46 protein-coding genes, 1 pseudogene and 1 riboswitch (1 of these 48 only partly in view) are annotated in these 56,511 nt (G+C 65.7%); of the genes and pseudogenes, 23 read left to right on the top strand and 24 right to left on the bottom strand.

Annotated elements, in window-relative coordinates; all coding sequences use genetic code 11:
• The 3 genes from E8F12_RS15965 to E8F12_RS15975 form a co-directional block, all read left to right on the top strand.
• Positions 1-5,695 (top strand): Hpt domain-containing protein (locus tag E8F12_RS15965; RefSeq protein ID WP_280326217.1); only part of this gene is annotated, 5,695 nt, incomplete at its 5' end.
• Positions 5,692-6,711, top strand: coding sequence for a chemotaxis protein CheB (locus E8F12_RS15970; protein WP_280326218.1), 1,020 nt, complete (start codon positions 5,692-5,694; stop codon positions 6,709-6,711). The genes E8F12_RS15965 and E8F12_RS15970, both read left to right, overlap by 4 nt.
• Before the next feature lie 13 nt (positions 6,712-6,724).
• Complete coding sequence (locus E8F12_RS15975; RefSeq protein ID WP_280326219.1) at positions 6,725-7,195, top strand: chemotaxis protein CheW; 471 nt, start codon at positions 6,725-6,727, stop codon at positions 7,193-7,195.
• 299 nt (positions 7,196-7,494) lie between these two features.
• On the opposite strand, the gene E8F12_RS15980 is transcribed toward E8F12_RS15975, so the two are convergent.
• Together E8F12_RS15980 and E8F12_RS15985 are read right to left on the bottom strand one after the other, a co-directional pair.
• The gene (locus E8F12_RS15980) at positions 7,495-8,214 is read right to left on the bottom strand and encodes a 16S rRNA (uracil(1498)-N(3))-methyltransferase (RefSeq protein WP_280326220.1); all 720 of its coding nucleotides are present in this window, start codon (positions 8,212-8,214) and stop codon (positions 7,495-7,497) included.
• Between the two features lie 150 nt (positions 8,215-8,364).
• On the bottom strand, positions 8,365-9,771 hold the full coding sequence (locus E8F12_RS15985; protein ID WP_280326221.1) for an adenosylmethionine--8-amino-7-oxononanoate transaminase: 1,407 nt from the start codon (positions 9,769-9,771) through the stop codon (positions 8,365-8,367).
• 163 nt (positions 9,772-9,934) lie between these two features.
• Here E8F12_RS15985 and E8F12_RS15990 point away from each other — a divergent pair, with 163 nt between their 5' ends.
• From E8F12_RS15990 to E8F12_RS16005, 4 genes are all read left to right on the top strand, one after another.
• A complete protein-coding gene (locus E8F12_RS15990) occupies positions 9,935-11,410 on the top strand; it encodes a flavin monoamine oxidase family protein (protein WP_280326222.1) in 1,476 nt (491 codons plus the stop codon).
• A 238-nt stretch (positions 11,411-11,648) separates the two neighbouring features.
• Positions 11,649-12,203 carry a cytochrome b gene (locus tag E8F12_RS15995; RefSeq protein ID WP_280326223.1) on the top strand — a complete coding sequence of 185 codons (555 nt, stop codon included), beginning with the start codon at positions 11,649-11,651 and terminating at the stop codon, positions 12,201-12,203.
• 31 nt (positions 12,204-12,234) lie between these two features.
• On the top strand, positions 12,235-12,810 hold the full coding sequence (locus tag E8F12_RS16000) for a YceI family protein (RefSeq protein WP_280326224.1): 576 nt from the start codon (positions 12,235-12,237) through the stop codon (positions 12,808-12,810).
• 357 nt (positions 12,811-13,167) lie between these two features.
• Complete coding sequence (locus tag E8F12_RS16005; RefSeq protein WP_280326225.1) at positions 13,168-13,740, top strand: YceI family protein; 573 nt, start codon at positions 13,168-13,170, stop codon at positions 13,738-13,740.
• A gap of 207 nt (positions 13,741-13,947) precedes the next feature.
• Here the strand turns inward: E8F12_RS16005 and E8F12_RS16010 are convergent, their stop codons facing one another.
• The 3 genes from E8F12_RS16010 to ahcY form a co-directional block, all read right to left on the bottom strand.
• Complete coding sequence (locus E8F12_RS16010) at positions 13,948-15,891, bottom strand: DEAD/DEAH box helicase (protein ID WP_280326226.1); 1,944 nt, start codon at positions 15,889-15,891, stop codon at positions 13,948-13,950.
• Positions 15,892-16,134: 243 nt separating this feature from the next.
• The gene (metF, locus tag E8F12_RS16015; protein WP_280326227.1) at positions 16,135-16,980 is read right to left on the bottom strand and encodes a methylenetetrahydrofolate reductase [NAD(P)H]; all 846 of its coding nucleotides are present in this window, start codon (positions 16,978-16,980) and stop codon (positions 16,135-16,137) included.
• A gap of 97 nt (positions 16,981-17,077) precedes the next feature.
• On the bottom strand, positions 17,078-18,487 hold the full coding sequence (gene ahcY, locus E8F12_RS16020) for an adenosylhomocysteinase (RefSeq protein WP_280326228.1): 1,410 nt from the start codon (positions 18,485-18,487) through the stop codon (positions 17,078-17,080).
• Between the two features lie 22 nt (positions 18,488-18,509).
• Positions 18,510-18,615, bottom strand: a riboswitch (S-adenosyl-L-homocysteine riboswitch).
• Between the two features lie 184 nt (positions 18,616-18,799).
• On the opposite strand from ahcY, the gene E8F12_RS16025 reads away from it, so the two are divergent.
• Positions 18,800-19,189, top strand: a complete 390-nt coding sequence (locus E8F12_RS16025; protein WP_280291418.1) for a hotdog domain-containing protein — start codon at positions 18,800-18,802, stop codon at positions 19,187-19,189.
• A gap of 50 nt (positions 19,190-19,239) precedes the next feature.
• On the opposite strand, the gene E8F12_RS16030 is transcribed toward E8F12_RS16025, so the two are convergent.
• Positions 19,240-19,623: a DUF1090 domain-containing protein gene (locus tag E8F12_RS16030; protein ID WP_280326229.1), complete on the bottom strand. Its 384-nt coding sequence runs from the start codon at positions 19,621-19,623 to the stop codon at positions 19,240-19,242.
• Positions 19,624-19,788: 165 nt separating this feature from the next.
• Between E8F12_RS16030 and E8F12_RS16035 the strand changes: the two genes are divergently transcribed.
• Positions 19,789-20,241 carry a cytochrome c gene (locus tag E8F12_RS16035; protein ID WP_280326230.1) on the top strand — a complete coding sequence of 151 codons (453 nt, stop codon included), beginning with the start codon at positions 19,789-19,791 and terminating at the stop codon, positions 20,239-20,241.
• Here E8F12_RS16035 and ligB read toward each other — a convergent pair.
• The 3 genes from ligB to E8F12_RS16050 form a co-directional block, all read right to left on the bottom strand.
• Positions 20,235-21,908 (bottom strand): NAD-dependent DNA ligase LigB, encoded by a 1,674-nt coding sequence (gene ligB, locus E8F12_RS16040; protein ID WP_280326231.1) that lies wholly within the window; start codon positions 21,906-21,908, stop codon positions 20,235-20,237. The genes E8F12_RS16035 and ligB overlap by 7 nt on opposite strands.
• 223 nt (positions 21,909-22,131) lie before the next feature.
• Positions 22,132-23,322, bottom strand: coding sequence for a methionine adenosyltransferase (gene metK, locus E8F12_RS16045; protein WP_280326232.1), 1,191 nt, complete (start codon positions 23,320-23,322; stop codon positions 22,132-22,134).
• Positions 23,323-23,341: 19 nt separating this feature from the next.
• Positions 23,342-24,343: a metalloregulator ArsR/SmtB family transcription factor gene (locus E8F12_RS16050; protein ID WP_280326233.1), complete on the bottom strand. Its 1,002-nt coding sequence runs from the start codon at positions 24,341-24,343 to the stop codon at positions 23,342-23,344.
• A 237-nt stretch (positions 24,344-24,580) separates the two neighbouring features.
• Here E8F12_RS16050 and tkt point away from each other — a divergent pair, with 237 nt between their 5' ends.
• The 6 genes from tkt to E8F12_RS16080 all read left to right on the top strand — a co-directional run bounded on the left by tkt (position 24,581) and on the right by E8F12_RS16080 (position 31,332).
• On the top strand, positions 24,581-26,581 hold the full coding sequence (gene tkt / locus E8F12_RS16055; protein WP_280326234.1) for a transketolase: 2,001 nt from the start codon (positions 24,581-24,583) through the stop codon (positions 26,579-26,581).
• 98 nt (positions 26,582-26,679) lie between these two features.
• The gene (epd, locus tag E8F12_RS16060; protein ID WP_280326235.1) at positions 26,680-27,729 is read left to right on the top strand and encodes an erythrose-4-phosphate dehydrogenase; all 1,050 of its coding nucleotides are present in this window, start codon (positions 26,680-26,682) and stop codon (positions 27,727-27,729) included.
• A 28-nt stretch (positions 27,730-27,757) separates the two neighbouring features.
• On the top strand, positions 27,758-28,921 hold the full coding sequence (locus E8F12_RS16065; protein ID WP_280326236.1) for a phosphoglycerate kinase: 1,164 nt from the start codon (positions 27,758-27,760) through the stop codon (positions 28,919-28,921).
• 378 nt (positions 28,922-29,299) lie between these two features.
• Positions 29,300-29,617 (top strand): MliC family protein, encoded by a 318-nt coding sequence (locus tag E8F12_RS16070; protein ID WP_280326237.1) that lies wholly within the window; start codon positions 29,300-29,302, stop codon positions 29,615-29,617.
• A gap of 122 nt (positions 29,618-29,739) precedes the next feature.
• Entirely contained in the window at positions 29,740-30,804 is a 1,065-nt protein-coding gene (fba, locus tag E8F12_RS16075; protein ID WP_280326238.1) for a class II fructose-bisphosphate aldolase, read from the top strand.
• A gap of 66 nt (positions 30,805-30,870) precedes the next feature.
• Complete coding sequence (locus tag E8F12_RS16080) at positions 30,871-31,332, top strand: hypothetical protein (protein ID WP_280326239.1); 462 nt, start codon at positions 30,871-30,873, stop codon at positions 31,330-31,332.
• A gap of 28 nt (positions 31,333-31,360) precedes the next feature.
• On the opposite strand, the gene E8F12_RS16085 is transcribed toward E8F12_RS16080, so the two are convergent.
• A complete protein-coding gene (locus tag E8F12_RS16085) occupies positions 31,361-32,032 on the bottom strand; it encodes a polysaccharide lyase family 7 protein (protein WP_280326240.1) in 672 nt (223 codons plus the stop codon).
• Positions 32,033-32,582: 550 nt separating this feature from the next.
• Here E8F12_RS16085 and E8F12_RS16090 point away from each other — a divergent pair.
• The 4 genes from E8F12_RS16090 to E8F12_RS16105 all read left to right on the top strand — a co-directional run bounded on the left by E8F12_RS16090 (position 32,583) and on the right by E8F12_RS16105 (position 35,764).
• Entirely contained in the window at positions 32,583-33,077 is a 495-nt protein-coding gene (locus E8F12_RS16090; RefSeq protein ID WP_280326241.1) for a M48 family metallopeptidase, read from the top strand.
• A gap of 52 nt (positions 33,078-33,129) precedes the next feature.
• On the top strand, positions 33,130-33,885 hold the full coding sequence (locus tag E8F12_RS16095; RefSeq protein WP_280326242.1) for a transporter substrate-binding domain-containing protein: 756 nt from the start codon (positions 33,130-33,132) through the stop codon (positions 33,883-33,885).
• Positions 33,886-33,970: 85 nt separating this feature from the next.
• Positions 33,971-34,828, top strand: coding sequence for an HDOD domain-containing protein (locus tag E8F12_RS16100; protein ID WP_280326243.1), 858 nt, complete (start codon positions 33,971-33,973; stop codon positions 34,826-34,828).
• Between the two features lie 45 nt (positions 34,829-34,873).
• A complete protein-coding gene (locus E8F12_RS16105) occupies positions 34,874-35,764 on the top strand; it encodes a hypothetical protein (RefSeq protein WP_280326244.1) in 891 nt (296 codons plus the stop codon).
• 15 nt (positions 35,765-35,779) lie between these two features.
• On the opposite strand, the gene E8F12_RS16110 is transcribed toward E8F12_RS16105, so the two are convergent.
• The gene (locus E8F12_RS16110) at positions 35,780-36,013 is read right to left on the bottom strand and encodes a DUF1127 domain-containing protein (protein ID WP_280326245.1); all 234 of its coding nucleotides are present in this window, start codon (positions 36,011-36,013) and stop codon (positions 35,780-35,782) included.
• 186 nt (positions 36,014-36,199) lie between these two features.
• Between E8F12_RS16110 and E8F12_RS16115 the strand changes: the two genes are divergently transcribed.
• Positions 36,200-37,615, top strand: a complete 1,416-nt coding sequence (locus E8F12_RS16115) for a PLP-dependent aminotransferase family protein (protein WP_280326246.1) — start codon at positions 36,200-36,202, stop codon at positions 37,613-37,615.
• A gap of 140 nt (positions 37,616-37,755) precedes the next feature.
• Here the strand turns inward: E8F12_RS16115 and E8F12_RS16120 are convergent, their stop codons facing one another.
• Positions 37,756-38,211, bottom strand: coding sequence for a transposase (locus E8F12_RS16120; protein ID WP_280326260.1), 456 nt, complete (start codon positions 38,209-38,211; stop codon positions 37,756-37,758).
• A 243-nt stretch (positions 38,212-38,454) separates the two neighbouring features.
• Positions 38,455-40,632: a YccS family putative transporter gene (yccS, locus tag E8F12_RS16125; RefSeq protein WP_280326247.1), complete on the bottom strand. Its 2,178-nt coding sequence runs from the start codon at positions 40,630-40,632 to the stop codon at positions 38,455-38,457.
• Between the two features lie 240 nt (positions 40,633-40,872).
• Between yccS and E8F12_RS16130 the strand changes: the two genes are divergently transcribed.
• The gene (locus tag E8F12_RS16130; RefSeq protein ID WP_280326248.1) at positions 40,873-41,616 is read left to right on the top strand and encodes a transporter substrate-binding domain-containing protein; all 744 of its coding nucleotides are present in this window, start codon (positions 40,873-40,875) and stop codon (positions 41,614-41,616) included.
• 2 nt (positions 41,617-41,618) lie between these two features.
• On the opposite strand, the gene dbpA is transcribed toward E8F12_RS16130, so the two are convergent.
• Together dbpA and E8F12_RS16140 are read right to left on the bottom strand one after the other, a co-directional pair.
• A complete protein-coding gene (gene dbpA / locus E8F12_RS16135; RefSeq protein WP_280326249.1) occupies positions 41,619-42,998 on the bottom strand; it encodes an ATP-dependent RNA helicase DbpA in 1,380 nt (459 codons plus the stop codon).
• Between the two features lie 185 nt (positions 42,999-43,183).
• Positions 43,184-43,285, bottom strand: a pseudogene (locus tag E8F12_RS16140) (hypothetical protein); the annotation flags it as partial.
• Positions 43,286-43,424: 139 nt separating this feature from the next.
• On the opposite strand from E8F12_RS16140, the gene torT reads away from it, so the two are divergent.
• Positions 43,425-44,456, top strand: coding sequence for a TMAO reductase system periplasmic protein TorT (gene torT, locus E8F12_RS16145; RefSeq protein WP_280326250.1), 1,032 nt, complete (start codon positions 43,425-43,427; stop codon positions 44,454-44,456).
• Between the two features lie 94 nt (positions 44,457-44,550).
• Here torT and betA read toward each other — a convergent pair whose 3' ends face one another.
• From betA to betI (E8F12_RS16160), 3 genes are all read right to left on the bottom strand, one after another.
• Positions 44,551-46,239 (bottom strand): choline dehydrogenase, encoded by a 1,689-nt coding sequence (betA, locus tag E8F12_RS16150; protein ID WP_280326251.1) that lies wholly within the window; start codon positions 46,237-46,239, stop codon positions 44,551-44,553.
• 101 nt (positions 46,240-46,340) lie between these two features.
• Complete coding sequence (betB, locus tag E8F12_RS16155) at positions 46,341-47,813, bottom strand: betaine-aldehyde dehydrogenase (RefSeq protein ID WP_280326252.1); 1,473 nt, start codon at positions 47,811-47,813, stop codon at positions 46,341-46,343.
• A 47-nt stretch (positions 47,814-47,860) separates the two neighbouring features.
• Entirely contained in the window at positions 47,861-48,454 is a 594-nt protein-coding gene (gene betI, locus E8F12_RS16160) for a transcriptional regulator BetI (RefSeq protein ID WP_280326253.1), read from the bottom strand.
• A 288-nt stretch (positions 48,455-48,742) separates the two neighbouring features.
• Between betI (E8F12_RS16160) and E8F12_RS16165 the strand changes: the two genes are divergently transcribed.
• Entirely contained in the window at positions 48,743-50,281 is a 1,539-nt protein-coding gene (locus tag E8F12_RS16165) for a BCCT family transporter (RefSeq protein WP_280326261.1), read from the top strand.
• Positions 50,282-50,393: 112 nt separating this feature from the next.
• On the opposite strand, the gene betI (E8F12_RS16170) is transcribed toward E8F12_RS16165, so the two are convergent.
• The 6 genes from betI (E8F12_RS16170) to E8F12_RS16195 all read right to left on the bottom strand — a co-directional run.
• Positions 50,394-50,987, bottom strand: coding sequence for a transcriptional regulator BetI (betI, locus tag E8F12_RS16170; protein WP_280326254.1), 594 nt, complete (start codon positions 50,985-50,987; stop codon positions 50,394-50,396).
• A 274-nt stretch (positions 50,988-51,261) separates the two neighbouring features.
• Positions 51,262-52,119 carry a glycine betaine ABC transporter substrate-binding protein gene (locus tag E8F12_RS16175; protein ID WP_280326255.1) on the bottom strand — a complete coding sequence of 286 codons (858 nt, stop codon included), beginning with the start codon at positions 52,117-52,119 and terminating at the stop codon, positions 51,262-51,264.
• Between the two features lie 151 nt (positions 52,120-52,270).
• Positions 52,271-53,215 carry a choline ABC transporter substrate-binding protein gene (locus E8F12_RS16180; RefSeq protein ID WP_280326256.1) on the bottom strand — a complete coding sequence of 315 codons (945 nt, stop codon included), beginning with the start codon at positions 53,213-53,215 and terminating at the stop codon, positions 52,271-52,273.
• Positions 53,216-53,250: 35 nt separating this feature from the next.
• Positions 53,251-54,138: a proline/glycine betaine ABC transporter permease gene (locus E8F12_RS16185; protein WP_280326257.1), complete on the bottom strand. Its 888-nt coding sequence runs from the start codon at positions 54,136-54,138 to the stop codon at positions 53,251-53,253.
• A 2-nt stretch (positions 54,139-54,140) separates the two neighbouring features.
• The gene (locus tag E8F12_RS16190; protein ID WP_280326258.1) at positions 54,141-55,337 is read right to left on the bottom strand and encodes a glycine betaine/L-proline ABC transporter ATP-binding protein; all 1,197 of its coding nucleotides are present in this window, start codon (positions 55,335-55,337) and stop codon (positions 54,141-54,143) included.
• 416 nt (positions 55,338-55,753) lie between these two features.
• Positions 55,754-56,511: the 3' portion of a choline ABC transporter substrate-binding protein gene (locus E8F12_RS16195; protein WP_280326259.1), read on the bottom strand. It continues 199 nt past the right edge of the window; only the last 758 of its 957 coding nucleotides appear in the window; its start codon lies off the right edge, out of view; its stop codon occupies positions 55,754-55,756.

The following is a 56,511-nucleotide window of genomic DNA, read 5'->3' on the forward strand; positions in this document are numbered from 1 at the left end:
CGACTGGGGCCTGGGCGAGCTGACCGCCGAGCCTGCTGCCGAGAACATCGACCTCAGCCTGGATGCTCCCCTGGAGCTGGCTATTGCCGAAACGCCGCAGCTGGCCACCGAGAGCGAACTGCTGGTTTCCGACGACAACTGGAGCCTGGGCGAGCTGGAAACCGAGCTGCAGGTCGAAAGCATCGACTTCAGCCTGGATGCGCCGCTGGAGCTGGAGCCCACGCCAGCCCGGGAGCCGGTCGTGCAGCTGAACGACAGCGCAGCGCTGCCGAGCCTCGACCTGACCGAGCTGGAATGCCTGCCGGCCGAGCCTGAGGTGCCGGTTGCCGAAGCAGACGAATTGCTCGACTTCAGCCTCGACGCACCTCTGGAATTCGACGATGGCCAGCCGCTGCCCAGCTTCGACCTGGCCGACCTGGAGGAGCTGCCGCCCGCGCTACCCGGCGACGTTCCCGGCCTGGAGATTCCGCTGGAGACCGCCGAGGCCCTGCCGAGCCTGGATTTCGACGAGCTGGACGCGCTCCCCGGCGCCGAGCCGGTGGCCGAGCTGGAAGCCCTGAACCTGGAAGACCTGCCCGCGCCACTGGAGTGGGACGAAGCCGCCCTGGCCGAACTCGGCCTGCCGGAAGTGGACCTGCCGAGTGCGCCGGTCGAACCGCCGGCGGAAGAGCCCGCTGCCGAGCGTCCGCTGTCCCTGGCCGAAGTCATGGCCGCGCCGGTTCCGGCCTTCAATCCGCCGGCACGCGAAGTGCCGCCCAGCCTGCTGCCGCCGCCTGCCGATGAAGAGCCGGTGGATGACGAATTGCAGGAAGTCTTCATCGAAGAAGCCGGCGAAGTGCAGGAGACCTTGGCCGAATATCTGCCGCGTTGGCATGCCGACGGCAACGACCGCGAAGCCCTGGGTGAAGTGCGCCGGGCCTTCCATACCCTCAAGGGCAGCGGCCGCATGGTCCGCGCCCTGGTCATCGGCGAGCTCAGCTGGTCGGTGGAAAACCTGCTCAACCGCGTGCTGGATCGCAGCATCGAAGTCGACGAGACGGTGCACCAGGTGGTCCGCGACGTGGTCGCGCTGCTGCCGGCCCTGGTCGAGGAGTACGCCGCCAAGGCCCAGCGCCAGCGCGACGACGTCGACCTGCTGGCCGCCACCGCCCATGCCCTGGCCAAGGGGCACATCCTCCCAAAATCTGAAGCCCCGGGTTCAGAACAGGCCATTGAGCCCGTGGGCGAGCCGCAAGCCCCCGTCATCACTGAGTCCGGCGAAGCGCTGGACCCTCAGTTGCTGGAGATCTTCCGCAACGAGGCGGAACTGCACCTGGAAACCCTCGCCGGCTTCGTCAAAGCCTGCGACCAGGAACTGCCGCGGGCGGTCAATGACGATCTCCAGCGTGCCTTGCACACCCTCAAGGGCAGCGCGCACATGGCCGGCATACTGCCGATCGCCGAGATTGCCACGCCGCTCGAGAAGCTCGCCAAGGAGTTCAAGACCAACCTCCTCAGCATCGACCTCACCGAGGCCGAGTTGCTGCATGAGGCCCTGGACCTGCTGCGTCAGGGCGTGGCCCAGCTGGAGAGCACCCCGCTCAAGCCCGTCGCCGGCACCGATGAACTCCTGGAGCGCATCCGCCAGCGGCACCAGGATCGCCTGGAGGCCGCCAACGCCGCCCGCCGCGACGACAAGGGCGAGACCCGCGATCCGCTGATGATTTCGCAATTCCTCGCCGAAGGCATGGACATCCTGCTCGACGCCGAGGACCTGCTGCGCCGCTGGCGCGAGCATCCTGCCGAGCGCCAGGAGCTGGGCGCGCTGCTGGAAGAACTGAGTACCCTCGGCCGCGGGGCCGAAATGGCCGAGTTGCCGCAGATCGAAGAGCTCTGCGAAGCCCTGCTGGACGTGTATGGCGCCGTGGACGAAGGCAGCCTGCCGGTCAGCGAGCGCTTCTTCGGCGAGGCCGAGGCCGCCCACGAAGCCCTGATCGGCATGATGGACCAGGTGGCCGCTGCCCTCGAGGTCAGCGCCCAGCCCGAGCGGGCCCAGGCCCTACGTGACCTGCTGCAGGACGCGGTGGACCCGGCGGCCCTGGCGCTGCTGGGGCCGGATGGCGCAGCCGCTCTGGAAATAGACGAACTGGACGCCGACGACCTCGCCGACTGGGCGCCGGCCGAGACCCTGCCGTCGCTGCCGGAACGGGTGGAAGAGCCCCGGGCGCTGCTGGAAGTCGCGCTGCCCGAACTGGCCGCCTTCGACCCTGAGCAGGAGCCGGATAGCCCGACCCTCGATGAGCTGCCGCCGACCCTGGACGAGGAGATGGTCGCCATCTTCCTCGAGGAAGCGGTGGATATCCTCGACAGCGCCGGCAAAGCCCTGGAACGCTGGCTTGGCGAGCCGGACAACAACCCGGCCCTGCTGGCCCTGCAACGAGACCTGCACACCCTCAAGGGCGGTGCGCGCATGGCCGAGATCAGCCCCATAGGCGACCTCGCCCATGAACTCGAGTCCCTCTACGAGGGCCTGGTCGACCGCCGCTACAGCCATTCGCCGCGCCTCGCGGGGCTGCTGCAGACCAGTCATGACTGCCTTGCCGCGCTGCTGGAGCAATTGCAGGCGCGCCGCGCCCTGGCCGACCCGCTGCAGCTGATCCAGGACATTCGCGGCTTCCGCCAGGGCGGCGCGCAGAGCCTGTCAGCGGCCGTAGTGCAGCCGTTCCCCGCACTGGACGAGGACGATGACGCCCCCTTCGACCTCGACGCTCCCTTGGCGGCCGCCAATGACGCGTCGACGGACGAGGACGAGGCGCCCGAGCCCGTCGTTGCGGAGCGCTTCGCCGAAGTGCCCCTGGGCGAGCGGCTGGAAATGCGTGCCGCCGAAGAACCGTCCGCCTATGCCGCCCCCGAGTCCCAGGTCTTCGACAGCAGCCAGGACCCGGAACTGGTGGAAATCTTCCTCGAGGAAGGTTTCGATATTCTCGATAGCGCCGGCGCAGCCCTGCAGCGCTGGACCGAAGACCCGGACAACAGTCTCGAAGTCGAGGCCCTGCAGCGCGACCTGCACACCCTCAAGGGGGGCGCACGGATGGCCGAAATCGGCCCCATCGGCGACCTTTCCCACGAACTGGAATTCCTCTACGAAGGCCTCTGCGGTGGCCGCCTGCGCGCCAGTCCGGCGCTGTTCGGGCTGCTCCAGGCCTGCCAGGACCGTCTCAGCGAGATGCTCGAAGCGGTGCGTGCGCGTCGCCCATTGCCGGACGGCCAGGTGCTGATCGAGGCCATCCAGCGCTGGCGCGCCAATCCCGACGAACAGTTGAGCATGCCCAGCAGCGTGCACCTGCAGCCGGTCGCTGAGGATGACCTGGATGCCGTCGCCGAGGCGGACATCCTCGACATCTTCCTCGAGGAAGCCGACGACCTGCTGGAGGCCATGGAAACCGCCATCGGCCGCTGGGAGGAGGCGCGCGAGGAAGGCGCCCATATCGACGACCTGCTGCGCGTGCTGCACACCCTCAAGGGCGGTGCGCGACTGGCCGGGCAGAAGCGCCTGGGCAACCTGACCCACGACCTGGAACAACACCTGATCGAGGCCCAGCAACAGGGTGCGCCTTGGCCGGAAAGCCTGTTCCTCGATGTGCAGTCCGGCTACGAAGGCCTGCAGGCCGAGCTGGACGAACTGCGCCAGCAGCTGAACCAGAGCCTCGCCGATGACCTGCCGGCGACCACGCCGAGCCAGCCGGAAACGCCGCAGTTGAGCAGTCCGATCGTGGCCGCCAGCGTGCAGGCCCTGGTGGTCAGCGAAGAGCGCGAGCTGCCCTTCGTCCGCCGCGCCCAGGAAGCCGCCCAGGAGGCCGCCGCACGGCGCGCCCCGCAGGAACTGGTCAAGGTGCCGGCGGAATTGCTGGAAGGCCTGGTCAATCTGGCCGGCGAGACCTCCATCTTCCGTGGCCGCGTCGAGCAGCAGGTCAGCGACTTCAGCTTCACCCTCACCGAGATGGAAGCCACCATCGAGCGGGTGCGTGACCAACTGCGCCGCCTCGACACCGAAACCCAGGCGCAGATCCTCAGCCGTTACCAGGCCGAAGCCGAGCGCGCCGGCTACGAGGACTTCGATCCGCTGGAAATGGACCGCCACTCACAGCTGCAGCAGCTGTCACGGGCGCTCTTCGAATCGGCTTCCGACCTTCTCGACCTCAAGGAAACCCTGGCCGCGCGCAATCGCGACGCCGAGACCCTGCTGCTGCAACAGGCGCGGGTGAACACCGAGCTGCAGGAAGGCCTGATGCGAACCCGCATGGTGCCCTTCGACCGCCTCGTGCCTCGCCTGCGGCGCATCGTCCGGCAGGTGGCCAGCGAGCTGGACAAGCAGGTGGAGTTCGTCGTCGGCAACGCCGAGGGCGAGATGGACCGCACTGTGCTCGAGCGCATGGTGGCACCGTTGGAACACATGCTGCGCAATGCCGTCGACCACGGTGTCGAGCGCGCCGAGGCACGCCGCAGCGCCGGCAAACCGGAGGTTGGCACCATCCGCCTGAACCTCGGCCGCGAGGGCGGCGACATCGTCCTGACCCTGGCCGACGACGGTGCCGGCATCAAGCTCGAAGCCGTGCGCCGCAAGGCCATCGAGCGCGGCATGATGGACGCCGACGCCGACCTTTCGGACCATGAGGTGCTGCAGTTCATCCTCGAGCCGGGCTTCTCCACCGCCGACAAGGTCACGCAGATTTCCGGACGTGGCGTCGGCATGGATGTGGTGCACTCCGAAGTGAAACAGCTCGGCGGCACCATGAGCATCGACTCGACCCCGGGCGAAGGCAGCCGCTTCCTCATCCGCCTGCCCTTCACCGTGTCGGTGAACCGCGCGCTGATGGTGCTCTCCGGCGAGGACCTCTACGCCATCCCGTTGAACACCATCGAAGGCATCGTGCGGGTTTCCCCTTATGAACTGGAAACCTACTACCAGCCGGACGCACCGCGCTTCGAGTACGCCGGGCAGAACTACGAGCTGAAGTACCTGGGCGATCTGCTGGACAACGGCCAGCAGCCCAAGCTGGTAGGCCAGAGCCTGCCGCTGCCGGTGATCCTGGTGCGCTCCAGCGAACACGCCGTGGCCGTGCAGGTGGACGCCCTGTTGGGCTCCCGCGAGATCGTGGTGAAGAGTCTTGGCGCGCAATTCGCCGGGGTCCACGGCATTTCCGGCGCGACCATCCTCGGCGACGGCCGGGTGGTGGTGATCCTCGACCTGCTGGCGACCATCCGTACCCGCCACGCGCACCTGGTGCAGCCGCAGCTGCGTTCGGCCAGCGCCAACCTGCTGCCGACGGAAACGGAGCTGGAGCGCCCGCCGTTGGTGATGGTGGTGGACGACTCGGTGACCGTACGCAAGGTCACCAGCCGTCTGCTGGAGCGCAACGGCATGAACGTACTCACCGCCAAGGACGGGGTGGACGCCATCGCCCTGCTGCAGGAGCAACGGCCGGACATCATGCTGCTGGATATCGAGATGCCGCGCATGGACGGCTTCGAGGTAGCCACCCTGGTCCGCCACGATGAGCGCCTGAAGGACCTGCCGATCATCATGATCACCTCGCGTACCGGCGAGAAACACCGCGAGCGCGCCATGGCCATCGGCGTCAACGACTACCTGGGCAAGCCGTACCAGGAGTCCCTGCTGCTCGAAAGCATCCAGCATCTGGTCAAACGGACATGACAGAGAAGACATCTGCACGCATCGCCGTGCTCGCCGACACCTCGCTGCAGCGCCATGTGCTGCAGCAGGCGCTGACCGGCAATGGTTACCAGGTGGTCCTCAACAGCGACCCGGCCCGCCTCGACGAGGAAGCCCTGGCCGCCTGCGAGGCGGACCTTTGGCTGGTGGACCTGGCGCTGTCCGAGGACTCGCCGCTGGTGGACAACCTGCTGGAGCACGCCAGCGCGCCGGTGCTGTTCGGCGAGGGCCATGCCCCCGAGCGCCATTCCGAGCATTACCCACGCTGGGAGCGGCGCCTGTTCGGCAAGCTCAAGAAGCTGGTAGGCGACCCGGCGGTGGCCGTGGGGCCGAGCCTGGAAACCCTGCTCGCCGAGGCCCAGCGCCCGGCGCGCCTGGAATTGCCCAGGGTGCTGGCCGATACCCCGCTGGTGGCCGGTGAACCGGCGCGCCAGGTCTGGCTGCTGGCGGCCTCCCTGGGTGGCCCGGCGGCGGTGAAGGCGTTCCTCGACGCCCTTCCCGGCGGCCTGCCGATCGGCTTCCTCTACGGCCAGCACATCGATCCCAGTTTCGAAAGCGCATTGCCCCAAGCGGTCGGCCGTCACAGCCAGTGGCACGTCAACCAGGCGCGCCCGGGCGACGCCGTGCGTTGCGGTGAAGTGGTGGTGGTGCCCATCAGCCGCGAGCTGGGCTTCACCGACGATGGCCGCATGCTGGTGGGCGAACGCCCCTGGCCCGAGCCCTACAGCCCTTCCATCGACCAGGCGATGCTCAACCTGGCCCAGCATTTCGGCGCCCAATGCGGCGTGATTGCCTTCAGCGGCATGGGCAGCGACGGCAGCGCCGCGGCGGCCTATGTGCGCCGCCAGGGCGGCCTGATCTGGACTCAGCGTGCCGACAGCTGCGCCTGCCCGAGCATGCCCGACAGCCTGCGCGAAGGCGGCTACAGCAGCTACAGCGGCGATCCGCGCGAACTGGCGGCAAAGCTGGTCGAGCATCTGGCCGCGCAGTGCAGCTAACCCAGGAAACCCCATGAGCCAAGCCGTTACCCCCCAGAACAGCGCCAACAGCCTCACCGGGCTGCTCCTGCCGCTGACCGACCGAACCCTGCTGGTGCCCAACGTGGCCCTGGCCGAACTCATTCCCTACCGCGCACCGCAGGCCACGCCGGGCCTGCCTGCGTGGCTGCTGGGCCAGGTGGCCTGGCGCGACCTGCGCCTGCCGCTGCTGTCCTTCGAGGCTGCGGCCGGTGGTGAGGCCAGGATCGGTCCGGGCGCCCGCGTGGCTGTGCTCAACGCCCTGGGTGGCCGTCCCCATGTGAAGTTCATCGCCCTCCTGCTGCAGGGCATCCCGCGCTCGCTGAAGCTGGAAGAAGACCTCCCGCGCGCAAACGCACCGCTGGCCGCGCTGGAGCTGGATTCCGTGCAGCTGGGCACCGACGTGGCGAAGATCCCCGACCTGGTGGCGCTGGAGCAGATGCTGGCGGATGCCGGCTTGATCTGAGCCGGGCTGCCGGCGCAGAAGCGTGTTCAATCGGTAGGGCGGACCACGCTTCATCGGTCGACCATTCGTGGTCTGGATCGGCTGCGATGGTGGATATGAAAAGCGATATCCACCCTACAGTTGGGGCGAGTCCGTAGGTTGGGCTGAGTTGGACGAAGCCCAACGAGCCCAGAGCGGAGATGTTGGGCTCCGCTGCGCTCAGACCTACGCGGCCCGCGCCAACCTACTCGGCGTTCCGGGCTCAGTCTGTAAGCGAATTCATTCGCCAAGCAGGCCGAAGGTCTGCCCAGGACGCTCCCTCAGAAATCGCCCCAGAGCTGCTGCGCCACGGTCAGCGCCACCACGGGCGCCGTCTCGGTCCGCAACACCCGTGGCCCCAGGCGTGCCGCATGGAATCCGGCAGCCTTGGCCGCGTCCACCTCGGCGTCGGACAGGCCGCCCTCGGGGCCGATCAGGAAGGCCAGGCTACCCGGCCGGGCATGGCTGGCCAGGGGCTCGGCCACCGGGTGCAGGACCAGCCGCAGGTCAGCTTCCACCTGCCGCTGCCAATCGGCCAGTGCGACCGGTGCGTGAATCACCGGCAGCACCGAGCGGCCGCACTGCTCGCAGGCGCTGATGGCGACCTGGCGCCAGTGGGCCAGGCGCTTGTCGGCGCGTTCGTCCTTCAGGCGCACTTCGCAGCGTTCGCTGACGATGGGGCTGATCTCGGCCACGCCCAGCTCGGTGGCCTTCTGGATCGCCCAATCCATCCGCTCGCCTCGCGACAGGCCCTGCCCGAGGTGCACCCGTAACGGCGATTCGGCCATACCGGCAAGGGCATCGCGCAGCTCCACCCGCACGGTCTTCTTGCCCACCTCCACCAGTTCGCCCAGGTACTCCTGGCCCGAGCCGTCGAAGAGTTGCACGGCGTCGCCCGCGGCCAGGCGCAGCACGCGGCCGATGTAGTGGGCCTGGGTTTCGGGCAGCTCGTGCTGGCCGAGGGAGAGCGGAGCGTCGATGAAGAAGCGGGAGAGGCGCATGGGCGTTCGGGGCAAAGGGAGGACAGGCGCGCAGTGTACGGCCTGGCGCTGCCTCGGGGTAGGTTGGGCCGCGCTCTGCGCGGCCCAACGAGGTACACCGTGGGAGGGCGTCTTGAGCTTTGCGGAGCTCTGCCCACCTTCGAAAAGCTGCTAGCCCGGATCGCGGTGGTTGGGGTGCAGGTTCGTCGCCACCTGCACGCTGACCGACTCGCGGGTGGCGATGTCGATTCCTTCGCTGGCGACCTGGGCGAGGAAGTCGATCTGCTCCTCGGTGATCACATAGGGCGGCAGGAAGTACACCACATTGCCCAGCGGCCGCAGCAGCGCGCCGCGCTCCAGCGCATGCTGGAAGACTTTCAGGCCGCGGCGTTCCTGCCAGGGGTAGGGTGACTTGCTGGCCTTGTCCTGGACCATCTCGATGGCCAGCACCATGCCGGTCTGGCGCACTTCGGCGACATGGGGATGGTCGGCCAGGTGGGCGGTGGCGGTGGCCATGCGCATCGCCAGCTTGCGGTTGGCCTCGATCACCCGGTCCTCTTCGAAGATATCCAGGGTGGCCAGCGCGGCGGCGCAGGCCAGGGGGTTGCCGGTGTAGGTGTGGGAGTGGAGGAAGGCGCGCAGGGTCTGGTAGTCGTCGTAGAAGCCCTGGTAGACGGTTTCAGACGTGAGTACCGCGGCCATGGGCAGGTAACCGCCAGTGAGCGCCTTGGACAGCACCAGGAAGTCCGGGGCGATGCCGGCCTGCTCACAGGCGAACATCGTGCCGGTGCGGCCGAAGCCCACGGCGATCTCGTCGTGGATCAGGTGCACGCCATAGCGGTCGCAGGCCTCGCGCAGCAGCTTGAGGTACACCGGGTGGTACATGCGCATGCCGCCGGCGCCCTGGATCAGCGGCTCGACTATCACCGCGGCGACTTCCTCGTGGTGTTCGGCCAGGGTGCGTTCCATATGGGCGAACATGGCGCGGGAGTGTTCCTCCCAGCACATGCCTTCAGGGCGCAGGTAGCAGTCCGGACTGGGCACCTTGAGGGTGTCCAGCAACAGGGACTTGTAGGTTTCGGTGAAGAGCGCGACGTCGCCTACCGACATCGCGGCCACGGTTTCGCCGTGGTAGCTGTTGGTCAGGGTGACGAAGCGCTTCTTGCGCTCCAGGCCCTGGTTGCGCCAGAAGTGGTAGCTCATTTTCAGCGCCACTTCGATGCCGGAGGAGCCGTTGTCGGCGTAGAACACCCGGTCCAGGCCCTTGGGCGTGATCTTCACCAGGCGCTCGGACAGCTCGATCACCGGTTGGTGGCTGAATCCCGCGAGGATCACGTGTTCCAGCTGATCGACCTGGTCCTTGATGCGCTGGTTGATGCGCGGGTTGGCGTGGCCGAAGACGTTGACCCACCAGGAGCTGACGGCATCCAGGTAGCGTTTGCCCTCGAAGTCTTCCAGCCAGACCCCTTCGCCGCGGCGGATGGGCACGACCGGCAGGCGTTCGTGATCTTTCATCTGGGTGCAGGGGTGCCAGAGCACGGCGAGGTCGCGTTGCATCCAGTCGGCATTGAGGCCCATGAGTCGTTCTCCTGTAGCGATCGGCGAAGCCTATGCAAAGCCTCCACCCGGAACAAGCAGGACGCCGTCCGCCGCCCTGAGGACACGTCTGGCCCGGCCGCTGGGGCTGGCGTATCCTGCGCGCCAATTTCGAACGACACTGCTTCACCGGGGGAGACACTTCATGCCTGCAGCCTGGCGCGCCTTGGCGCTGATCGTATTGGGGGGGCTCAGCGTCACGGCGCTGGCCAAGGACAAGCAGCCGACGGCGATCGTCATCGGCGGCGGGATGGCCGGGCTGACCTCCGCCTACGAATTGCAGCAAAAGGGCTGGCAGGTCACCCTGCTCGAGGCCAAGCCGAGTATCGGCGGCCGTTCGGGGCTGGCCACCAGCGAGTGGGTCGGCAGCGCCAAGCTGCAGCCCAGCCTCTACCGCTACCTCGACCTGTTCAAGCTGAAGGCCGTGCCGGCACCGGACTACGTGCGCAGCGCGGGCTACCTGGTGGGCGGCCGCTATTACGCCGAGGCCGACCTGCTCAAGGAAGCGCCCAGCACGGTGGAGGGCCTGAAGCGCTTCGACAAGAGCCTGGACGACCTGGCCGCCTCCATCGACGACCCGCTCAAGCCGCTGGCCAACCATACCCTGCAGACCCTGGACTCCATCAGCGTCGCGCGCTGGCTGGAGAAGCTGAGCCTGCCGCCCACCGCCAAGGCCCTGGTGGATCAGCGCATCCGCTCGCGCTATGACGAGCCGTCGCGCCTGTCGCTGCTCTACCTGGCCCAGCAGGCCCGCGTCTACCGCGGCCTGCCGGACAGCGAAATGCGCGCCGCGCGCCTGCCTGGCGGCAGCCAGGGCCTGGCTCAGGCCATGGCCAAGCAGATCAAGACCATCAAGACCAACGCCCGTGTGTCCACCATCGTGCAGGAGAAGGACGGCGTGACGGTCAAGGTCGGCGGCGCGGGCTACAGCGCCGACTACGTGGTTCTCGCCGTGCCGCTGCCGGCGCTCGACAAGATCAGCCTGACCCCCTCGCTCTCGGCCTTGCAGCTGCGCGCCCTGAAGGACATCAACTACGGCTGGCGCGACCAGATGCTGCTCAAGTTCAAGAAGCCGGTCTGGGGCAAGAGCCGCCTCTCCGGCGAGGTCTACAGCGACCAGGGCCTGGGCATGCTCTGGGTCGAGCCGGCGCTCAAGGGCGGCGCCAACCTGCTGATCAACCTGTCCGGCGACAACGCACGCCTGATGCAGGCCTTCGGTGACCGGCAGTTGATCGACCAGGTGCTGATCCGCTTCGACAAGCTCTATCCTGGCGCTCGCGAGCAGTTCAAGGGCTTCGAGCTGCGCCGCTACGGCAAGGACGCCCTGGCTGGTGGTGCCTACTTGGCCTACGGTCCGGGCGAGATCAGCCGCTACTGGCGACTTTGGGAGCAGCCCCTGGGCCGTGTGGTGTTCGCCGGCGAACATACCGACGCGCTCTATCCGGGCACCCTGGAAGGCGCCCTGCGCAGTGGCCAGCGCGCCGCCGCCCAGGTGACCGACCTGCGCGACGGCAAGGCCGTGGGTCCGGTGGAAGTGGTGGCCCAAGCCAAGCCCGAAGCGGCAGCCAAAGCCTCTACCAAGGAAGAGAAGAAAGGCTTCTTCTCGCGCCTGTTCAACTGATCAATGCCTCCGGCGGCGAGTCCTTTCGCCGCCGGCCCTTCCCCTTCCCCAGCGCCATTCGGCCGCATCCGACGAACTTCCGGCGCTCTCCCTCGACCAAATTCTGCAAAGACCCATTCGTTATAAGTATCGTATTGCTCGATATTTCAAAGCGAAAAATTCCGCTTTAATTCGATAGTTTTATCGATAGGCTTTATCCGTCGCATTACCAGGTCCGCCTCGTCCAAGGATGTATTTCATGCAATGGCGTAACTCCTCGTCCCGCTTCGGTCTTGTCAGCATTGTTCTGCACTGGGGGGTGGCCCTGGTCTTCGTCGGGCTGTTCGCCCTGGGCCTGTGGATGGTGGGCCTGGACTACTACAGCAACTGGTACAAGACGGCGCCGGATATCCACAAGGGCATCGGCATTCTGCTCTTCCTGGTGATGCTGGCGCGTCTCGGCTGGCGCTTCGTCAGCCCGCCGCCGCCGGCGTTGCCAAACCATGGGCCGCTGACCCGCCTGGGCTCCAAGCTGGGTCACCTGGTGCTCTATGTCGGCCTCTTCGCCCTGATGATCTCCGGCTACCTGATATCCACCGCCGAAGGCCGTGGCATCAGTGTGTTCGGCTTGTTCGAAGTGCCGGCCACCCTGACTTCCATTCCCGATCAGGAAGATGTCGCCGGCCTTATCCACGAATACCTTGCCTGGGGCCTGCTTATCTTCGCCGGTATTCATGCCCTGGCCGCCCTCAAGCACCATTTCATCGATCGCGACGCGACCCTGACGCGCATGCTCGGTCGCGCCGCCAAATAACGCTGCAACCTCTAAACAAGGAGATCCACCGATGCTGAAGAAAACCTTCGCTGCGCTGACCCTCGGTACCGCGCTCTTCGCTGGCCAGGCCATGGCCGCCGACTACGTGATCGACAAGGAAGGCCAGCATGCCTTCGTCAACTTCGAGATCGGCCACCTGGGCTACAGCTACATCTACGGCACCTTCAAGGACTTCGACGGCAACTTCAGCTTCGACGAGAAGAATCCCGAGGCCAGCAAGATCAAGGTGAACCTGAAGACTGCCAGCGTGGACACCAACCACGCCGAGCGTGACAAGCACATCAAGAGCGCCGACTTCCTCAACGTCAGCAAGAACCCGATCGCCACCTTCGAGTCCACCTCGGTGAAGTCCACCGGCCAGGGCACTGCCGACGTGACCGGCAACTTGACCCTGAACGGCGTGACCAAGCCGGTGGTGATCCAGGCCAAGTTCGTTGGTGAAGGTGACGACCCCTGGGGCGGCTACCGCGCCGGCTTCAAAGGCGCCACCACCATCAAGCTGAAGGACTTTGCCATCCAGAAGGACCTCGGCCCGGCTTCCCAGGAAGCCCAGCTGATCATCTCCTTCGAGGGCGTGCGTTCCTGAGCACCCTTTCGCGCTCCAGCAAAACGCCGGCGTCCAGCCGGCGTTTTGCTGTCCGGCCCAGGCGTTCGAGATCCTTCAGCCGCTTGTCTTCATCCGGCACCACCCGCGAGCTGGCTTCGCTCCTGCGACCGACCCGCTGGGCGAGGCCCCGGGGGAGCGACGTCACGCGTAGGCAGCCCTGGAATATCTCGGCATCGGCAGGGTCAAAGCAAAAGAAACTGCTGGGCGGGGCACCTATGCGTTCAATCCATGATGATCGCGCGCGCAGCATACTTTCTGTAGAAATCTGAACGAACTATCCAGACGATCAACCAGGTCTACACAGGATCTCCCGCCCATCAACAAGGAGATTCACCAATGCTGAAGAAAACCTTCGCTGCGCTGACCCTCGGCGCCGCGCTGTTCGCCGGCCAGGCCATGGCCGCCGATTACGTGATCGACAAAGAAGGCCAGCACGCCTTCGTCAACTTCAAGATCGGCCACCTGGGCTACAGCTACATCTACGGCACTTTCAAGGACTTCGACGGTTCCTTCAGCTTCGACGACAAGAACCCCGAGGCGAGCAAGGTTAAGGTGACCCTGAAGACCGCCAGCGTCGACACCAACCACGCCGAGCGCGACAAGCACATCAAGCGCTACCTCCTGAACGTCAGCAAGAACCCCACCGCCACCTTCGAGTCCACCTCGGTGAAGTCCACCGGCCAGGGCACTGCCGACGTGACCGGCAACCTGACCCTGAACGGCGTCACCAGGCCGCTGGTGATAAAGGCCAAGTTCGTGGGTGAAGGTGACGACCCCTGGGGCGGCTACCGCGCCGGCTTCGAAGGCACCGCTACCATCAAGCTGAAGGACTTCGCCATCCAGAAGGATCTCGGCCCGGCTTCCCAGGAAGTCCAGCTGATCATCTCCTTCGAGGGCGTGCGTTCCTGAGCGCGACAGGCTCCACAAGACGCCGGCCAAGTGCCGGCGTCTTGCATTCCAGGCAGTGTGGTCCGGGAAATGACCGGTAGGGTGCGCCGAGCGCGCCAACGGCCTTGCGCCGAGGTTCCGGTGCGCACAGCGCACCCTACGGCGATTCGCTTCCTGCACAAACGAAAACGCCGGCAGCAAGCCGGCGTTTTCGTGAGCGGGGGAAACCTAGCGGTTGCGGGTCAGCAGCGCCGGTTTCTCGCCGCGTGGGCGATTGCTCTGTTGCAGCTCGTCCAACTGCTCGGGCGTGGGGTAGCGGTCGCCGCGAGACTCCTTGTGGATGATCTTCGGCGCCGGCTTGCTGCCGCGGGGATCCTGCACGGCCGGCTCATCGCGACCGCGGGAGACCAGTTGGTCGTCACGGCGCGGGCCATTGCCACGGCCCTTGGCCGGCTTGCCCTGGCGCTGCTGGCCCTGCTTCTGGCCGCCTTGGCCACCACCTTGGCTGCCACCCTGGCGTCGGCCCTGGTTGTCCCCCTGTCCCTGGCTGCGTCCCTGGCCACTGCGGCCCTGACCCTGGCCCTGACCCTGGCCTTGACCCTGGCGTTGGGCCGGAGCCTGGCCCTGGCCTTGACCGCCACGGCGTTGATTGCGGCCCTGGCCCTTGGGCGGGTACGGGCTGACGTAGTCGACGCGGTTGCCGAAATTGTCGACGTCGTCGTCGAGGAACTCTTCCGGGTCGCGATTGGCCGTCGACTGCGGCGGGCGCTGCGGGCGCTCTTGCTTGGGCTGCTGCTGGGTAGAGGCGGCCTGCTGCCCAGGTTCCTGGCCCTTGGCCTTGCTGCGGCGGCGATTGCGGCTCTTGCGCGGCTTGTCTCCGGCGCCTTCGCCGGCTTCCTTGGCTTCCTTGGCTTCGCCGGGGCCCTGCGGCGCGGCGACCTTGGCCTCGCGCTTGGGCTTGTCGGCGCGCGGCTGGCGCTCGGGACGCGGCGGACGGGCTTCGGGGCGCTCGACCTCGACGCTCGCCGGGTCGAAGCCCAGGGTGTCGCCGGCCGGGATCTTCTGCTTGGTCAGGCGCTCGATTGCCTTCAGCAGTTTGTCTTCATCCGGCGCTACCAGGGAGATGGCCTCGCCGCTGCGCCCGGCACGGCCGGTACGGCCGATGCGGTGCACGTAGTCTTCCTCGACGTTGGGCAGCTCGAAGTTGACCACGTGGGGCAACTGGTCGATGTCCAGGCCGCGGGCGGCGATATCGGTGGCCACCAGGATGCGGATGTCGTTGGCTTTGAAGTCGGCCAGGGCCTTGGTACGGGCGTTCTGGCTCTTGTTGCCGTGGATCGCCATGGCCGCCAGGCCGTGCTTGGTCAGGTATTCTGCCAGGCGGTTGGCGCCATGCTTGGTGCGGGTGAACACCAGGACCTGCTCCCAGGCGCCGACCGTGATCAGGTGCGCCAGCAGGGCGCGCTTGTGGCTGGCGGGGAGGTGGAAAACGCGCTGCTCGATACGCTCCACCGTGGTATTCGGCGGGGTCACTTCGATGCGTTCGGGATCGTGCAGCAGCTTGTTGGCGAGGTCGACGATGTCTTTCGAGAAGGTCGCCGAGAACAGCAGGTTCTGGCGCTTGGGCGGCAGCTTGGCGAGGACCTTCTTCACATCGTGGATGAAGCCCATGTCGAGCATGCGGTCGGCTTCGTCGAGCACCAGGATCTCCACGTGGGAGAGGTCTATGGCGCCCTGGCCGACCAGGTCGAGCAGGCGGCCGGGGCAGGCGACCAGGAGGTCCACGCCCTTGGATACGGCCTGGATCTGCGGATTCATGCCGACGCCGCCGAAGATGCAGGCGCTGATCAGGTTCAGGTCGCGTGCATAGATCTTGAAGCTGTCATGCACCTGGGCCGCGAGTTCACGGGTCGGGGTCAGGACCAGCACGCGCGCCTGGCGCGGGCCGTGCCGGTGGGACTTGTCGGGGTGACCGTTGGGGAACAGGCGCTCCAGGATCGGCAGCGCGAAACCGGCGGTCTTGCCGGTGCCAGTCTGGGCCGCAACCATCAGGTCGCGACCTTGCAACACGGCGGGGATGGCCCGCTGTTGCACGGGAGTGGGCTGGGCGTAGCCGGCGGCTTCGACGGCGCCGACCAATGCCTCGGAGAGACCGAGGGAAGCAAAGGACATGGGAGATCCTGTGTAGTTCTAAGGGGCTGGCCCGATGGGGTGATCTGTCTGGCTCGAATCGCGGCGATGGCACGCGATCCCGACCGGTCCTGCTGGCCAAAGGGGTGGCCGAACATCCGGGCGTATGCCTGACGGGAGCACCGAGTATAACAGCTCCGCTGCAATGTACAGCCCTTGTGGCGCTCAACGGTTGGAAAGAAAAAAGGCCGGGACTCGGCCCGGCCTTTCATCGACCCTGCAATCTCAACGCGGCAGCTTGAGGTTCTTCCAGATCGCCAGGCTGGGTTCGGCCTGGTTCAGTGTGTAGAAGTGCAGGCCCGGGGCGCCGCCCTGCAGCAGGCGTTCGCACATCTCGGTGATCACCTGCTCGCCGAAGGCCTGGATGCTCTGCACATCATCGGCATAGGCCTCCAGCTGCTTGCGGATCCAGCGCGGGATTTCCGCGCCGCAGGCGTCCGAGAAGCGCGCCAGCTTGCTGTAGTTGGTGATCGGCATGATGCCCGGCACCACCGGGATATCCACGCCCAGCTTACGTACGCGCTCGACGAAGTAGAAATAGCTGTCGGCGTTGAAGAAGTACTGGGTGATGGCGCTGCTGGCGCCGGCCTTGACCTTGCGCACGAAATTGGCGAGGTCCGCCTCGTAACTGCGCGCCTGGGGGTGCACTTCCGGGTAGGCGGCGACTTCGATGTGGAAGTGGTCACCGGTCTCGTTGCGGATGAACTCCACCAGTTCGTTGGCGAAACGCAGCTCGCCACTGGCCATGCCCATGCCGGACGGCAGGTCGCCGCGCAGGGCGACGATGCGCTGGATGCCGGCGTCCTTGTAGTGGGCCAGCAGGGCACTGAGCTCGGCCTTGCTGTCGCCGACGCAGGAAAGGTGCGGTGCGGTGGGCACCTTCACCTCGCCGTCCAGCTGCAGCACGGTCTGCAGGGTGCGGTCACGGGTGGAGCCGCCGGCACCATAGGTGCAGGAGAAGAAGTCCGGCTGGTAGCTGGCCAGGTTGCGGGCGGTGGCCATGAGTTTTTCGTGCCCGGCTTCGGTCTTGGCGGGGAAGAACTCGAAGCTGTAACGGCGTTCTTGGGACATAGGAGAAGGTTCCCTTCTCAGCGGCAAGCTTCAGGCTTCAAGCTGCAAGCGAGACTGGCTCTGCTTGCAGCTTGTAGCTTTTGGCCTGGGGCTGTTGTTAGTAGCGATAGCTGTCCGGCTTGAACGGGCCTTCGACCGTCACGCCGATGTAGTCGGCCTGCTGGCGGGTCAGCTGGGTGACCACGCCACCGAAGCCCTTGACCATTTCCAGCGCCACTTCTTCGTCCAGCTTCTTCGGCAGTACTTCGACGGCCAGGCGCGCGGCCTTGTCGGCGGCCGGCAGGTCGGCGAACTTCTGCTCGAACAGGTGGATCTGCGCCAGCACCTGGTTGGCGAAGGAGCCGTCCATGATCCGGCTCGGGTGGCCGGTGGCATTGCCCAGGTTCACCAGGCGGCCTTCGGCCAGCAGGATCAGGTAGTCATCGTTGAGCGGGTCGAAGCCGTCCTTGCCGGTGCGGTGGATCTTGTGCACCTGCGGCTTCACTTCTTCCCAGGCCCAGGTCTTGCGCATGAAGGCGGTGTCGATCTCATTGTCGAAGTGGCCGATGTTGCAGACAACGGCGCGCTTCTTCAGCGCCTTGAGCATGTTGGCGTCGCAGACGTTGACGTTGCCGGTGGTGGTGACGATCAGGTCGATCTTGCCCAGCAGGGCGGCGTCGACGCTGGCTTCGCTGCCGTCGTTCAGGCCGTTCTTGTAGGGCGAAACGACTTCGAAGCCGTCCATGCAGGCCTGCATGGCGCAGATCGGGTCGACTTCCGAGACCTTCACGATCATGCCTTCCTGGCGCAGGGACTGGGCCGAGCCCTTGCCCACGTCGCCGTAGCCGATCACCAGGGCCTGCTTGCCGGACAGCAGGTGGTCGGTGCCGCGCTTGATGGCGTCGTTCAGGCTGTGGCGGCAGCCGTACTTGTTGTCGTTCTTGCTCTTGGTCACCGAATCGTTGACGTTGATCGCCGGGACTTTCAGGGTGCCGGCCTTGAGCATGTCGAGCAGGCGGTGCACACCGGTGGTGGTTTCCTCGGTGATGCCGTGGATATTCTCCAGCATCGCCGGGTATTTCTTGTGCAGGATCTCGGTCAGGTCACCGCCGTCGTCCAGCACCATGTTGGCGTCCCACGGCTGGCCGTCCTTGAGGATGGTCTGCTCGATGCACCATTCGTACTCCTCCTCGGTTTCGCCCTTCCAGGCGAATACCGGGATGCCGGCGGCGGCGATGGCGGCGGCGGCCTGGTCCTGGGTGGAGAAGATGTTGCAGGAGGACCAGCGCACTTCGGCGCCCAGGGCGGTCAGGGTCTCGATGAGCACGCCGGTCTGGATGGTCATGTGGATGCAGCCGAGGATCTTCGCGCCTTTGAGCGGTTGCTGGCCGGCGTACTTGCGGCGCAGGCCCATCAGGGCGGGCATTTCGGATTCGGCGATGATCAGCTCGCGGCGGCCCCAGGCGGCCAGGGAAATGTCGGCGACCTTGTAGTCGGTGAAATCGGCAGGCGTCATGACAGCGCTCATGCGTGAGTCTCCATTCGTAATGTGCGAATGGGCGCCGTTGATGCGTTTGTCGATCGGATGGGTGCCGACCGGGTCTACGCCCCATCCGAGCCTGACAGGTCTTGCCTGCTGCAGCGCCCCTCGGACGGGTGGCGGGAGCGGTCGGAGCTGTGCCGGCCGTTTGAAGCCTGCGGATTATAGCGATGCCGGCGGGTAAGCCCAAGGCTTTCCGTCGCCCGCGCAGGGACCTATGGTGGCCATTGAAAGCCTTGCCGCGACAAGCCTCGCCCGGCCCCTCATCATTCGCGGCATCCCATACCAGGAGGACGATGCATGAATTTCCATACGCGCAAATGGATCAAGCCCGAAGATCTCAACCCCAACGGCACCCTGTTCGGCGGCAGCCTGCTGAAGTGGATAGACGAGGAGGCGGCCATCTACGCCATCATCCAGCTTGGCAACCAGCGCGTCGTCACCAAGTTCATCTCCGAGATCAACTTCGTCAGTTCTGCGCGCCAGAGCGACATCATCGAGCTGGGCATCACCGCCACTGAGTTCGGCCGCACCTCCATCACCCTGTGCTGCGAAGTGCGCAACAAGATCACCCGCAAGAGCATCCTCACCATCGACAAGATGGTCTTCGTCAATATCGGCCCGGACGGCCTGCCGGCGCCCCACGGCAAGACCGAGATCACCTTCATCAAGGACCAGTTCAAGGAATAGGACACGCATTCGCCAGGGGCGCCAGACGTCTGGCCCCCCGGCCATACGGCTCAGTGTGCCAGGGCCTTTTCAGCGTCTGCCAACTCGGCACGGGCCTCGGCCAGCTTGGCCTGGCGACTCGCGATCTTCTCCGGATCACCCTTGGCCTGGGCTTCGCGCAGGTCAGCTTCGCGCTGGCTGACCTCAACCTGGTACTTGGCGACCTTGGCTTCGCGTTCCTGGCGCAGGCTGGCATCGGTGCAGTGGGCTTTCACTTCCGCCAGGGCCTTTTCCAGGCCAGCCTGCTGGGCGGTGTTGTCGTGGGCACTGGCCACTTCGATGCGTTGTTCAAGGGCCTGGCGCTTGGCCGCACAGTTACCGTCGGAGGCCAGGACGGGATGGGCCAGCAGGGCGCCGGCGAGGAGGGCGAAGGGCAGGGCGACGTGTCGCTTCATCGGTTTTCTCCATCCGAACGGGAGCCTTGATTCTGGCTGAAACCAAGGGCGGGCGCGGCGCGGGTCGCGCTTTCATTGATCTGCGACAAACTGTCGCCAGGCTTGGTATTTGCCGGACAGCTGGGGATACTGTCGCCCGCTTTCCGCCTGACCCGTGACCTGCCGATGAATGCCAAGAAGCTCCTGATCGTTGTTGCCGCCTGCCTGGGCCTTGCCGCCTGCGGTGGCGTGGACCCCAATTCGCCGCTGGGCAAGCGCCAGGCGATCTTCAAGGACATGCTCCGCACCAGCGAAGACCTCGGCGGTATGCTGCGTGGCCGCATCGCCTTCGACGAGCAACGCTTCGGCACCGACGCGGCCAGGCTCGACCAGCTTTCCCGCCAGCCCTGGCAGCACTTCCCGCAGATCAAGGAAGGCGACTCCGACAGCGCCGCCCGCGACGACGTCTGGCAGCGCCAGGAACGATTCCAGATTCTCGCCCGCGAGCTGGAGGCCAGTACCGGCCAACTGGCCAGCGCCGCCCAGACCCGTCCGCTGAGCGCCCAGGGCGTCGCGCCGCTGGTGCAGAAGGTGGAAGACAACTGCGAGGCCTGCCACAAGGAGTTCCGCGCCTACTGAGGCGCTGCGAAACCCTCGACCCCGGCAACCTGAAGCCGCCCAGCCAGCGCTCTCACTTCCGGGTGCTGGAAGAACGCCGCCAGCTGCTTTGCCCTGGTAGGGCCGACGCCAGCTATCTCTTGCCAGTCCCGCGGCGTTTTGTTGCTCAGGTTCGGCCAGTCGCCCTCCAGCCGAGCCGATCCGATCGGCGGCATCCCCAGGGCTGTGAGCCATAGCTGGAAGGGCTGCGTGCGGCTGTCGGCGAAGCTTTGCGCCAGCCTCGTGGCGCGACCCTCGGTGATCCCCGGTCTTGCCGCCAGCTGCGCGGCGTCCAGCTCAAGCCAGCCCAGCAAACCGTCCAGTTCCAGGCTGACCCAAGTGCCGCGCCCGACGCCGCGCATTGCCAATCCCTTCGGGCCGCCCAGCCATTCCAGGCGGGCGAGGAACTGTTCCTCGCAGCCGGCGCTGGGCCGGAAGCAGCTCAACGCGTGGTACTGGCCGGCACTGGGCGCGTCCAGCGGCTGGCGTTCGGTGGCGCGCAACACCACTGAGTCCAGCCGTGGGATGGTCAGGCCGGCCAGGGTGATGGCCACTTGGTCGCCGGGGCGGACGTCCAGCTTCTGCCAGCGCCCGAGCGACCCCAATCCGACCCGCTGGATGCGCCGGCCGTCCAGCTCCACCGGCGCCAGCCGCAGCAGGGGTGTGATGCGCCCGGTCCGGCCCACCTTGAACTCCACCGCGCGAACCTCGGCCAAGGCCTTGGCGAAGGGGTACTTCCAGGCCACCGCCCAGTTCGGCGGCTCCGGCTTCCAGCGCCGCGCCTCCGGCCGCGTGCTTTGGTGGATGACGATGCCGTCGCTGGCAAACGGCAAGGGGCTGCGGTACCAGCGCTCACGCCAGCCGGCGATTTCCTCGGCGCTGGCCACTGACAGGGTCAGGCTGCGGGCATCGCTGAAACCCATGTCGTCCAGACCTTTCAGGCGCTCGCCCATCTCGGCCGGCCCATCTGGCCAGTCCCAGACGAACAGGCCGATGCCCGCGGCATCGCGGTCTCCCAGTTCATGGCGGTTCAGCAGCCCGGCCACCTTGCCGCGAGCGCCCTGGCCGCCGGCCCTGGCCTGCACATGGCCGTCCAGCCGCCAGTAGAGCTCGCCCTGCAGCACGCCATCAGCCATGCCGGAAAGCTGTTGCGGGATGGCGGCGATGCGGCGGGCGTGAGCGGTCCAGTCCTGGCCCCGGCTACCGTTGCCTCGGCTGATGGCCTGTACCAATTGGCCCTGGCGATAGACCAGGGTAACGGCTACGCCATCGACCTTGGGCTGGACCCAGAGGTCCCGCCGCTGACCCAGCCAGCGGCGCAGGTCATCGAGGTCCCGAAGCTTGTCCAGTCCGGTCTGCGGAACCGGGTGCGTGGCCTTGCCGGCGCCGGACGGCTGTGGGGTAGGGGATGTGGCCGTGGCATGCGGGAAGCAGGCCCGCAGCTGCCCCAGGCGGGCGCGGACCTGGTCGTAGAGCTCGTCGTCCACCGCCGAGCGACCCTCAATGTGATAGGCGAGGTCCCATTCGGCGACCCGGGTCGTCAGGACTTCCAGTTCGTCATGGGCGCGGCCGGAAGGCCAGTTGGGGCAGTTCCCGGCCAGGGCCGGCAGACTCAGGCAGAAGAAGGGCAGGGCGATCCAGGCGTGCATGTCGAGCCTCCGTGCTCGATGGGGAGACGGCCAGTCTAGGAGCGGAGGGGTTGCGAGCGGCCGGAATCGGCTGTCCGTTGCGGCTGGGGGGTGTGTAGGTCGGCGCTGAGGTTTGCCGAAGCCCAAAGGCGGTGCGGGATTGTTGGGCTGCACTGCGGCCAGGGTTTGCGCGGGAAACAAAAAGCCCCGCACAGGGCGGGGCTTTTTGTCGGGCCGACAGGGCTTAGAGGCCTGCGGCGGCGCGCAGGGCTCCGGCCTTGTCGGTCTTTTCCCAGGTGAAGGCGGTGAAGGTGTCGTCACCGTAGGTCATTTCATAGGGATTGCGACCGAAGTGGCCGTAAGCCGCAGTGGGCTGGTACATCGGGTGCAGCAGGTCGAGCATCCTGGTGATGGCGTACGGACGCAGGTCGAAGTGCTCGCGGACCAGCTGGACGATCTTGTCGTCGCTGATCTTGCCGGTGCCGAAGGTGTTGATCGAGATGGAGGTCGGCAGGGCCACGCCGATGGCGTAGGACACCTGGATCTCGCAACGCTCGGCCAGACCGGCGGCAACGATGTTCTTCGCCACGTAGCGGCCGGCGTAGGCAGCGGAACGGTCCACCTTGGACGGGTCCTTGCCGGAGAAGGCGCCGCCGCCGTGGCGGGCCATGCCGCCGTAGGTGTCGACGATGATCTTGCGACCGGTCAGGCCGCAGTCGCCCACCGGGCCGCCGATTACGAAGCTGCCGGTCGGGTTGATGTGGAACTGGGTGTCCTTGTGCAGCAGTTCGGCCGGGATCGCGTGCTTGACGATCAGTTCCATCACGCCTTCGCGCAGGTCGGAGTACTTCACGTCGGGGTTGTGCTGGGTGGACAGCACGATGGCGTCGATGCCGACTACCTTGCCGTTCTCGTAGCGGCAGGTGACCTGGCTCTTGGCGTCCGGACGCAGCCACGGCAGCAGGCCGGATTTGCGGGCTTCGGCCTGGCGCTCCACCAGACGGTGGGAGAAGCAGATCGGGGCGGGCATCAGCACGTCGGTTTCGTTGCTGGCGTAGCCGAACATCAGGCCCTGGTCGCCGGCGCCCTGGTCTTCAGGCTTGGCGCGGTCGACACCCTGGTTGATGTCAGGGGACTGCTTGCCAATGATGTTGAGGATGCCGCAGGTGGCGCCATCGAAACCGACGTCGGAGCTGTTGTAGCCGATGTCGATGATGACCTTGCGCACCAGTTCTTCCAGGTCGACCCAAGCGGAGGTGGTCACTTCGCCGGCGATGATGGCGACACCGGTCTTGACCAGGGTTTCGCAGGCGACGCGGGCGTGCTTGTCCTGGGAGATGATGGCGTCGAGGACGGCATCGGAAATCTGGTCGGCGATCTTGTCCGGATGGCCTTCGGACACGGATTCGGAGGTAAACAGGGAGTATTCGCTCATCTATCGGTTTTCCTATTAGTTACCGGTGGGTGAGTTCGCTTCGTGAGTCCGGTTTGGCGAAGTGCCTCACCTGAATCTGAAAGCCGTTTCGCAAGCCAATGTAGAGGCTCTCGCCGGGCGTGAGCCCCGCGGCATTGGCCCAACGGGCCAGGTCGTCCTGTTCGAAGCCCAACCATAGATCGCCGCAGGCCTCCCTGGCCCAACTCTGGTTGTGGCTGCACAACTCGGTCACCAGCAGGCTGCCGCCAGGCTGCACCCGCTGGGCCAACTGTTTCATCGCATCGGCCGGCGCCGCGAAATGGTGCAGGACCATGTTCAGCACCACGCAGTCGGCGGCCGCCTGCTCGTCATTCAGGGCATCGGCGAGCCTGAGATCGACGTTGCCGAGGCCTTCCTCGATACAGCGCATCCGCGCCAGTTCCAGCATCGCCACACTGTTGTCCAGCGCGGTGACGTGGGCAAAGCGCCGGGCCAGGTCCGGCAGGAAACCGCCGTCGCCGGGGCCGACTTCCAGCGCCGTGGCGCCGGAGGGAAAGCCCAGGGCATCGAGCAATGCCAATACACTCTCACGGTATTGCGGCAGTCCTGCGATCAGGTCCTGCTGTGCCTGGAATTTTTCCGCCGCGCGGGCGAAGAAGTCGCGGCTGACCGCTGCGCGCTGGGCGTGCACCTCGGCTATTCGCGCACCGATCTCGGCCGGCAGCTCGAGTTCGTCGACCTCGGCCAGCAGGGCCGCGTGCAACATGCCGCCAACCCGCTCGTTCTGCGCCAGGGCGCGGCGATAGAAGATCGCATTGCCCTCACGCCGCGTGGCCACCAGGCCTGCCTGGGCCAGCACCTTGAGGTGATGGCTCATGCCCGACTGGCCGGTGGCGAAGATCTGCGCCAGTTCCAGCACGCCGAAGGAGTCGTTGGCCAGCACCCGCAGCACGTTCAGCCGCAGCGGATCGCCGCCGGCCTTGCACAGGGCGGCCAGCTCGTCGCTGTCGTCATGACGGATCTGGGGTACGCGCAGGCTCATAGGGGGCGCAGTCTAGCCCCCGTCCCCCGAGGTCGCAATGCCAATATCAAAAAGTTTTGATATTGGCTGATCGGCGGTCGGCGGATATTTCTCGACCCCTTCGACTCACTGCGGCGGGACTTTCGCACCGCCTGCGGCGAAACTGCGACCATCTGTGATTGCCCGCGACCTGCCGGCTGGGCGAAAATGGCGGCCTTTTTCGATTAGCCGTCTATTCAGACCTGCAGGAGATAAGCGATGCCCAGCCGTCGTGAGCGTGCCAATGCCATCCGTGCCCTGAGCATGGATGCGGTGCAGAAAGCCAACAGCGGCCACCCCGGCGCCCCCATGGGTATGGCCGATATCGCCGAAGTGCTCTGGCGGGATTACCTGCAGCACAACCCGAACAACCCCGAATGGCCCAACCGTGACCGCTTCGTGTTGTCCAACGGCCACGGCTCGATGCTGGCCTACTCGCTGCTGCACCTCACCGGCTACGACCTCGGCATCGAAGACCTGAAGAACTTCCGCCAGTTGGGCAGCCGCACCCCGGGCCACCCGGAATACGGCTACACCGCCGGCGTCGAGACCACCACCGGTCCGCTGGGCCAGGGCCTCGCCAACGCCGTTGGTTTCGCCATCGCCGAGAAGACCCTGGCCGCGCAGTTCAACCGTGACGGCCACAGCATTGTCGACCACAACACCTACGTGTTCCTCGGCGACGGCTGCATGATGGAAGGTATCTCCCACGAAGTCTGCGCCCTGGCCGGCACCCTCGGCCTGGGCAAGCTGATCGCCTTCTACGACGACAACGGGATCTCCATCGACGGCGAAGTCCACGGCTGGTTCACCGACGACACCCCGAAGCGCTTCGAAGCCTACGGCTGGCAGGTGATCCGCAACGTCGACGGCCATGACGCTGACGAGATCCAGACTGCCATCGACACTGCACGCAAGTCCGGCGACCGTCCGACGCTGATCTGCTGCAAGACCGTGATCGGCTTCGGTTCGCCGAACAAGCAAGGCAAGGAAGAGTGCCACGGCGCGCCCCTGGGCAATGACGAGATCGCCCTGACCCGCGCCGCCCTGGGCTGGAACCACGCGCCTTTCGAAGTCCCGGCCGAGATCTACGCCGAATGGGACGCCAAGGCCGCCGGCGCCGCTCGCGAATCCGAGTGGAACGAGCGTTTTGCCGCCTACGCCGCCGCCCATCCGGACCTGGCCGCCGAATTCCAGCGCCGCATCGAGGGTCGGCTGCCGGCGGACTTCGCCACCAAGGCTGACGCCTACATCGCCGAAGTCGCCGCCAAGGGCGAAACCATCGCCAGCCGCAAGGCCAGCCAGAATGCGCTGAACGCCTTCGGTCCGCTGCTGCCGGAATTCCTCGGCGGCTCGGCCGACCTCGCCGGCTCCAACCTGACCCTGTGGAAAGGCTGCAAGGGCGTGTCCGCCGAGGACGCCTCCGGCAACTACCTGTACTACGGCGTTCGCGAGTTCGGCATGAGCGCCATCATGAACGGCATCGCCCTGCATGGCGGCTTCATTCCCTATGGCGCCACCTTCCTGGTGTTCATGGAGTACGCCTGCAATGCCGTGCGCATGGCCGCCCTGATGAAGAAGCGCGTGCTGTTCGTCTACACCCACGATTCCATCGGTCTGGGTGAAGACGGCCCGACCCACCAGCCGGTGGAGCAGCTGGCCAGCCTGCGCTGCACCCCGAACCTGAACACCTGGCGTCCGGCTGACGCGGTGGAATCCGCCGTGGCCTGGAAAGCCGCCATCGAGCGCAACGACGGTCCGAGCGCGCTGATCTTCTCCCGCCAGAACCTGCCCCACCAGGCCCGCGACACCGATCAGGTGGCGAACATCGCCCGTGGTGGCTATGTGCTGAAGGACAGCGAGGGCGAGCCCGAGCTGATCCTGATCGCCACCGGCTCCGAAGTCGGCCTGGCCGTGCAGGCCTGGGACAAGCTCTCCGCCCAGGGCCGCAAGGTGCGCGTGGTTTCCATGCCGTCCACCAACCTGTTCGACCAGCAGGACGCCGCCTACAAGCAGGCTGTGCTGCCGGTGCAGGTCGGTGCGCGCATCGCCATCGAGGCCGCCCATGCCGATTTCTGGTTCAAGTACGTGGGCCTGGAAGGCCGCGTCATCGGCATGACCAGCTTCGGTGAGTCGGCGCCGGCCGCCGCGCTGTTCGAGCACTTCGGCTTCACCGTCGACAACATCGTCGCAACCGCCGAAGAACTGCTGGACGTCTGACCTGTTCGTAGGAGCGAGTTTGCTCGCGAAGCTTTGGTTTCGCGAGCAAGCTCGCCCCTACAGGGTTTCTTCTCCCCCTCCAGCCCTGCGAGCGCCCCATGCCCAGCAATCGCCCCTTCAAAGTCGCCCTCAACGGCTACGGCCGCATTGGCCGCTGCGTGCTGCGCGCGCTCTATGAGCGCAGTGGCCGGGCGAGCTTCGAAATCGTCGCGCTGAACGATCTGGCCGACCAGGCCAGCATCGAATACCTGACTCGCTTCGACTCCACCCATGGCCGATTTCCCGGCGAAGTGCGGGTGGACGGCGATTGCCTGCATATCAATGGCGATAGCGTGAAGGTGCTGCGCCACGCCGAGCCAGAGGGGATCGACTGGGCCGCCCTGGGTGTCGACCTGGTGCTGGAATGCTCCGGCCAGTACACCCATCGCCAGGACGCCGAGCGCTTCCTCGCTGCCGGCGCGCCGCGGGTGCTGTTTTCCCAGCCCATGGGCGGCGAGGCGGACATCGACGCCACCATCGTCTACGGGGTCAACCAGGACAGCCTGAGCGGCACCGAGAAACTGGTGTCCAACGCCTCCTGCACCACCAACTGCGGTGTGCCCCTGTTGAAACTTCTCAACGAGTCCGTGGGTCTGGAATACGTCTCCATTACTACCATCCACTCGGCGATGAACGACCAGCCCGTGATCGATGCCTACCACCACGAAGACCTGCGCCGTACCCGCTCGGCCTTCCAGTCGGTGATCCCTGTATCCACCGGCCTCGCCCGTGGCATCGAGCGCCTGCTGCCGGAACTGGCCGGGCGTATCCAGGCCAAGGCCATTCGCGTGCCCACGGTGAATGTTTCCTGCCTCGATATCACCCTGCAGACCGCCCGCGACACCTCGGCCGCCGAGATCAACCAGGTGCTCCGCGAAGCCGCCGAGAGCGGCCCGCTGAAGGGCCTGCTGGCCTACACCGAGCTGCCCCACGCCAGCTGCGATTTCAACCACGACCCCCATTCCGCCATAGTCGACGGCAGCCAGACCCGCGTGTCCGGCCCGCGCCTGGTCAACCTGCTGGCCTGGTTCGACAACGAATGGGGCTTCGCCAACCGCATGCTCGACACCGCAGGCCACTTCCTGCGTGTTTCCGCTGTTTCTCGTTAACAACCAGCCCCCGTGAAGGACTGACCCCATGACCGTGTTGAAAATGACCGACCTCGACCTCCAGGGTAAGCGCGTGCTGATCCGTGAGGATCTCAACGTGCCGGTGAAGGACGGCGTCGTGAAGAGCGATGCGCGCATCCTCGCCTCCCTGCCGACCATCAAGCTGGCACTGGAGAAGGGCGCGGCGGTGATGGTCTGCTCCCACCTGGGCCGTCCCACCGAGGGCGAGTTCTCCGCAGAGAACAGCCTGAAGCCGGTGGCTGACTATCTGTCCGAGGCCCTGGGCCGCGAAGTGCCGCTGGTGGCCGACTACCTGGGTGGCGTGGACGTGCAGCCCGGCCAGGTGGTGCTGTTCGAGAACGTGCGCTTCAACAAGGGCGAGAAGAAGAACGCCGATGAGCTGGCCCAGCAGTACGCCGCTCTCTGCGACGTCTTCGTGATGGACGCCTTCGGTACCGCCCACCGCGCCGAGGGCTCGACCCACGGTGTGGCCAAGTTCGCCAAGGTGGCCGCTGCCGGCCCCCTGCTGGCCGCCGAGCTGGACGCCCTGGGCAAGGCCCTGGGCAACCCGGCGCGCCCGATGGCCGCCATCGTCGCCGGCTCCAAGGTTTCCACCAAGCTGGACGTGCTGAACTCCCTGAGCCAGATCTGCGACCAACTGATCGTCGGTGGCGGCATCGCCAACACCTTCCTCGCCGCGGCTGGTTACAAGGTCGGCAAATCGCTGTACGAGGCTGACCTGGTGGACACCGCCAAGGCCATCGCCGCCAAGGTCAGCGTGCCGCTGCCGGTGGACGTGGTGGTCGCCAAGGAATTCGCCGAAAGCGCCGCCGCCACCGTCAAGCTCATCAGCGAAGTTGCCGACGACGACATGATCCTCGATATCGGCCCGCAGACCGCCGCGCAGTTCGCCGAACTGCTGACGTCGTCGAAGACCATCCTCTGGAACGGCCCGGTCGGTGTGTTCGAGTTCGATCAGTTCGGCAACGGCACCAAGGCCCTGGCCCTGGCTATCGCCGAAAGCCCGGCCTTCTCCATCGCCGGTGGTGGCGACACCCTGGCGGCGATCGACAAGTACGGCGTGGGTGAGCAGATCTCCTACATTTCCACTGGTGGTGGCGCCTTCCTCGAGTTCGTCGAGGGCAAGGTTTTGCCGGCCGTGGAAATCCTGGAGCAACGCGCCAAGGCCTGATCGGCTCGCTGCGCGTCGGAATAGCTGTGTTGAAAATGGCTCTTCTCTAGCTCGCGAGGCCGCGAATATTTGCTGTTTTCGGCCTAAACCATGGCAGGGCTCCGTGGTCCCTTTAACAGGGCCCGCAAAAAGGAGTGCCTGCCATGCGCCACGTTGCGATTCTGCTGATCCTGGGGGCTGCGCTCCTGGGTTGTGCGGGTGGTAGGCCTTCCAGTACCTGTGAAGTGATCAGCCCGCCGCAGGTGATAGTTCCGGGCAATCAGGACGACCAGCGGGTGGAAGCGCAAGGCAGCGGAGAACCGCCTGGCGACGGTAACGAAGGGGGGCAGCATTGCCCCTGACGATGGACATGTGGCGGAGCCGCATCAAGGAGTAGGGATGAAAGGCCCGTTCGCCCTGGCGACGCTGGCCGTGCTGGCAGGCTGCACCAGCCAGCAGGCGGTAGAGGATCACTGGACCCACTGGGTCTGTGACAGCCAGACCGAAGTGCTGTGGCGCTTCACCGATGCAGGCAAGGAAAGCGTCGACCTGCGACTGGGTGGCGGCGATATCGTCCACCGCCTGAAGCAGGAGCCGTCGGGCTCCGGAGCCCTGTACAGCGACGGCAACCTGGCTTTCCACACCAAGGGTGATGAAGGCCTGGTCTACTGGGTCGCCACTGACGACCTGATAGGTCGCGGCTGCACGGCGCCCTGAGCTGATTTTGATTTTCCCCGAGGTCGGCGGATGACCGCTCCTCCCCGGGAACTTGAACCCGGCCCGCCCCTGCGGCAGGCTTTGCAATTTGACAGCCCACCCACTCGGGAGACTGAAACACCATGGCACTCATCAGCATGCGCCAGATGCTGGACCACGCCGCCGAATTCGGCTACGGCGTTCCGGCTTTCAACGTCAACAACCTGGAACAGATGCGCGCCATCATGGAAGCGGCCGACAAGACCGACTCCCCGGTGATCGTGCAGGCTTCCGCCGGTGCCCGCAAATACGCCGGTGCCCCCTTCCTGCGCCACCTGATCCTGGCCGCCATCGAAGAATTCCCGCACATCCCGGTGTGCATGCACCAGGACCACGGCACCAGTCCGGACGTCTGCCAGCGCTCGATCCAGCTGGGCTTCTCCTCGGTGATGATGGACGGCTCCCTGCGTGAAGACGGCAAGACCCCGGCCGACTACGACTACAACGTCCGCGTGACCCAGCAGACCGTAGCCTTCGCCCACGCCTGTGGCGTGTCCGTGGAGGGCGAACTGGGCTGCCTGGGCAGTCTGGAAACCGGCCAGGCCGGTGAAGAGGACGGCGTCGGCGCCGAGGGCATCCTGGACCACAGCCAGATGCTGACCGACCCGGAAGAGGCGGCCGACTTCGTCAAGAAGACCCAGGTCGACGCCCTGGCCATCGCCATCGGCACCAGCCATGGCGCCTACAAGTTCACCAAGCCGCCGACCGGTGACATCCTCGCCATCGACCGCATCAAGGAAATCCACAAGCGCATCCCCAACACCCACCTGGTGATGCACGGCTCTTCCTCCGTGCCGCAGGACTGGCTGGCGATCATCAACGAGTTCGGTGGCGACATTAAGGAAACCTACGGCGTGCCGGTCGAGGAAATCGTCGAAGGCATCAAGTACGGCGTGCGCAAGGTGAATATCGACACCGACCTGCGCCTGGCTTCCACTGGCGCCATCCGCCGCTTCATGGCCCAGAACCCGGCCGAGTTCGATCCGCGCAAATACTTCGCCAAGACCGTCGAAGCCATGCGCGACATCTGCATCGCCCGCTACGAAGCCTTCGGCACCGCCGGCAATGCCTCCAAGATCAAGCCGATCTCCTTGGAAGGCATGTTCCAGCGCTATGCCAAGGGCGAGCTGGTGGCCAAGGTCAACTGATCCATCGGCCTTGTTCGAGGAGCCCCGCAATGCGGGGCTCTTTCATATCTGGCCCAAGGAGTCTCGATGCGCCTGCCCCTGATGATGGGTTTCGGCCTGCTGCTCGCCGGCTGCGCCGCCAATCCGCCGGTGGCGCCCGCGCCGCCGCCCGATCTGGTTTCCAGCGATCCTCAGCGATGCCTGGACCGCACCGACTGCACGACCAAGACCTCGCGCACCTTGATGTTCGTCTTCGACTACGCCGAGGCGGGCGGCGCCCTGGTGCAGCGCAAGGGCGACTGGCTGTTCACGCCCTCGGCGGCCAAGCCATCCAGTTGGCCGTCGCTGAAGATCCGTCTGGCCAACCCGCCGGCCGGACGTTTCGAGTTCGCCAGCCAGTGTCCGGCAGGGAACTGTCGGATCGGTGAGGTCGACCTGCTCAGGGTCTATCGGAGTTACCTGGGGGGTAAGCCCTGTTCGTTGCTGGAGCCGAAGGCATTGGCACGCTGCCTGGATCCCACTGCCCTCACCCCCACCCCCTCTCGCTGAAGGGAGAGGGGCCGGGGGAGAGGGTTGCTCACAACCCCCGATGCTCGATCTTCAGATTGTAGAAAGTCGCCGCCCCCGCCTCGGTCTCGTACCCCGTGTTGTCCTGGGTATAGACCCCAGCCTTGAAGTACAGCGGCTTGGGGGCCCATTCCGAGCTCAGCTGCTGGCTCCACAGGCTGCTGTTGACCATGACGCTGAGCTGGCCATTGGGCGACAGGTCGATCACATAGCTGAAGCGCTGGTTCAGGGGAATGCCGCTGAGCAGCGGAATCACCGTGCTGGTTTCGTCGTTCGGGCTGTTGCGCACCTTGGCGACTATGTTCGCGGTGTTGGTCTTGGTCTTGAACTGGTACTCCAGCTTGATCAGCGGGCTGGTGCTGCCGTAGGCATGGATCTGGCCGATCACGACTTTCCCGGTGGAAGGCACTTGGCTCACGCTCAGGTTGGCGCTCAGCACATTGTCGGCGCCGGTGTAGGTCCAGTTGCGCAGTCTGCCATCGGCGTAGGTCTCGCGCAGTTCGGTGCGCGGGTAGCTGGCGTTGGCGGTGGTGGTGCCGTTGACCGGCGTCCAGAAGAACACGCTGTCGGTGGTGGGCTGGAAGAATTGATCTCGGTAGCCGCCAAGCAGCGCCGAGGTTTCGATGGTGATGGCGGGTTCGCCGACGGGCAGCGTGAGATTCCAGGTAGAGAGGTCGATCATGACTGAGTTCTCAAAAAGAACTTTCAGTCGGGCGCTGCGCATCCTCGTCGCTGCTTTTCCCTGTGACGGCGTGCCGGCCAGTTGCGCTCGAACTAAAAGTGAAGGTTGCAATTGGCAGTTGCCCGCCGTGTCGTCCGAAGGCGTTTGGGGCCGTCTCGCAAGCGCTTTATAAGGCCTGTCCGAGCGCCTGTCAGGCGCTGATTGTCACATCGTTGGCGTCAAATTTTTGATCTTTTCCACGATGGCCAGTATTGCGCTATCGGCCTCTGCCTGGGTGCCGCACAAAGGGCGGAAAGGCCCGTCCTTGATGGATAAGGAAAATTTCCGGCGGCGTGCGCCGGTTTTTTGGAGCGGTCCGGTTCCTGGAGCGAAAATCCAGAGCAAATGATCCGACGAGCGGTATGGATAAAAATACGGGAATCATTGTCGTCTCGCTTCGGGCGTTGTGCCGGAGGTTGCGCAAGCGATCGGCGCGACCGGTCGTTACAGCGCCCGCGGCGAAACGCGGTCGGGTAGACTGTCGCCCTTTTCGACTGGCGACCGCCGCACCATGACCGCTCTCAAGTACCTCCGGGGTTACCCCGCCAGCCTGCAGGAGCAGGTTGCCAGGATGATCGAGGCCGGCCGCCTGGGCGAATACCTCGGGCGCCGCTACCCCGGCCGCCACGACGTGCAGAGCGACAAGGCGCTGTACAGCTATGCCATGGCTCTCAAGCAGGAGCACCTGCGCAACGCCCCTGCGCCGGACAAGGTGCTCTACGACAACAAGCTGGACGTGGTGCACAAGGCCCTCGGCCTGAACACGGCTATCTCGCGGGTACAGGGCGGCAAGCTCAAGGCGAAGAAGGAGATCCGCGTCGCTTCGCTGTTCAAGGACGCTGCACCCGAGTTCCTCAGGATGATCCTGGTCCACGAGCTGGCGCACCTGAAGGAACGCGACCACACCAAGGCCTTCTACCAGCTCTGCGAACACATGTTGCCCGGCTACCACCAACTGGAGTTCGACCTGCGGGTGTACCTCACCTGGCGTGAGCTCGAGGGCTGAGGGGGCCACCGGCTGCTAGGCTCAGAAGAGCAGCCGACCGAGGTCCGAGGGCATGTGTCCGACCTACCGCATCCTCTGCGTCATTCTCTGGGTGCTGGGCCTGGTCCCCTTCGCCGGCGCCCGTGACTTGCTCGCCGTCGGCACCGAATTCCCCGGTATCTATGCCCGGGAAGCCGACGGCGAGATCAGTGGGCTGGGTGCGGATGTACTGCGCGCGGTGGCCAGGGAGCTGGGCGACCAGGTGCGTTTCGAGGTCTACCCCTGGGCGCGCGCGCAGAAACTGGTGGAAGAGGGGCGCGCCGACATCCTGGTCGGGCCCTATCGCACCGCCGCGCGGGAGCGGCGCTTCCAGTTCGCCGAGCCCGGCTTCTATCGCGACCGCGTGGTCTTCTACGACCGCAGGGATACCTCCAGCACCTGGGACGGTAGCCTGGCCAGCCTGCAGGGAAAACGTATCGCGATCATCCATGGCTGGAGTTACGGCGAACGTTTCGAGGCCATGCGCGGCCAGCTCGACCTGCATGTCGCGCCCTCGGTCGAACTTGCCCTCAAGCTGCTGATGGCCGGCCGCGCCGATCTGGTGGCGAGCAACGAACGGGATTCCCTACCACGCATCGACGAACTCGGCATTGGTGGGAAAGTGCGCCGCCTCGATCCGGCGATCGATACCCAGGTCGGCTATTTCGCCCTGCCCAGGGGCGAGTCCCACCGCCAGCTGCGTGACGACATCGGCCGAGTGCTGCGCAAGATGAGTACCAATGGTCGGTTGGCGAAGCTCGCCAAGCCCTACGGTGTGTCGCTGCCCTGAGCAGACTGTCCGATTGCTTTGAAGCGCCCATGGGCGGGTGCGCTGGCGACGGCTACACTCCCGCCACAAAAAAGGGAGAGCCGAATTGAGCGCAGCAGAGTCGGATTATTCGATCTACCGCAGGGTGGTCACCCAGTTGATGAACGGTGAGGAGCAGCTGCCCAGCCTGCCGATGATCACCCTGGATATCCGCCGCGCCCTGGTCGATCCCAATGTCACTGTTGCGCGGCTGAAACAGGTCATCAGCAAGGACCCGGCACTCAGCGCCCTGCTGATGAAGCACGCCTCCAGCATCATGTTCCGCTCCGCCCAGCCACCCAAGACGCTGGAGGACGTGATTCGCCTGCTCGGCCTGCAGGAGGTGGACCGCATCACCCTGGTGCACAGCCTGAAGAGCCTGTTCACCCTGCACAGTGCCGCGCACAAGCAATTGTTCATCGGCGTCTGGGGCCGCCTGACCCGCCAGGCCAGCATCAGCGCCGTGCTGGCGCGGCCCCTGGGCTTCCTCTCGGCGGACCACGCGCTGCTGGCCAGCCTACTCAGTGACGTCGGCGAACTGGCGGTGCTCTCGGCATTCAAGGACGCCAGCCAGGTCCCGACCCCGGATGTGTACGCACGGCTCTGCCGCGAGTACGGCAAGTCCCTCGGCGTAATCGTGCTGAAGAAGTGGGCGGTGGATGACGGCTACATCGACGTGGTGCGCAGCGCCGGTCAGTGGGACGCCGGCAGCGGCAGCCGGGTCGATCTGATCGACCTGGTCAACCTCGGTCTCTACCACGCCCTGCGCGACGAAGGCCGCTTCGCCCAGTTGCCCCCCATCGTCGAGCTCGCCGCCTACCGCAAGCTGGCGCCGCCCCAGGATACGCTGGATGCCGGCGGCGGCCTGGCCCTGGTTTCCGCCCAGCAGGACGCCATCCAGCGCATGGCCAGCCTGCTGCGCTAGAGCCCGCACCTATACTCAGGCGTACCTCCGTACCGCGGGTGTTCCATGCGCCTCCTCGTGATGCTCTGTCTCAGCCTGTGCCTGGCCTGGGTGCAGCCGCTCTCGGCCGCCGAGCGGTGGCGGGTGGCGGTGGCCGAGGTGCCGGGGCTGGCCGAGGCGGACGGCACCGGCCCGCTGCCGGACTTGGTCCGTGCCCTCGATGAACAGCTGCCGGACATCGACTTCGAACTTCAGATCACTCCCTTCGCCCGCACCTTCAACCTGCTGCAGAACGCCCAGTGCGAGTTCCAGGTGCCTTTTCTCGGCAACCTGCCGCGCCTGCCGGGCGGGCTGCGCTATGGCTCGGGGACGTTGTGGCAGGTGCGCTTCGGTCTTTTCACCCGGCGCGCCAATGCCCTCAGCGTCGCCCAGTTGCTCGACCCGTCCCATGCGCTCACCGCCGAGCGCCTGGCTGCCAGCGGCCTGGGCGCCGCGCAGCAGGCACAGCTGAGCCCGCTGCTCGGGCGCAGCTGGCGCCTGGACGAACTGCAGGAGCAACTCGCCGCACCGACCGTCGACCCGGCCCTGCGCAGCCTGGCCTATCCCTACAGGGTCGAGACCGACCGCGCCCACGCGCCTTGGCTGGGTTTTCCCGCGCTGTCCGGCAACAGCATCGAGAGCAGCCTGCAGAAACTGGTGCGCGGACGCATCGATGGCTATGTGTTCGCGGTTCTGGAAACCGAGCGCGAGGTTGACCGCCTGGGACTGCGCGACCAGCTCAGGGTCCAGGACTTCGGCCTTTACCCGGTGAGGTGGCTGGTGGCGGACAACCCGCGCGGCAAGTGGGTGGACCAGCGCCTGGCCGAAGCCCTGCGCAAGCTCCAGGCGCAACCCGCGTTCCAGCGCCTGCAGGCGCCGCTGAAGGCACCTACCGACGACTGGAAGCCCTGGCCCTGATCCGTAGGGGCGAAATCAGAGTTTCCAGAAAGGCTTGAGCGCTTCCTCCAGGGCCTGCTCGCGGGTCAGGCCGATGTCTCGCAGGATGTGCGCCTCCATGTTCAGCAGGGCTCGGCGGGTATGCAGGCGCATCCAGAAGCGGTCCCAGCGGTTGCCTGGCAGCGTTGGCGCCAGGGATACAGAGTCGTGCTGCTCCCGTTCCAGTTCCCGTGCCTGGAGAGTCAGGCGTACATCGCTCAGGCCGTTCATCATCGCGTTCCTCATGCCCAGTGGTGATTGGGGTGGAGTCATGATGGCGGCCGGGCGAATCTCAATACAGATTCACGATCTGTATATTTCTTTCATACAGATTGCGTGTTTCTCTATCTGAATCTTCAATTGAAGGACCATCTGTACTGGTCCGCTTTCAGGTTCGTGCCGACGCGGGAGACTGTCATGAAGCTCTATATCAAGCTGGCCGAATCCCTCGGCGAACGCATCGAGCAGGGCTACTACCGCCCCGGCGACCGCCTGCCCTCGGTGCGCGCCCTGAGCCTGGAGCATGGCGTCAGCCTGAGCACGGTGCAGCAGGCCTACCGGATCCTCGAGGACAGCGGCCTCGCCGAGCCGCGCCCGAAGTCCGGCTACTTCGTCCCGCCGCGCCGCCAGACCCCGGCGCTGCCGGCGGTGAGCCAGGCGCCACAGCGGCCGGTGGATGTGTCCCAGTGGAACGACGTGCTCGACATGGTCAAGCGCAGTGCCAGGGACAACGTCGTGCAACTCGGTCGTGGCGTGCCCGACATCGACAGCCCGACGCTCAAACCGCTGCTGCGCAGCCTCGGCCGGATCAGCCGGCGCCAGGATTCCAGCTGCCTCAACTACGACAGCATCTACGGCACCGAGGCCCTGCGCGAGCAGGTGGCGCGCCTGGCGCTGGACTCCGGCTGCCAGATCCCCGCCAGCGACATCGTCATCACCACCGGCTGCCACGAGGCCCTGTCGGTGGCCATCCGGTCGACCTGCGAACCGGGCGACATAGTCGCAGTGGATTCGCCCAGCTTTCACGGCACGATGCAGAGACTCAAGGGTTTCGGCATGAAGGCCCTGGAACTGCCCACCGACCCGCTCAACGGCATCAGCCTGGAGGCCCTGGAAATGGCCCTGGAGCAGTGGCCGATCAAGCTGATCCAGCTCACCCCCAACTGCAACAACCCGCTCGGCTACATCATGCCGGAGGCGCGCAAGCGCGCCCTGCTGACCCTGGCCCAGCGCTATGACGTGCCCATCCTCGAAGACGACGTCTACGGCGACCTCGCCTACCAGTACCCGCGCCCGCGCACCATCAAGTCCTTCGATGACGACGGCCGCGTGCTGCTCTGCAGCTCATTCTCCAAGACGGTGGCGCCGGGCATCCGCGTCGGCTGGATCGCGCCCGGCCGCTACCTCGACCGGGTGCTGCACATGAAGTACATCTCCACCGGCGCCACCGCCACCCAGCCGCAACTGGCCCTGGCCGAGTTCATCGGCAAGGGCCACTACGAACCGCACCTGCGGCGCATGCGCAGCCAGTACCAGAGCAACCGTGACCGGATGATCGACTGGGTGATGCGCTACTTCCCCGAAGGCACGCGCGCCAGCCGGCCCCAGGGCAGCTTCATGCTCTGGGTGGAGCTGGCCGAGGATTTCGACACCCTGCGCCTGAACCGTGCCCTGTTGCCCAAGGGTGTGCAGATCGCCAACGGCAGCATCTTCTCCGCCTCCGGCAAGTACCGGAACTGCCTGCGGATGAACTACTCCTCCAAGCCCACCCCCGCCATCGAGGCGGCGGTGCGGACGGTGGGGGAGACTGTGCGGGAGTTGATGGGGGAGTAACGGCTATGCGGGTGGAATCGACTTTTGTGGGGGCGAATTCATTCGCTATGCAGGCCGCAGGCCTGCCCAAATGTCCCACGGGGCCGCTTCGCGTCCCTTAGCGAATGAATTCGCCCCCACAGGCGTAGCGTCGCCCCAACTCAAAGCCAGTGGGCATCCCAGAAGGGGTAGTCGCCTATCTGCTCCACCAGTCCGGCCCGCAGGGGATTGGCCACGATATAGCGGGCGACCTTGCGGATGTCTTCCTCCATACGCAGGGCGTGATCGTGAAAGCCCTTCTGCCAGATCGGTTGGGAACCCGGCAGAAAATGGCCCAACTGTCGGGAGGAGCGACCCTTGAGGACCTTGACCGCAGTGGATATGGTCATCGGCCCGTTGAGCTGCAGCAGCCAGTGCAAATGATCCGGCATCAGTACCCAGGCGAGGGAGTGAAGCAGGTTCTGTTGCTGCAAGCGTCGCATCTCGGCGATGACCAGGCGGGCCATTGTGAAGTCGCTGAACAACGGCGCTCGGCCTTCGGTGGTGGTAGTGATGTGGTAGATCTGGCCGGCTCGGGATACACGGCCCTTCAGAAGATCGTCGCTCGGCATTTCCATTGCCCTCAGGGTGCAGAAGGCAATGACTCTATGGGGTGGCGCGTGGCGGCTGGGCTGGAGCTTGCTGGGAAACGGATGATCCAGGAATGGGAAGATGCCCAAGGTCCACATCCTGTGGGGGCGAATTCATTCGCAAAAGGGCGCGACGCGGCCTCCCCAGAAGTTCCCGGGCGGACCTGCGGTCTGCTTAGCGAATAAATTCGCCCCCACAAGAGCAGCGGGACAAGTACCAGCCAGCGGCTTTCACGCCACCTCCCTCTCACTCAGCAAATGCGCCGCCAGGGTTCGCAGCGGGCCGAGCTGGCGGCAGATCAGCCCCAGTTCGGTCTGCACCAGCCGCGGGCGGTCGTCCATGTCTTCCGGTAGTTGCTCCAGGGCCTTGGCCAGGGCGTCCTCCTCGTCCCGATGGATGCTGATCGGGCGTCGGTCGGCCAGTCCCTCGGCGATGCAGTCGAGGCTCTCGGCGATCTGGCTCGCAGCCTGTTCGGAGACCGGGTTGAGTGCTTCGCCGGGTTGCTCGCCGCGGTGGGCGCCGAGGGCGGAGAGGTAGCTGAGCAGGGTGTGGGAGAGCACCAGGAAACGGAAGCCGATATCCGCTTCCTTGCGGAAGTGGCCGGGCTCCATGAGCATGTTGGACAGGGTGGTGGACAGCGCCGCGTCGGCGTTGTGGGCGTTGCGCCGGGCCAGGCGGTAGGCCAGGTCGTCGCGCTTGCCGCTGGCGTACTGCTGCATGATCTGGCGCAGGTAACGGCTGTTGCAGGTGAGGGTATTGGCCACCACCTGGTTGAGCCGGCGACCCTGCCAGTCGGGGAGGATGAAAATCACCGCGAGGCCGGCGATCAGGGCGCCGAGCAGCGTGTCCACCAGGCGCGGCAGGAATAGGCCATAGCTGTCGCCGACCTGGTTGAAGCAGAACAGCACCAGCAGGGTGATGGCGGCGGTGGCCAGGGTATAGCGGGTGGCGCGGGTGGCGAAGAACACCACTCCTGCGACCACCGCGAAGGCCGACTGCACCAGGGCGCCGGGGAACAGGTCGAAGAGCGCCCAGCCCAGCGCCAGGCCGATCAGGGTGCCGGCGATCCGCTGCACCAGCTTGCGCCGGGTGGCGCCGAAGTTGGGCTGGCAGACGAAGACCGTGGTCAGCAGTATCCAGTAGCCCTGTTCGGGGTGGATCAGGTGTAGCACGCCGTAGCCGGCGGCCAGTGCCAGGCCCATGCGCAGGGCGTGGCGGAACACCAGGGAGGTGGGCGTGAGGTTCTGCTTGAGGCGTTCCCAGACGTCCTTCAGGCCCTGGGGCGAGCGGTCCAGCAGGCTGCTGTCCTGGGCTTCAGCCAGGGCGTCGGGGTTGCTGGCATCGGTGAGCAGGCGGTCGAGGGTAGCCAAGTTGTTGGCCAGGGCATTGAGCGAGCGCAGCAGGCTGCGCCAGGCCGGGTTGCTCTGGATGCGCAGGTGCTCCAGGGACTTGTTCAGGTCCTCCAGGGCCTGGGCGCCATCCAGGTAGTCGAAGGGCTGGCGCATCTGGATGGCCCGGCCCAGTGCCTGGCAGGCGCCACCCTGCTGGCGCAGCAGGCGTTGGCAGCGGAACAGTACGTCGCTGTGGAAGAAGGCTTCGGCCAGCTCGTTGTAGGGGTAGTGGGAGGAGCTGGCGCGCTCGTGGATGTCCTGGGCCAGGAAGTAGAGCTTGAGGTAGCGGCTCACCTTGGGGCCCGGGCGACCGTTGCCGACGCGGTGCAGGATGACATCCTTGGTCGCGTTCAGCGCCGCCACCACGCGGCCGTTCTGCTGCGCCAGGGCCAGGCGCCGGCCTTCGACGTCGAGCTGGCGCTCCGGCTCCAGCAAGGCGGATTTCAGCTTGAGGTACTGCCCCAGCTCACGGAACAGCCTGGCCAGGCTCTGCTGCACCGGCTGGTGGGTGAAGAGCGCCTGCCAGAGCACCGAGAGCAGGCCGTACCAGGCGGCGCCGGCCACCAGCAGCGCCGGTTCCTGCCAGAGATTGGTGGGCGCGCCGTCGCGCTGGTCGACGCCGATCATGGTGTAGATGGAGAGGATCAGCGTCGCCGAGGCGATGGTCGCGTAACGCTCACCCAGGGCGCCGAGCATTGTCAGGCCGAAGCTGGCCAGGGCCAGGGCGCTGACGAAGACCCAGGGGTAAGGGAAGAGCAGTTCCACCGAGAGCGAGGCGATGCTGAAACAGCCCAGGGTCACCAGCAGTGCGGTGAGCCTGCCCTGCCAGCTGTCGTCGGTTTCCGCCAGGGCGCTGGCGATGATGCCGAGGAACAGCGGAATCAACAGTTCCATGCGGTCCTGCTGCCAGCACAGCGCCATGCTCCCGGTCAGGGCGACGAAAACGCGCAGGCTGTAGCTGAACTTGTCCAGCGCCCAGAGGCGGCGCAGCGATTGAGTGAGTCGAGTCGAGGGCATATGGGCCTTGTGGGCGGATGTCCGGGTGTGGCTGTGCTGCCGGCTACAGCCTAAAGGCTGCGACGGGTGCTGTCAGCCGCCCGCTCGTGTCAGGAGGCTTGGTCTGTCGCCGAGTGCCAGGAGCCACAGGAGCCAAGGGTTGATTTCAGGTACGCCGGTGCCGTTTCGCGCTGGCCGCTGTCGAGGAATTGGAGCAGGCTTGGTGGACCTGCTGGCCAATCCCGTTCGCGGACGCCCCGCATGAGAAGACACCTTGGTTCTGCCTTGTTCGCCCTGCTGCTCGCCTGTGCCTGTGCCTGCGTCAACGCCGAAACGCTGCGCATGGCTGCAAATCTCTGGCCACCCTTCACCGACGCCCGCCTGCCGGGCAATGGCCTGGCCTGCGAGCTGGTGAGCACCGCCCTGGAACGCGCTGGGCATCGCACCGAGTACGTGCAGGTGCCCTGGGCGCGTGCATTGCGCGGGCTCCAGGAAGGGGATTACGACCTGCTCGTCAGCGCCTGGTACAGCGAGGAGCGTGCCCGCTTCGGCCAGTTCTCCGCGCCCTACCTGACCAACCGAATCCTCTTCCTCAAGCGCAAGGGCAGCACGGCCGACTACCGTACCCCGGCCGACCTCAGGCGCTACAGCATCGCCGTGGGGCGCGACTACCGCTATTCGCCGGCCTTCGATACCGACGCCAGCCTGCACAAGGTGCCAGTGACGGATTTCCCGATGGGCGCGCGGATGCTTGCCGCCGGACGCGTGCAACTGACCCTGGAGGACGAGCTGGTGGCGCGTTTCTACCTGAACCGCGAACTGAAAGGCATCAGCGACCAGCTGGAGTTTCTGCCCAAGCCGCTTTCCGAGAGCGGCTCGCACATCCTGGTGCGGCTCAGCCATCCGCGACACCAGCAGCTGGTGAAAGATTTCGATCGCGCCATCCAGGCCATGCGCGAGGACGGCACCTACCAGGCCATCTTCGCCCGCCACGGCCTGCACTGAACTCAGATAATCCGCACCTTGTAGGAACGCCCCTTGATCTTGCCTTCGCTGAGACGCTTGAGCGCCTGCTTGGCGATGCCGCGTTCAACGGCGACGAAGGCCTGGAAATCGAAGATGGCGATCTTGCCCACCTGGCTACTGGGAATCCCGGCTTCGCCAGTGAGCGCGCCGAGTATGTCGCCGGGACGCAACTTCTCCTTGCGCCCGCCGTTGATGCACAGGGTGGCCATGGGCGGCAGCAGCGGCTCGCGGTTCTTCACGACCAGCTCGTCGAGGCGCTGCCAGTTCAACGGCGCCTGCTGCAGGTCCTCGATGGCCTGGGCGCGGTTGGCCTCGGCCGGCGCCACCAGGCTCAGGGCCAGGCCCTTCTCGCCGGCGCGACCGCTGCGGCCGATGCGGTGGACGTGCACTTCGGGGTCGCGGGACAGCTCGACGTTGATTACCGCTTCCAGCCCGGCGATATCCAGGCCTCGCGCGGCGACGTCGGTCGCGACCAGCACGCTGCAGCTCTGGTTGGCGAAGAGGGTCAGCACCTCGTCACGCTCACGCTGCTCCAGGTCGCCATGCAGCGACAAGGCGGAAACACCCTGGTCGCGCAGGTGGGCTTCCAGTTCCTGGCACTGCTGGCGGGTGTGGCAGAAGGCGACGCACGACTGCGGGCGCACCTGTTGCAGCAGGCGCAGCACGGCATCCATGCGCTGGCGCGGGTCGATCTCGTAGAAGCGCTGCTCGATCTGGCCGTCGTCGTGCAGGGCGTCCACCTTCACCTGCTGCGGGTCGCGCATGAAGGTCTTGGCCAACTGGGCGATGCCGGCCGGGTAGGTGGCGGAAAACAGCAGGGTCTGCCGGCGTGCCGGGAGCTGCTGGATGATCTCGGCGATGCTGTCGTAGAAGCCCATGTCGAGCATGCGGTCGGCTTCGTCCAACACCAGTGTGTTGAGGCCGTCGAGCACCAGGGTACCCTTGCGCAGGTGCTCCTGGATCCGCCCAGGCGTGCCAACGATCACATGGGCGCCGTGCTCCAGGGAGCCCACCTGCGGGCCGAAGGGCACGCCGCCGCAAAGGGTGAGCACCTTGATATTGCCGTGCCCGCGGGCCAGGCGGCGGATTTCCTTGGCCACCTGATCGGCCAGCTCGCGAGTGGGGCAGAGCACCAGCGCCTGGCAGCCGAAGAAGCGCGGATTCAGCGGCTCCAGCAGGCCGATGCCGAAGGCGGCGGTCTTGCCGCTGCCGGTCTTGGCCTGGGCGATAAGGTCCTGACCCTTGAGGATCAGCGGCAGGCTCTTGGCCTGGATCGGCGTCATGTCGCGGTAGCCCAGGGTCTCCAGGTTGGCCAGGGTGGCCGCGGAGAGGGGCAGGGTGGTGAAGGCTGTGGTAGTCACGGGACGGGCCTGAAAGTCGAAATGGCGCGCAGTTTAGCAGGATGGGGCATGCAGCCCCGTTCACTCGTCGAGTTCGCGGTGCACCCGGCGCACGGCGCAGCCGCTGTCGGGCGGCAACTGGAAGAGGATCACCGCGGCCAGCAGGGTCAGCACGCCGACGCACAGGTAGGTGGCCTGGAAGGCTTGTTGAGGATGGTGCCGTCCAGCGCCTGCATGAAAAAGGCCACCGTCACCAGCCAGGGCAGCGTGCGGGCGGTGCGGGCGTCCAGGAGTACGGGTTCGGCCATGGAGAACCTTGCGCGGGCGACCCTGCGCACTTTAGGCCGCGATCTGTCGCGCCGCCAGCGGACATTCGCCCTGGCGCCCGGCTGCTAGGCTTGCCACTATTCGCCCCCTGCTGTTCTCCCTGCGGATAGGACCTTCCGAATGCGGACCCCCTGTTTCCTGCTGCTGAGCTGGTTGATGGCCGCGCCCTGCCTCGCAGCGGACTGGTTCCCGTTGCGGGTGCAGGTGGACGGCCGCGACGCCAGCTACCGTCCGCTGGAAGGGGCGAGCCGCCCCTGGCGCATCTGCGCCCTGCTGCCCCACGGCATGGACCGCTACTGGTGGGGAGTGGCCTGGGGTCTGGACGAGGAGGCGCAGCGCCAGGGCGTGCAACTGGGCGTGTACGAGGCCGGGGGTTATCAGTACCCGGACATGCAGCGCGCGCAGTTGACCCGCTGCATCCAGCTCGCCGCCGACGCCTATGTGATCGCCGCCATCAGCGCCAAGGGACTCTGCGACGAGATCGCCCTTCTGCACCGCGACAAGGTGCCGGTGATCGACCTGGTCAACCGTATCGATTGTCCGGGTGTCACCGCGCGGGCCCAGGTGGACTTCTCCAATATGGCCCGCGCGGCCATGGCCTACATTCGCGAACACAGCAAGGGGCGGCCGATCCGTGTGGGCTGGTTGCCGGGGCCGGAGGATGCCGGCTGGGTGGCCGACGCCGAGCGAGGCCTGGCAGAGTTCAAGTCTGGCGGCAAGGTGACCGTGGTGCCGGCCGGTTACGGCCCGGTGGACCGTTCCAGGCAGGCGGTGCTGGTGCGCCAACTGCTGGCCCGCGATCCCCAGCTCGACTACATACTCGGCAACGCCGAGGCTGCCGCCTTCGCCGCCCAGTTGGTGCGCGCCGGAGGCAGCCGCTACAAGGCGCAGGTGGTGTCGCTCTACGCCACCGAGCGGGTGCTGGAAGCCATCTCTGAAGGCAGCATCCTCGCCGCGCCCACCGACTCGCCGGTGATCCAGGCGCGGGTGGCCGTGGACCTGGCGGTGCGTGCGCTGGAAGGCAAGCAGTCGCCACGGCGGGTCAGCCCACGGATCGAGGTGATCGACCGGGATAACCTGCAGCGCTTCGATATCAGCCGCCTGATGCCGCCCAGCGGGCACTGGATGATCCGCCAAGAGCTGCCGGAGTAGGGGCCGGACTTCCTACAAATGCGAATCCGTACCTCAGAAACAAAACGGCCCCTGGCGCATCGCGCCAGGGGCCTTCTGCTTGGAGCGGTCAGCCTTACATCTGCCGCAGCGGCTTGCCGCGCACCGGCTTGTCGCCCGCCGTGTAGTACGCGGCGGCGCTGCGTGGCAACGGCTTACGGTTGCGGATCTTATCGGCGATCTTCTCGGCGATCATGATGGTGGTCGCGTTGAGGTTGCCGGTGATGATCTCCGGCATGATCGAGGCGTCCACCACCCGCAGGCCGTCCATGCCGTGTACGCGGCCCTGGCCGTCCACCACCGCCATGTCGTCGGTGCCCATCTTGCAGGAGCAGGATGGGTGGAAGGCGGTTTCCGCGTGGGTACGGATGAACTCGTCCAGCTCGGCATCGGACTTCAGGTTCGCGCCGGGGCTCAGCTCGCGGCCGCGGTACGGGTCGAGCGCCGGCTGGCCCATGATCTCGCGGGTGATGCGGATACCGTCGCGGAATTCCTGCCAGTCCTGTTCGTGGGACATGTAGTTGAACAGGATGCTCGGGTGCTGGCGCGGGTCCTTCGACTTCAGGTGGATGCGGCCGCGGCTCGGCGAACGCATGGAACCCATGTGCGCCTGGAAGCCGTGCTCCTGCACGCCTTTGCTGCCGTTGTAGTTAATGGCCACCGGGAGGAAGTGGTACTGGATGTTCGGCCACTCGAATTCCGGACGGGTGCGGATGAAGCCGCCGGCCTCGAACTGGTTGCTGGCGCCCAGGCCGCTGCCCAGGAGCAGCCACTTGGCACCGATCAGGGGCTGGTTCCACCACTTGGTGGCGGGGTAGATGGACACCGGCTCTTTGCACGCGTACTGCAGGTAGAGCTCGAGGTGGTCCTGCAGGTTGGCGCCGACGCCCGGCAGGTCATGCACCACGGGCACGTCGAGGTCGCGCAGCAGGGCCGCCGCGCCGACACCCGAGCGCTGCAGCAGTTGCGGGGAGGCGATGGCGCCGCTGCACACCAGCACTTCGCGGCGGGCATGGGCGGTGATCGGGGTATCGCTGTTGCCCTTGAGGTAGGCGACGCCGATGGCGCGCTTGCCGCTGAACAGGATGCGGTCGCTGAGGGCGTGGGTGACGATGGTCAGGTTCGGGCGGTTGCGCGCCTGGTCCAGGTAGCCGCGACCGGTGGCGGCACGGCGGCCTTCCGGGGTCACGGTGCGGTCCATGGGACCGAAGCCTTCCTGCTGGTAGCCGTTGAGGTCCTCGGTACGCGGATAGCCTGCCTGCACGCCGGCTTCGACCATGGCGTGGAACAGAGGGTTGTTGCCGGCCTTGGGCGTGGTCACGCTTACCGGGCCGTCGCCGCCGTGGAAGTCGTTGGGGCCGATGTCGCGGGTTTCCGCCTTGCGGAAATAGGGCAGGCAATCCAGGTAGGTCCAGTCTTCCAGGCCAGGCGCCTTGGCCCAGCTGTCGAAGTCCATGGCATTGCCGCGGATGTAGCACATGCCGTTGATCAGCGAGGAGCCGCCCAGGCCCTTGCCACGGCCGCACTCCATGCGGCGATTGTTCATGTAGGGCTCGGGATCGGTCTCGTAGGCCCAGTTGTAGCGGCGGCCCTGCAGCGGGAAGGCGAGAGCAGCGGGCATCTGGGTACGGAAGTCCAGGCGATAGTCCGGGCCGCCGGCTTCGAGCAGCAGCACGCTGACGTCGGCGTCTTCGGTGAGGCGGGTCGCCAGGACGTTTCCGGCCGAGCCGGCGCCAACGATGATGTAATCGAATTCTTGGGACATGTGACTTACCTGCTAGATAACCCGGAGACGGGTCCGGGGCACGGCATCTTGTTCTGTAGTGCGGCCCGGTATGGCCCGGGCCGCCTGGGCGCTGGTGTCAGTCAGAACACCGAGTAGTAGTCGCCCATCTCGACCTGTACGGACTTGATGCGGGTGTAGTGGGCCAGGGTGGTCAGGCCGTTCTCGCGGCCGACGCCGGACTGCTTGTAGCCGCCCACCGGCATTTCGGCGGGGGACTCGCCCCAGGTGTTGATCCAGCAGATGCCGGCTTCCAGCTTGTGGATCACGCGGTGGGCGCGGGCCAGGTCGCGGGTGACCACGCCTGCGGCCAGGCCGTACTCGGTGTCGTTGGCGCGGCGGATCACTTCTTCTTCGGTGTCGTAGACCAGGATGCTCATCACCGGGCCGAAGATTTCCTCGCGGACGATGGTCATGTCATCGGTGCAGTCGCTGAACACGGTGGCGGCCACATAGGCACCCTTGGCGAACTCGCCTTCGGTGACGCGCTCGCCGCCGATCAGCAGACGTGCGCCTTCCTTGCGGCCGGCCTCGATGTAGCCGAGCACGCTTTCCATGTGGGCGAAGCTGGTCAGCGGGCCGAAGTTGGTGTTGGCGTCTTCCGGGTTGCCCAGGCGGATGCGCTTGACGCGCTCGACCACCTTGGCTTCGAAGCGGGCCTGCAGGGTACGCGGGACGAACACGCGGGTGCCGTTGGTGCAGACCTGGCCGGAGCTGAAGAAGTTGGCCATCACGGCGATATCGGCAGCGCGGTCGAGGTCGGCGTCTTCGAAGATGATCAGCGGCGACTTGCCGCCCAGTTCCATGGTCACTTCCTTGAGCGAGGAGCTGGAGGCGCTGGCCATCACCTTCTTGCCGGTGGAGGTGCCGCCGGTGAAGGAAATCTTCTCGATCAGCGGATGCTCGGTCAGCCACTGGCCGACTTCACGGCCGCTGCCGGTGAGGACGTTGAACACGCCGTCCGGCACGCCGGCTTCGGTGTAGATCTCGGCCAGTTTCAGGGCGGTCAGGGGGGTGACTTCGCTGGGCTTGAAGATCATGGCGTTGCCGGCGGCAAGCGCCGGGGCGGATTTCCACATGGCGATCTGCACCGGGTAGTTCCAGGCGCCGATGCCGGCGACCACGCCCAGGGGTTCGCGGCGGGTGTAGACGAAGCTGGTTTCGCGCAGCGGGATCTGCTCGCCTTCGATGGCCGGGATCAGGCCGGCGTAGTACTCGATCACGTCGGCGCCGGTGACGATATCCACCGCGCGGGTCTCGGCCAGCGGCTTGCCGGTGTCCAGGGTTTCCAGCTCGGCCAGCTCGTCGTTGCGCTCACGCAGGATGTCCACGGCGCGGCGCAGGATGCGCGAGCGCTGCATGGCGGTCATCGCGGCCCAGACCTTCTGGCCCTCGACGGCGCTGGCGACGGCGCGCTCGACGTCGTCCTTGCCGGCGCGCTGGACCTTGGCCAGAACTTCACCGTTGGCCGGGTTGACGGTCTCGAAGCTGGCGCCGCTGGTGGAGTCGACGTAGCGGCCGCCAATGTAGAGCTTCTGTTCTTCGAATCGGGCCATGGTGGTTGTCCTCTCTAGGTCTTGTGTTCGCAAGGCGGCAGGGCGGGTCAGGCCGCCTGCTTGGCCAGTTGTTGATCAAGGAATTCGTAGGCGAGCCGGCGGGCCTGCTCGGTATCGAAGGCTTCGCCGGACAGCGCGCCGCGCAGCCAGAGGCCGTCGATCAGGGCGGCCAGGCCCCGGGCGGCGGCGCGCGCGCTCCTGGCATCGAGCTCGCGGCGGAACTGCCAGCAGAGGTTCGAGTAGAGGCGCAGGTCGTTGATGCGCTGCAAACGGCGCAGGGACGGCTGGTGCATGCTGCTGGCCCAGAACGCCAGCCAGGTCTTCATGGCCGGGCCGTTGACCTGGGTCTCGTCGAAGTTGCCGTCGATGATCGAGCGGATGTAGCCGCGCGCGCTCTCGTCGCGCATGGCCTCGCGGCGCTTGCGCACCGCGTCCTGCAGATCGTTCATGAGGAAGCGCATGGTGGCTTCCAGCAGGCCGTTCTTGTCCTGGAAGTAGTGGCTGATGATGCCGTTGGAAACCCCTGCCAGCTTGGCGATGTAGGAAATGCTGGCGTCGCCCATGCCGACCTGGTCCACCGCCTCGAGTGTGGCGTGGATCAACTGGGTGCGGCGCACAGGCTGCATTCCGACTTTGGGCATTGGGGGTTCCTCCTCTTCCGGGCCTTTCCCGGATAGGTTGAAATCCAGCCTACTTTATTTTTATTGAACGTTCAAACAACAAAGAATACGATGCGCACCATGGAACGGGATGCGGCAGTTCGCCGCACCTGATTCCAGGCCATCTGCCGGCGGATTCCACCCGTCGCCGGCCGCTGGCGCGGGTCTGTCGTTGCGCCTACCAGGCGCCTGCTTTCACTGCCCTGGAAACTCCAAATGAGTACAGCTTCCATAACAACAAGCCATGGCAAGGTGCGCCTGAATCCGGTCGTGTTCTTCGGATCCACCGCGCTCATCCTGCTGCTCACAGTTGCCTTGATCGCCTTCCCCGATAGTGCCGGCGCCTGGCTCGGCAAGGCCCAGAGCTGGCTCTCGCGCAGTTTCGGCTGGTACTACATGCTGGCCATCGGTGCTTACCTGTTCTTCGTCCTCTATGTCGCCTTCTCCCGTTATGGCCATCTGCGCCTGGGCGCCGACGACAGCCGTCCGGACTTCAGCTACGGCGCCTGGGCCGGGATGCTGTTCTCCTCGGGCATCGGTATTTCGCTGCTCTACTTCGCGGCATCGGAGCCCATCGATCACCTCTACAACCCGCCGGAAGGCGAGCCGGGCAGCCAGTCCGCCGCGCGCCAGGCGCTGCAGCTGACGTTCCTCCACTGGGGCGTGCACGGCTGGGCCATTTATGCGCTGGTGGGTCTGGCGGTGGGCTACTTCGCCTATCGCCACAACAAGCCGCTGGCGCTGCGCTCGGCGCTCTACCCGCTGTTCGGCGAGCGCCTGATGAAGGGTTCGGTGGGCAACGCGGTGGACTGCTTCGGCATCTTCGTGACCCTGCTGGGCCTGGTGACCAACCTGGGGATCGGCTCCTTGCAGGTGTCCTCGGGTCTCGAGTACCTGTTCGGCCTGCCCCATAGCCAGGGCGCGTTGCTGGCGGTAATTCTGGTGATGAGCGCGGTGGCCACCCTGGCCGCAGTGTCCGGCATCGAGAAGGGCATCCGCCGCCTGTCCAACCTGAACATCATCCTGTTCAGTGGCCTGCTGCTGTTCGTGCTGCTGGCCGGCGAGACCCTGCACCTGCTCAATGGCTTCGTGCAGAACCTGGGCGACTACCTCAACGGCCTGGTGCTGAAGACCTTCGACCTCTACGTCTACACCGGCCAGTCCGGCAAGAGCGAAGAGTGGATGGGCCTGTGGACCCTGTTCTACTGGGCCTGGTGGATTTCCTGGGCGCCCTTCGTCGGCATGTTCGTGGCGCGCATTTCCCGTGGTCGCACCGTGCGCGAACTGGTCTGCGGCGTACTGCTGATCCCGTTGGGCTTCACCCTGGCCTGGCTCTCGGTGTTCGGCAACAGCGCCATCGACCTGGTGATGAACCAGAACGCGGCGGACCTGGGCAAGGCGGCGCTGGAACAGCCGGCCATGTCCATCTACCTGCTGCTGGAGCATTACCCCTGGGCCAAGGCAGTGATCGGCCTGTCGATCTGCGTGGGCTTCGTGCTCTTCCTCACCCCGGCCGACTCCGGCTCGGTGATGCTGGCCAACCTGTCCCGCGAGGAAGGTGACCTGGACGAGGACGCACCCAACTGGCTGCGTATCTTCTGGTCGGTCGTAGTGACCCTGGCGACCATCGGCCTGCTGTTCGCCGGCAACTTCACCGCCATGCAGACGGTGGTGGTGCTGGCCGGCCTGCCCTTCTCGGTGGTGCTGTTGCTCTATATGTTCGCCCTGTTGAAAACCATGAAGGCGGACCTGGCGGCGAGCGACGCGACTGCGGTCCCGCGGGCGGTGTTGCGCAACGAAGCGGCCTGACTGAGGTCCTTGTTGGAATGAGAAAGCCCGGACCATTGGACCGGGCTTTTTTTGTTTGTGGGCGGGCTGTGTCCTTGTAGGGGCGAATTCATTCGCCCCTACAGTGTTCTGCTCAGCTCTCGGCCTTGGCCAGCTGCTGGTCGAGGTACTCGTAGGCGATCTGCAGCGCCTGCTGGGTGTTGAAGGCATCGCCCGAGAGCGCACCGCGCAGCCACAGGCCGTCGATCAGTGCGGCCAGGCCGCGGGCGGCGGAGCGGGCGTTGTCGATGTCGAGGGAGCGGCGCAGTTCGCAGCAGAGGTTGGAGTAGAGCCGGTGATCGTTGATCCGCTGCAGGCGGCGCAGGGACGGCTGGTGCATGCTGGCCGCCCAGAAGGCCAGCCAGGTCTTCATCGCCGGGCCGCTGACCTGGCTGTCGTCGAAGTTGCCAGCGACTATGGCCCGCAGGTGGGCGCGCGGGGTGTCCTCGCGCAGAGCGGCGCGCCGCTGGCGCACGGCGGAGCTGAGGGCGGCCATCAGGTGGCGCATGGTGGCTTCCAGCAGGCCGTTCTTGTCCTGGAAGTAGTGGCTGATGATGCCGTTGGACACCCCGGCGGTACGGGCGATGTAAGCGATGCTGGCATCGCCCAGGCCTACCTGGTCGACGGCTTCGAGGGTGGCCTGGATCAACTGCGAACGGCGGATCGGCTGCATTCCGACCTTGGGCATCAGGTACTTCCACCATTTTGTGCGGGAATAGGAAGCGCGCAGTCTAGGGGGAATGTGATTGATCGATCAATCGATTGGGTCGATCAGGGGGAGGAACCCTGTGGGGGCGAATTCATTCGCGAAGGGACGCGTAGCGGCCCCTGGGGATCTCCGGGCAGGCCTGCGGCCTGCTTAGCGAATGAATTCGCCCCCACAAAGGTGTGCCGCAGCCAAAAATGGAAAACCCCCGCAGGCGGTTGGCCGGCGGGGGCGTTGAGACGCTGAAAGCAGGCTGTTACTTCAGCCAGCTCTCCACACGCTCGGGGTTCTTGGCGATCCAGTCCTTGGCGGCCGCTTCCGGCTTGGCGCCTTCGCGGATGGCCAGCATCACGGCGCCCACTTCTTCGCCGCTCCAGGAGAAGTTCTTCAGGAACGCGGTGGCGTCGGCGGCTTTGGCTTCCAGGCCAGGGTTGACGACGGTGTCGACGTGCTCGTCATCGCCATAGACCTTTTTCGGGTCTTCCAGGAAGCGCAGTTTCCACTTGGCGAACATCCAGTGCGGGATCCAGCCGGTGACCACGATGGGTTTCTGGGCTTTCTCGGCACGGGTCAATGCGGTGGCCATCGCCGGGCCGGAGCTGGGCATCAGTTTGATGTCCAGGTTGTACTGCTTGATGGCGTCCTCGGTGCGGCGCATCACGCCGGCCCCGGCATCGATGCCGGTGATCTTGCCGTCGAAGTCCTTGCTGTACTTGCTCAGGTCTTCGATGGATTTGGCCTGCACGTAGTCAGGCACGATGAGGCCGATCTTGGCGCCCTTGTAGTTGGAGCCCAGCACTACCACCTTGTCCTTCAGCTTGGCGTAATACTCGCCGTGGGTGGCCGGCAGCCAGGCGGAGAGGGTGGCGTCCAGGTCACCGCGGGCCACGCCCTGCCACATGATCGCCGGCTCGACGGGTTTCAGCTCCACGCTGTAGCCGAGTCTTTCCTTGAGGATTTCGCCTGCCACATGGGTGGCGGCGACACTGTCGTCCCAACCGTTGACGTAGCCGATCTTCAGGGTCGGTTTATCGGCGGCACCGGCGGTGCCCATGCCGAGGGCCAGGGCGGCGACGCCGAGGGTTTGCAGACAAAGGGATTTCAACTTGCGCATACGTATTGCTCCATCAGGTGGGATTGGCAGCCAACTACGTGGTCGATGACCCGTTCTGAGGCGGGTTTCGCGACTGTGCCCCTCGCGGCCCGTTGCCGGGCCACGATTGGCGAATTGCAAGGAAACGGGCTCCGGGACGGAGCCCAGGGGATTACAGGCCGATGTGTTTCTTCACGGCGGCGGCGCCGTCCTGGCCGTCAAAGGTGGTAACGCCCGCCAGCCACTTGTCCAGCGCGGCCGGATTGGCCTTGAGCCAGGCGGTGGCGACTTTCACCGGGTCTTCCTTCTCGAGGATCTTCTCCATCAGCTGGCTTTCGGTTTCGACAGTGAACTGCAGGTTGTTCAGCAGCTTGCCGACGTTGGCGCAGCGTTGCTCGTAGTCTGGCGGCACCACGGTGTAGACCTTGGCGGCGCCGTAGTCAGGGCCGAACACGTCATCGCCGCCGGCCAGGTAAGTGATGTCGAACTGGGTGTTCATCGGGTGCGGTGCCCAACCCAGGAACACCACCGGCTCCTTCTTCTTCACTGCGCGCTGCACCTGTACCAGCATGCCGGCCTCGGAAGACTCGACCATGCGGAACTTGCCGAGGTCGAACTGGTTGCCCTTGATCATCTTGTCGATCAGCAGGTTGCCGTCGTTGCCCGGCTCGATGCCGTAGATCTTGCCGTCCAGCTGGTCCTTGAACTTGGCGATGTCCTGGAAGCTCTTCAGGCCGGCCTCAGCCGCGTAGGTCGGCACCGCCAGGGTGTACTTGGCGCCTTCCAGGTTGGGGGTCGGCAGTACCTTCACACCGTTGTCCTTGGTGAAGGGCTCGATCACCGCGTCCATGGAGGGCGCCCAGTAGCCGAGGAACACATCGATCTGCTTGTTCTTCACGCCGGTGAAGGCAATGGGCACCGAGGCCATGATCTTGCGGGGGGTATACCCCAGGCCCTCGGTCAGCACCATGGCGACGCCGGTGGTGGCGGCGATGTCGGCCCAGCCGATCTCGGCGAAGCGGACCTGCTTGCAACTCTGCGGCTCCTGGGCCCAGGCACCCTGGGCCAGCGCACAGGCCAGCAGGCCCAAGGCAGCGACTTTTTTCATTTTTTTCATTAGCGACTCCCTGACATTGAAAGGTGAAGCGTTGGTTATTGCGCTTGCTGCCGCTGCAACTTGGCGCTCAGCCAGCCAAAGGGCTTGCCACGAGTCGCGGTTTGACGAGTCCCGAAACTTTCAGTGATGCGGTCGAGGATGATCGCCAGCAGTACCACGGCCATGCCGCTTTCGAAGCCCAGGCCGATGTCCAGGCGCTGGATACTGGCGAGCACATCGTTACCCAGGCCACCGGCGCCGACCATCGACGCGATGATCACCATGGACAACGCCATCATGATCGTCTGGTTGACCCCGGCCATGATCGACGGCATGGCATTCGGCAGCTGCACTTTGTATAGCAGTTGCCAGCTGGTGCAGCCGAAGGATTGGCCGGCTTCGACGATTTCCTTGTTCACCTGACGGATGCCGAGGGCGGTCAGACGCACAGCCGGCGGCATGGCGAAGATCACGGTGGCGATGATGCCGGGCACGCGGCCGAGGCCGAAGAGCATGGCGGCCGGAATCAGGTAGACGAAGGCCGGCATGGTCTGCATGAAGTCCAGCACGGGGCGGATGATGACGGCCACGCGCTCGCTCCTGGCCGCCCAGATCCCCAGGGGGATGCCGAGGAGCAGGCTGATCAGGGTGGAGGAGAAGGTCAGGCCGAGGGTGACCACGGTCTGCTCCCAGAAGCCGGTGAGCACGATCAGGATCAGCGATACCGCGGTGAAGGCCGCGAACTTGGCGCCTATGCGCCAGAAGCCCAGGCCGACGAAGACCGCGATCAGTACCCAGGCCGGCGGCCACATCAGGAAGCGTTCGATCAGCTCGGAAAAGCCGCTGACCACGTTGCCGACGCTTTCGAAGGCGCCGCTGTAGTTCTCTAGCAGGTGCTGGACGACGTCATTCACCCAGCTGCCAAGATCCAGTTTCTCGCTCATCGTCATTCTCCCCGCAGGCGGCTCAGCAGGCGGCCTTTGCTGATCGCGCCGCTATAGCGGCCACTCTGGTCGATCACCGGGATCGGCCCCTCGTTGATCACCAGGCGCTGGATGACGCTGTCGAGTGGCAGGTCCTCCGGTACCGGGTCGATGTGCTTGAGCAGGTTCTGCTCCAGGTCCAGGGTGCGGCCACCCTCGACCAGCAGGGCAATCTTCTCGAGGCTGATGGAACCGCGGAAGTTGTTCTTCTCGTCGACGATGAAGGCGTAGTGCTTGTCCAGGGCCTGCAGCTTCTGGCAGACCATCTGCGCGTCCGGTGCCTTGCCGTTGTGCACGAACAGCGGAACGCTGTCGGACTTGAGTTGGCCGGCGGTGAGGTAGCGGCTGCAGTCGACCGTGTTGAAGAAGTTGCGCACGTAGTCGTTGGCCGGATTCTCGATGATCTCCTGGGGCGTACCCACCTGGATCAGCTTGCCGCCTTCCATGATGCCGATGCGCGAACCGATGCGCATGGCTTCCTCGATGTCGTGGGAAACGAAGATGATGGTGCGGCTGTGCTTCTTCTGCAGATCCAGCAGCACGTCCTGCATCTCGCGGCGCTTGAGCGGGTCAAGGGCGGAGAAGGCCTCGTCCATGATGATCATCGAGGGGTCGACCGCCAAGGCGCGGGCCAGGCCCACGCGCTGCTGCATGCCGCCCGACAGCTCATGGGGATATTTGTGCGCGAAGCTGGCCAGGCCGACCTGCTCCAGCACTTCCATGGCGCGCTTCTCGCGCTCCTTCTTGCTCTTGCCGGCCACTTCCAGGCCGAAGGCGGCGTTGTCCAGCACGCAGCGCGAAGGCATCAGGGCGAAGGACTGGAACACCATGCTCATGTCGCGGCGGCGCAGGTCGATCAATTGCGACTTAGGCAGCTTGGCGACGTTCTGGCCGTCGATGAACACATCCCCGGCGGTGGGTTCGATCAGGCGGTTGATCAGGCGGATCAGGGTCGACTTGCCCGAACCCGACAGGCCCATCAGCACGAAGATTTCACCTTCGTTGACGCTGAAGGACACGTCGCTGACGCCGATCACGGCACCGCGCTCGGCGAGGATCTTTTCCTTGCTCCAGCCCTGCTTGAGTAAATCGATTGCTTCTTGTGGTTGTTGCCCGAAAACCTTGTAGAGGTTTTGAACCACGATCTTTCCAGACTGCATGGGATAGTTCCCCTTCAGTAGACATCCAGGTCAGCTACACGGAGCCAGAACGGGCGCTCGACGACGCCCAGCCTGGTGATGCCGACTGTCTTGCCTGTGTGAATAACAATGTTTCGAGAACCTGACAGCCCTCTGGCAGTGCTACGAAACCCAGTCCCTGGGCGGGTTCTGCACCTCGAGCCGAGGTGCGCGTACTTCCGAAATTTCTTATTAGGCCTACCTCTGCTCGGGTTGAGGTTGCCGCTTGTGTTCTTCGGTCCGGAGCGGAGTGCTCGCGGTCTGTCGGCCCACGGGAGCCGACAGCGACGAAATCGGGTGACTCAACGATAAAGCCTTGAGACCTTGGCAATTGTCGGTTTGCGACCTTCATATGTTGGGTGGCGACATGGCTCGTGGATATCACGGGATACGCCTCGTCACGGCGCTTTGGCGCCGGCAAGCGCCGCCGGGAGAGGGCTGCCATCGCGCGTGGTGACGCCCTTCAGCCAGGCGGCGAGGGTGTCGGGATTGGCCTTCAGCCAGGCCTTGGCCTCGCGGCGGCGGTTGGTGCTCTGGTTAAGTATGGCCCCCATCAGATGGTTCTCCATGGCCAGGCTGAACTTGAGGTTCTTCAGCAGCTGTCCGAGGTTCGGGCATTCCTGGGTCAGGCCCTTGCGCACGTTGGTGTAGACGGTGGCGCCGCCGTAATTCGGGCCGAACCAGTCGTCCCCGCCTTCCAGGTAGTGCATCGTCAGCTGGTTGTTCATGGGGTGCGGTTCCCAGCCGAGGAACACCGCCCACTGCTTGAGGTGCTCGGCGCGTTTCACCTGGGAGAGCATGCCGTTTTCGCTGGACTCCACCAGTTTGAAGTCGCCCAGGCCGAAAGCGTTCCCCGCGATCATCTTCTGGATCAGCTTGTTGCCGTCGTTGCCGGGCTCGATGCCGTAGACCTTCCCGCCCAGTTGCTGCTTGAACTTCGCCAGGTCGGCAAAGCTCTTGACGCCGCCTTCCCAGGCGGCGTGATTCACCGCCAGGGTGTACTTGGCGCCGGTGAGGTTGGCGCCGAGGCTCTCCACCGTGCCTTTTTCAAGGTAGGGACGGATGTCGTTTTCCATGCTCGGCATCCAGTTGCCGAGGAAGACATCGATCTTGCCGTCGCTCAGGGCCTTGTAGGTGTCGGGTACCGATAGGCGCC

It is taken from the genome of Pseudomonas sp. BN102 (assembly GCF_029871245.1).
GTDB lineage: Bacteria > Pseudomonadota > Gammaproteobacteria > Pseudomonadales > Pseudomonadaceae > Metapseudomonas.

What these genes read in the sequence shown, in the direction of transcription:
- E8F12_RS16025 (WP_280291418.1), top strand. Translation starts at nt 18,800, where the DNA reads ATGAATTTCCATACGCGCAAATGGATCAAGCCCGAAGATCTCAACCCC.
- E8F12_RS16000 (WP_280326224.1), top strand. Translation starts at nt 12,235, where the DNA reads ATGCTGAAGAAAACCTTCGCTGCGCTGACCCTCGGTACCGCGCTCTTC.
- E8F12_RS15980 (WP_280326220.1), bottom strand. Translation starts at nt 8,214, where the DNA reads ATGCGCCTCTCCCGCTTCTTCATCGACGCTCCGCTCTCCCTCGGCCAG.
- metF (WP_280326227.1), bottom strand. Translation starts at nt 16,980, where the DNA reads ATGTCCCAAGAACGCCGTTACAGCTTCGAGTTCTTCCCCGCCAAGACC.
- ligB (WP_280326231.1), bottom strand. Translation starts at nt 21,908, where the DNA reads ATGCACGCCTGGATCGCCCTGCCCTTCTTCTGCCTGAGTCTGCCGGCC.
- metK (WP_280326232.1), bottom strand. Translation starts at nt 23,322, where the DNA reads ATGAGCGAATACTCCCTGTTTACCTCCGAATCCGTGTCCGAAGGCCAT.
- epd (WP_280326235.1), top strand. Translation starts at nt 26,680, where the DNA reads ATGCCCAGCAATCGCCCCTTCAAAGTCGCCCTCAACGGCTACGGCCGC.
- E8F12_RS16095 (WP_280326242.1), top strand. Translation starts at nt 33,130, where the DNA reads ATGTGTCCGACCTACCGCATCCTCTGCGTCATTCTCTGGGTGCTGGGC.
- E8F12_RS16050 (WP_280326233.1), bottom strand. Translation starts at nt 24,343, where the DNA reads ATGAGCCTGCGCGTACCCCAGATCCGTCATGACGACAGCGACGAGCTG.
- E8F12_RS15970 (WP_280326218.1), top strand. Translation starts at nt 5,692, where the DNA reads ATGACAGAGAAGACATCTGCACGCATCGCCGTGCTCGCCGACACCTCG.
- E8F12_RS16190 (WP_280326258.1), bottom strand. Translation starts at nt 55,337, where the DNA reads ATGCAGTCTGGAAAGATCGTGGTTCAAAACCTCTACAAGGTTTTCGGG.
- E8F12_RS16175 (WP_280326255.1), bottom strand. Translation starts at nt 52,119, where the DNA reads ATGCGCAAGTTGAAATCCCTTTGTCTGCAAACCCTCGGCGTCGCCGCC.
- E8F12_RS15990 (WP_280326222.1), top strand. Translation starts at nt 9,935, where the DNA reads ATGCCTGCAGCCTGGCGCGCCTTGGCGCTGATCGTATTGGGGGGGCTC.
- E8F12_RS16115 (WP_280326246.1), top strand. Translation starts at nt 36,200, where the DNA reads ATGAAGCTCTATATCAAGCTGGCCGAATCCCTCGGCGAACGCATCGAG.
- betI (WP_280326253.1), bottom strand. Translation starts at nt 48,454, where the DNA reads ATGCCCAAAGTCGGAATGCAGCCTGTGCGCCGCACCCAGTTGATCCAC.
- E8F12_RS16085 (WP_280326240.1), bottom strand. Translation starts at nt 32,032, where the DNA reads ATGATCGACCTCTCTACCTGGAATCTCACGCTGCCCGTCGGCGAACCC.
- E8F12_RS16185 (WP_280326257.1), bottom strand. Translation starts at nt 54,138, where the DNA reads ATGAGCGAGAAACTGGATCTTGGCAGCTGGGTGAATGACGTCGTCCAG.
- E8F12_RS16070 (WP_280326237.1), top strand. Translation starts at nt 29,300, where the DNA reads ATGAAAGGCCCGTTCGCCCTGGCGACGCTGGCCGTGCTGGCAGGCTGC.
- E8F12_RS15995 (WP_280326223.1), top strand. Translation starts at nt 11,649, where the DNA reads ATGCAATGGCGTAACTCCTCGTCCCGCTTCGGTCTTGTCAGCATTGTT.
- betB (WP_280326252.1), bottom strand. Translation starts at nt 47,813, where the DNA reads ATGGCCCGATTCGAAGAACAGAAGCTCTACATTGGCGGCCGCTACGTC.
- E8F12_RS15975 (WP_280326219.1), top strand. Translation starts at nt 6,725, where the DNA reads ATGAGCCAAGCCGTTACCCCCCAGAACAGCGCCAACAGCCTCACCGGG.
- torT (WP_280326250.1), top strand. Translation starts at nt 43,425, where the DNA reads ATGCGGACCCCCTGTTTCCTGCTGCTGAGCTGGTTGATGGCCGCGCCC.
- yccS (WP_280326247.1), bottom strand. Translation starts at nt 40,632, where the DNA reads ATGCCCTCGACTCGACTCACTCAATCGCTGCGCCGCCTCTGGGCGCTG.
- E8F12_RS16005 (WP_280326225.1), top strand. Translation starts at nt 13,168, where the DNA reads ATGCTGAAGAAAACCTTCGCTGCGCTGACCCTCGGCGCCGCGCTGTTC.
- E8F12_RS16180 (WP_280326256.1), bottom strand. Translation starts at nt 53,215, where the DNA reads ATGAAAAAAATGAAAAAAGTCGCTGCCTTGGGCCTGCTGGCCTGTGCG.
- E8F12_RS16120 (WP_280326260.1), bottom strand. Translation starts at nt 38,211, where the DNA reads ATGGAAATGCCGAGCGACGATCTTCTGAAGGGCCGTGTATCCCGAGCC.
- E8F12_RS16090 (WP_280326241.1), top strand. Translation starts at nt 32,583, where the DNA reads ATGACCGCTCTCAAGTACCTCCGGGGTTACCCCGCCAGCCTGCAGGAG.
- E8F12_RS16110 (WP_280326245.1), bottom strand. Translation starts at nt 36,013, where the DNA reads ATGAACGGCCTGAGCGATGTACGCCTGACTCTCCAGGCACGGGAACTG.
- E8F12_RS16030 (WP_280326229.1), bottom strand. Translation starts at nt 19,623, where the DNA reads ATGAAGCGACACGTCGCCCTGCCCTTCGCCCTCCTCGCCGGCGCCCTG.
- ahcY (WP_280326228.1), bottom strand. Translation starts at nt 18,487, where the DNA reads ATGAGCGCTGTCATGACGCCTGCCGATTTCACCGACTACAAGGTCGCC.
- fba (WP_280326238.1), top strand. Translation starts at nt 29,740, where the DNA reads ATGGCACTCATCAGCATGCGCCAGATGCTGGACCACGCCGCCGAATTC.
- tkt (WP_280326234.1), top strand. Translation starts at nt 24,581, where the DNA reads ATGCCCAGCCGTCGTGAGCGTGCCAATGCCATCCGTGCCCTGAGCATG.
- betA (WP_280326251.1), bottom strand. Translation starts at nt 46,239, where the DNA reads ATGTCCCAAGAATTCGATTACATCATCGTTGGCGCCGGCTCGGCCGGA.
- betI (WP_280326254.1), bottom strand. Translation starts at nt 50,987, where the DNA reads ATGCCCAAGGTCGGAATGCAGCCGATCCGCCGTTCGCAGTTGATCCAG.
- E8F12_RS16035 (WP_280326230.1), top strand. Translation starts at nt 19,789, where the DNA reads ATGAATGCCAAGAAGCTCCTGATCGTTGTTGCCGCCTGCCTGGGCCTT.
- E8F12_RS16130 (WP_280326248.1), top strand. Translation starts at nt 40,873, where the DNA reads ATGAGAAGACACCTTGGTTCTGCCTTGTTCGCCCTGCTGCTCGCCTGT.
- E8F12_RS16065 (WP_280326236.1), top strand. Translation starts at nt 27,758, where the DNA reads ATGACCGTGTTGAAAATGACCGACCTCGACCTCCAGGGTAAGCGCGTG.
- E8F12_RS16105 (WP_280326244.1), top strand. Translation starts at nt 34,874, where the DNA reads ATGCGCCTCCTCGTGATGCTCTGTCTCAGCCTGTGCCTGGCCTGGGTG.
- E8F12_RS15985 (WP_280326221.1), bottom strand. Translation starts at nt 9,771, where the DNA reads ATGGGCCTCAATGCCGACTGGATGCAACGCGACCTCGCCGTGCTCTGG.
- E8F12_RS16080 (WP_280326239.1), top strand. Translation starts at nt 30,871, where the DNA reads ATGCGCCTGCCCCTGATGATGGGTTTCGGCCTGCTGCTCGCCGGCTGC.
- E8F12_RS16010 (WP_280326226.1), bottom strand. Translation starts at nt 15,891, where the DNA reads ATGTCCTTTGCTTCCCTCGGTCTCTCCGAGGCATTGGTCGGCGCCGTC.